Origin of the sequence: Streptomyces sp. NPDC046870 (assembly GCF_040704595.1) — a bacterium.
In the GTDB taxonomy this organism is placed as follows: domain Bacteria; phylum Actinomycetota; class Actinomycetes; order Streptomycetales; family Streptomycetaceae; genus Streptomyces; species Streptomyces argyrophylli.
The window spans coordinates 1-57671 of sequence record NZ_JBEYXM010000025.1 but is presented as its reverse complement, the minus strand read 5'-3'; the positions used below and the strand labels follow the sequence as shown (position 1 = coordinate 57671).

The 57671-nt window shown below is 72.4% G+C and carries 48 protein-coding genes, 1 pseudogene and 1 riboswitch (1 of these 50 running past the window's edge); of the genes and pseudogenes, 23 read left to right on the top strand and 26 right to left on the bottom strand.

All coding sequences use genetic code 11. The features are described 5' to 3' along the window. Positions 1 to 185, top strand: partial view of a TIGR03086 family metal-binding protein gene (locus AB0946_RS34320; protein WP_366764655.1) — the 3' portion only. It extends 256 nt beyond the left edge of the window; 185 of the gene's 441 nt are visible here — the last part of the coding sequence; the start codon falls outside the window, past its left edge; it ends in the stop codon at positions 183 to 185. Here the strand turns inward: AB0946_RS34320 and AB0946_RS34315 are convergent. Next, positions 172 to 1035: a thioesterase family protein gene (locus tag AB0946_RS34315; RefSeq protein WP_366764592.1), complete on the bottom strand. Its 864-nt coding sequence runs from the start codon at positions 1033 to 1035 to the stop codon at positions 172 to 174. The two genes, AB0946_RS34320 and AB0946_RS34315, sit on opposite strands and share 14 nt — an antisense overlap. A gap of 166 nt (positions 1036 to 1201) precedes the next feature. Between AB0946_RS34315 and AB0946_RS34310 the strand changes: the two genes are divergently transcribed. After that, positions 1202 to 2461 carry an alpha/beta hydrolase-fold protein gene (locus AB0946_RS34310; protein ID WP_366764591.1) on the top strand — a complete coding sequence of 420 codons (1260 nt, stop codon included), beginning with the start codon at positions 1202 to 1204 and terminating at the stop codon, positions 2459 to 2461. On the opposite strand, the gene AB0946_RS34305 is transcribed toward AB0946_RS34310, so the two are convergent. From AB0946_RS34305 to AB0946_RS34260, 10 genes are all read right to left on the bottom strand, one after another. Next, positions 2370 to 3029: a trimeric intracellular cation channel family protein gene (locus AB0946_RS34305; RefSeq protein WP_366753813.1), complete on the bottom strand. Its 660-nt coding sequence runs from the start codon at positions 3027 to 3029 to the stop codon at positions 2370 to 2372. The genes AB0946_RS34310 and AB0946_RS34305 overlap by 92 nt on opposite strands. Positions 3030 to 3076: 47 nt before the next feature. Further along, positions 3077 to 4468, bottom strand: coding sequence for a M1 family metallopeptidase (locus AB0946_RS34300; RefSeq protein ID WP_366764590.1), 1392 nt, complete (start codon positions 4466 to 4468; stop codon positions 3077 to 3079). 98 nt (positions 4469 to 4566) lie between these two features. Further along, positions 4567 to 6465: a dipeptide ABC transporter ATP-binding protein gene (locus AB0946_RS34295; RefSeq protein WP_366764589.1), complete on the bottom strand. Its 1899-nt coding sequence runs from the start codon at positions 6463 to 6465 to the stop codon at positions 4567 to 4569. After that, complete coding sequence (locus AB0946_RS34290; RefSeq protein WP_366764588.1) at positions 6462 to 7556, bottom strand: ABC transporter ATP-binding protein; 1095 nt, start codon at positions 7554 to 7556, stop codon at positions 6462 to 6464. The genes AB0946_RS34295 and AB0946_RS34290 overlap by 4 nt, the downstream gene beginning before the upstream one ends. Continuing rightward, the gene (locus AB0946_RS34285) at positions 7553 to 8560 is read right to left on the bottom strand and encodes an ABC transporter permease (protein ID WP_366764587.1); all 1008 of its coding nucleotides are present in this window, start codon (positions 8558 to 8560) and stop codon (positions 7553 to 7555) included. Before AB0946_RS34285 ends, AB0946_RS34290 begins: the two co-directional genes overlap by 4 nt. 72 nt (positions 8561 to 8632) lie before the next feature. Then, entirely contained in the window at positions 8633 to 10405 is a 1773-nt protein-coding gene (locus AB0946_RS34280; protein ID WP_366764586.1) for an ABC transporter substrate-binding protein, read from the bottom strand. 36 nt (positions 10406 to 10441) lie between these two features. Then, the gene (locus AB0946_RS34275; RefSeq protein WP_366764585.1) at positions 10442 to 11440 is read right to left on the bottom strand and encodes an ABC transporter permease; all 999 of its coding nucleotides are present in this window, start codon (positions 11438 to 11440) and stop codon (positions 10442 to 10444) included. A gap of 349 nt (positions 11441 to 11789) precedes the next feature. Continuing rightward, the gene (locus AB0946_RS34270; protein ID WP_366764654.1) at positions 11790 to 12575 is read right to left on the bottom strand and encodes an enhanced serine sensitivity protein SseB C-terminal domain-containing protein; all 786 of its coding nucleotides are present in this window, start codon (positions 12573 to 12575) and stop codon (positions 11790 to 11792) included. 196 nt (positions 12576 to 12771) lie between these two features. Further along, positions 12772 to 13563 (bottom strand): enhanced serine sensitivity protein SseB, encoded by a 792-nt coding sequence (locus tag AB0946_RS34265; protein ID WP_366764584.1) that lies wholly within the window; start codon positions 13561 to 13563, stop codon positions 12772 to 12774. 66 nt (positions 13564 to 13629) lie between these two features. Beyond that, a complete protein-coding gene (locus AB0946_RS34260) occupies positions 13630 to 14295 on the bottom strand; it encodes an AAA family ATPase (protein WP_366764583.1) in 666 nt (221 codons plus the stop codon). Positions 14296 to 14474: 179 nt separating this feature from the next. Continuing rightward, positions 14475 to 14570: riboswitch (glycine riboswitch) on the top strand. A gap of 155 nt (positions 14571 to 14725) precedes the next feature. On the opposite strand from AB0946_RS34260, the gene gcvT reads away from it, so the two are divergent. From gcvT to AB0946_RS34230, 6 genes are all read left to right on the top strand, one after another. Then, positions 14726 to 15844 carry a glycine cleavage system aminomethyltransferase GcvT gene (gene gcvT, locus AB0946_RS34255; protein WP_366764582.1) on the top strand — a complete coding sequence of 373 codons (1119 nt, stop codon included), beginning with the start codon at positions 14726 to 14728 and terminating at the stop codon, positions 15842 to 15844. 137 nt (positions 15845 to 15981) lie between these two features. Next, complete coding sequence (gene gcvH / locus AB0946_RS34250) at positions 15982 to 16359, top strand: glycine cleavage system protein GcvH (protein ID WP_366764580.1); 378 nt, start codon at positions 15982 to 15984, stop codon at positions 16357 to 16359. A gap of 14 nt (positions 16360 to 16373) precedes the next feature. Next, positions 16374 to 17639 (top strand): serine hydroxymethyltransferase, encoded by a 1266-nt coding sequence (gene glyA, locus AB0946_RS34245; protein WP_366764579.1) that lies wholly within the window; start codon positions 16374 to 16376, stop codon positions 17637 to 17639. A gap of 62 nt (positions 17640 to 17701) precedes the next feature. Then, complete coding sequence (locus AB0946_RS34240; RefSeq protein ID WP_366764578.1) at positions 17702 to 19069, top strand: L-serine ammonia-lyase; 1368 nt, start codon at positions 17702 to 17704, stop codon at positions 19067 to 19069. Between the two features lie 530 nt (positions 19070 to 19599). Next, positions 19600 to 20622, top strand: coding sequence for a phosphatidylinositol-specific phospholipase C domain-containing protein (locus tag AB0946_RS34235; protein ID WP_366764576.1), 1023 nt, complete (start codon positions 19600 to 19602; stop codon positions 20620 to 20622). 36 nt (positions 20623 to 20658) lie between these two features. Next, positions 20659 to 21216, top strand: coding sequence for a glycoside hydrolase family 25 protein (locus tag AB0946_RS34230; RefSeq protein ID WP_366764575.1), 558 nt, complete (start codon positions 20659 to 20661; stop codon positions 21214 to 21216). A gap of 31 nt (positions 21217 to 21247) precedes the next feature. Here the strand turns inward: AB0946_RS34230 and AB0946_RS34225 are convergent, their stop codons facing one another. Continuing rightward, positions 21248 to 21943: an NAD(P)-binding domain-containing protein gene (locus AB0946_RS34225; RefSeq protein WP_366764574.1), complete on the bottom strand. Its 696-nt coding sequence runs from the start codon at positions 21941 to 21943 to the stop codon at positions 21248 to 21250. 91 nt (positions 21944 to 22034) lie between these two features. Then, positions 22035 to 23027, bottom strand: a complete 993-nt coding sequence (locus tag AB0946_RS34220; protein ID WP_366764573.1) for a zinc-dependent alcohol dehydrogenase family protein — start codon at positions 23025 to 23027, stop codon at positions 22035 to 22037. A 121-nt stretch (positions 23028 to 23148) separates the two neighbouring features. Here AB0946_RS34220 and AB0946_RS34215 point away from each other — a divergent pair, with 121 nt between their 5' ends. The 3 genes from AB0946_RS34215 (at position 23149) to AB0946_RS34205 (ending at position 25552) form a co-directional block, all read left to right on the top strand. Further along, positions 23149 to 24066, top strand: a complete 918-nt coding sequence (locus AB0946_RS34215) for an AraC family transcriptional regulator (protein ID WP_366764572.1) — start codon at positions 23149 to 23151, stop codon at positions 24064 to 24066. Positions 24067 to 24392: 326 nt separating this feature from the next. Then, positions 24393 to 24731: a hypothetical protein gene (locus AB0946_RS34210; protein WP_366764571.1), complete on the top strand. Its 339-nt coding sequence runs from the start codon at positions 24393 to 24395 to the stop codon at positions 24729 to 24731. Continuing rightward, positions 24728 to 25552: an ATP-binding cassette domain-containing protein gene (locus AB0946_RS34205; protein WP_366764570.1), complete on the top strand. Its 825-nt coding sequence runs from the start codon at positions 24728 to 24730 to the stop codon at positions 25550 to 25552. Before AB0946_RS34210 ends, AB0946_RS34205 begins: the two co-directional genes overlap by 4 nt. A gap of 51 nt (positions 25553 to 25603) precedes the next feature. Here AB0946_RS34205 and AB0946_RS34200 read toward each other — a convergent pair whose 3' ends face one another. Both AB0946_RS34200 and AB0946_RS34195 read right to left on the bottom strand, forming a co-directional pair. Further along, a complete protein-coding gene (locus tag AB0946_RS34200; protein ID WP_014675107.1) occupies positions 25604 to 25816 on the bottom strand; it encodes an EF-hand domain-containing protein in 213 nt (70 codons plus the stop codon). 59 nt (positions 25817 to 25875) lie between these two features. After that, complete coding sequence (locus tag AB0946_RS34195; protein ID WP_366764569.1) at positions 25876 to 26787, bottom strand: MerR family transcriptional regulator; 912 nt, start codon at positions 26785 to 26787, stop codon at positions 25876 to 25878. A gap of 48 nt (positions 26788 to 26835) precedes the next feature. On the opposite strand from AB0946_RS34195, the gene AB0946_RS34190 reads away from it, so the two are divergent. Then, a complete protein-coding gene (locus tag AB0946_RS34190) occupies positions 26836 to 27489 on the top strand; it encodes a GNAT family N-acetyltransferase (protein ID WP_366764568.1) in 654 nt (217 codons plus the stop codon). On the opposite strand, the gene AB0946_RS34185 is transcribed toward AB0946_RS34190, so the two are convergent. The 6 genes from AB0946_RS34185 to AB0946_RS34160 form a co-directional block, all read right to left on the bottom strand. Beyond that, positions 27456 to 28643: a hypothetical protein gene (locus AB0946_RS34185; protein ID WP_366764567.1), complete on the bottom strand. Its 1188-nt coding sequence runs from the start codon at positions 28641 to 28643 to the stop codon at positions 27456 to 27458. The genes AB0946_RS34190 and AB0946_RS34185 overlap by 34 nt on opposite strands. Continuing rightward, entirely contained in the window at positions 28643 to 29419 is a 777-nt protein-coding gene (locus AB0946_RS34180) for a polysaccharide deacetylase family protein (RefSeq protein WP_366764566.1), read from the bottom strand. The genes AB0946_RS34185 and AB0946_RS34180 overlap by 1 nt, the downstream gene beginning before the upstream one ends. A 69-nt stretch (positions 29420 to 29488) precedes the next feature. After that, positions 29489 to 30097, bottom strand: coding sequence for an ATP-binding protein (locus AB0946_RS34175; RefSeq protein WP_366764565.1), 609 nt, complete (start codon positions 30095 to 30097; stop codon positions 29489 to 29491). Between the two features lie 194 nt (positions 30098 to 30291). Then, positions 30292 to 31059, bottom strand: coding sequence for an enoyl-CoA hydratase/isomerase family protein (locus AB0946_RS34170; RefSeq protein ID WP_366764564.1), 768 nt, complete (start codon positions 31057 to 31059; stop codon positions 30292 to 30294). 80 nt (positions 31060 to 31139) lie between these two features. Beyond that, a complete protein-coding gene (locus tag AB0946_RS34165) occupies positions 31140 to 32375 on the bottom strand; it encodes an Ig-like domain-containing protein (protein ID WP_366764563.1) in 1236 nt (411 codons plus the stop codon). Positions 32376 to 32533: 158 nt separating this feature from the next. After that, entirely contained in the window at positions 32534 to 33757 is a 1224-nt protein-coding gene (locus AB0946_RS34160) for an Ig-like domain-containing protein (protein WP_366764562.1), read from the bottom strand. Positions 33758 to 33986: 229 nt separating this feature from the next. Here AB0946_RS34160 and glgX point away from each other — a divergent pair, with 229 nt between their 5' ends. From glgX to AB0946_RS34135, 5 genes and pseudogenes are all read left to right on the top strand, one after another. Continuing rightward, positions 33987 to 36230 carry a glycogen debranching protein GlgX gene (gene glgX, locus AB0946_RS34155; protein ID WP_366764561.1) on the top strand — a complete coding sequence of 748 codons (2244 nt, stop codon included), beginning with the start codon at positions 33987 to 33989 and terminating at the stop codon, positions 36228 to 36230. Positions 36231 to 36343: 113 nt separating this feature from the next. After that, positions 36344 to 36850, top strand: coding sequence for a SigE family RNA polymerase sigma factor (locus AB0946_RS34150; protein WP_366764560.1), 507 nt, complete (start codon positions 36344 to 36346; stop codon positions 36848 to 36850). 10 nt (positions 36851 to 36860) lie between these two features. Then, positions 36861 to 37421, top strand: coding sequence for a hypothetical protein (locus AB0946_RS34145; RefSeq protein ID WP_366764559.1), 561 nt, complete (start codon positions 36861 to 36863; stop codon positions 37419 to 37421). A 158-nt stretch (positions 37422 to 37579) separates the two neighbouring features. Next, positions 37580 to 38278, top strand: a pseudogene (locus AB0946_RS34140) (dolichyl-phosphate beta-glucosyltransferase); the annotation flags it as partial. Between the two features lie 38 nt (positions 38279 to 38316). Then, positions 38317 to 39555, top strand: coding sequence for a hypothetical protein (locus AB0946_RS34135; RefSeq protein WP_366764558.1), 1239 nt, complete (start codon positions 38317 to 38319; stop codon positions 39553 to 39555). A 29-nt stretch (positions 39556 to 39584) separates the two neighbouring features. Here AB0946_RS34135 and AB0946_RS34130 read toward each other — a convergent pair whose 3' ends face one another. The 3 genes from AB0946_RS34130 to AB0946_RS34120 form a co-directional block, all read right to left on the bottom strand. Then, positions 39585 to 40442: an alpha/beta hydrolase gene (locus tag AB0946_RS34130; RefSeq protein ID WP_366764557.1), complete on the bottom strand. Its 858-nt coding sequence runs from the start codon at positions 40440 to 40442 to the stop codon at positions 39585 to 39587. A gap of 70 nt (positions 40443 to 40512) precedes the next feature. Further along, positions 40513 to 42393, bottom strand: a complete 1881-nt coding sequence (locus AB0946_RS34125; RefSeq protein ID WP_366764556.1) for an ABC transporter ATP-binding protein — start codon at positions 42391 to 42393, stop codon at positions 40513 to 40515. Then, positions 42390 to 44195, bottom strand: a complete 1806-nt coding sequence (locus AB0946_RS34120) for an ABC transporter ATP-binding protein (RefSeq protein WP_366764555.1) — start codon at positions 44193 to 44195, stop codon at positions 42390 to 42392. Before AB0946_RS34120 ends, AB0946_RS34125 begins: the two co-directional genes overlap by 4 nt. Positions 44196 to 44402: 207 nt before the next feature. Between AB0946_RS34120 and AB0946_RS34115 the strand changes: the two genes are divergently transcribed. From AB0946_RS34115 to AB0946_RS34095, 5 genes are all read left to right on the top strand, one after another. After that, positions 44403 to 46199: an ABC transporter ATP-binding protein gene (locus AB0946_RS34115; protein ID WP_366764554.1), complete on the top strand. Its 1797-nt coding sequence runs from the start codon at positions 44403 to 44405 to the stop codon at positions 46197 to 46199. Continuing rightward, the gene (locus AB0946_RS34110; protein ID WP_366764552.1) at positions 46196 to 47959 is read left to right on the top strand and encodes an ABC transporter ATP-binding protein; all 1764 of its coding nucleotides are present in this window, start codon (positions 46196 to 46198) and stop codon (positions 47957 to 47959) included. Before AB0946_RS34115 ends, AB0946_RS34110 begins: the two co-directional genes overlap by 4 nt. A gap of 295 nt (positions 47960 to 48254) precedes the next feature. Further along, positions 48255 to 50309, top strand: a complete 2055-nt coding sequence (locus tag AB0946_RS34105; RefSeq protein WP_366764551.1) for a M4 family metallopeptidase — start codon at positions 48255 to 48257, stop codon at positions 50307 to 50309. Between the two features lie 251 nt (positions 50310 to 50560). Then, entirely contained in the window at positions 50561 to 52201 is a 1641-nt protein-coding gene (locus AB0946_RS34100; protein ID WP_366764550.1) for a M4 family metallopeptidase, read from the top strand. A gap of 71 nt (positions 52202 to 52272) precedes the next feature. Further along, complete coding sequence (locus AB0946_RS34095) at positions 52273 to 52794, top strand: DUF1990 domain-containing protein (protein WP_366764548.1); 522 nt, start codon at positions 52273 to 52275, stop codon at positions 52792 to 52794. Between the two features lie 28 nt (positions 52795 to 52822). On the opposite strand, the gene AB0946_RS34090 is transcribed toward AB0946_RS34095, so the two are convergent. Together AB0946_RS34090 and AB0946_RS34085 are read right to left on the bottom strand one after the other, a co-directional pair. Then, positions 52823 to 55441, bottom strand: coding sequence for a glycosyltransferase family 1 protein (locus AB0946_RS34090; RefSeq protein WP_366764547.1), 2619 nt, complete (start codon positions 55439 to 55441; stop codon positions 52823 to 52825). A 442-nt stretch (positions 55442 to 55883) separates the two neighbouring features. Then, positions 55884 to 56543 carry a hypothetical protein gene (locus AB0946_RS34085; RefSeq protein ID WP_366764546.1) on the bottom strand — a complete coding sequence of 220 codons (660 nt, stop codon included), beginning with the start codon at positions 56541 to 56543 and terminating at the stop codon, positions 55884 to 55886. Positions 56544 to 56904: 361 nt separating this feature from the next. Here AB0946_RS34085 and AB0946_RS34080 point away from each other — a divergent pair. After that, on the top strand, positions 56905 to 57671 hold a 767-nt coding region (locus AB0946_RS34080; RefSeq protein ID WP_366764545.1), incomplete at its 3' end, for a maltotransferase domain-containing protein.

The window sequence follows — 57671 nt, the reverse complement described above, 5'->3', positions numbered from 1 at the left end:
CGGCGGACGAACTCGACGCGGAGCTGGCCCAGTTCGCGCTCGCGACCGCCCGTGCGGTGCTGCCGGACACCCGGCCCCGCGACGCGGAGACGCCCTTCGGGGCCCGCCGCGAGGCGCCGCCGGCAGCCGGCCCCTACGAGCGGCCGGCGGCCTGGCTGGGGCGCGAGCCGCTCAGCCGAGCCTGACGCGGGCCAGCTGACGGGACTGGGCCACCAGGCGGTCGGCGCTGTCCCACACCTCGGCGTCCTCCTCCAGGAAGCCGCCGGCCAGGTTGCGGGTGGTGATGGACACCCGCAGCGGGCCGGGGGCCGGGCGGTGGCGGACGTGCACGGTGAGTTCCACGGTCGGCACCCAGCCCTCGAGGCCCAGCTCGAAGGCGGTGGGCGGGAGGGCGTCCACGGCGAGGAGCAGCGAGAGCGGGTCGGCGTCCCGTCCGTCGGCGAGGCCGAACCAGGCGCGCATCTCGCCCTTGCCGGAGGGCGTGCCGAGCGCCCAGCCGAGGGTGGCGGGGTCGAGCTTGAGCATCAGCCGGTCGGCGATGGCGGAGCCGCCCTCGACCGGGGACGGCCCGTCCTCGGGGCCGAGGCACTGCTTCAGCGGGGGCATCGCGGGCGGTGTGGCGCTCGTGCGGACGTCGTCGGGGAGGGCGGCGAGGTCGCCGTAGGAGGCGAGGACGCGGATGCGTTCGACCTCGTTGCCCTCGTCGTCGTACTGGAAGAGCGAGGCCTGGCCGGTGGAGAGGGTGCGGCCGGTGCGCACGGTCGTGGTGCGGACGACCGCCGGACCGGGCCGGGAGGCGGTCAGGTAGTGGGCGGTGACGGAGAAGGGGTCCGGGTGCGGGAGGGTGTCCGCGAGGGCCCGGCCGAGCACGGCCAGCAGGTAGCCGCCGTTGACGGCGCCGAGGATGGTCCAGCCGGCCGAGAGGTCGGTGTCGTAGACGCCGGGCTCGCGCCGGGTGACCGCGGTGTCGCGGTCGAACTCGCTGTCGCCGGTCAGGGCCCGCGACGGGGAAGGGGCGGAAGCTGCTTCTGGCATGGCTGCACGGTACAGCAGAAAACTACTAAGCGGTAGCTTTTCTTCCTGGGCGACGAGGCGTCCGACGGCCGGTCCGCTCCGGCCCCCGGGTGAGCTTCCGGCAATTTCTCGGTAAGTGTCCGGACCTGTCCACAACCTCCGGCGGCGGATCGCCCTCTATGGGGACATGAGCCTCACCGGGACTCCGTTCCTCTGCACGACCGTCCTGCTCTCGGTCGCTGCCCTCATACTGCCGCTCGTCCTGTGGTCGCGGATGCGTGGGCCCAAGCCCCTGCGGATCACGGCCCGGGTCCTCATGCTGCTGTTCGCCCAGGGTACGGCCGTCACCCTGGTCTTCGTGCTGGTCAACAACCAGAACAGCCTCTACGACAACTGGGCCGACCTGCTCGGCACCGGCGACCACGTCCAGCGGGCCGCCGACCTCGGCGAGGACGGCACCGGCGGCATCACGGTGACCCGGCTGCCGAAGGTCAGACAGACCTTCACGGCCGCCGACGGGCCCGGCATGCACGCGGCCGGCGGGGTCCGCGTCACCCAGCTCAGGGGCCGGGTCTCCGGCGTGAACGCCGAGGTCTACGTCTGGCTGCCGCCGCAGTACGGCGAACCGGCCTACCGGAACAAGAAGTTCCCGGTGGTCGAGCTGCTGCCGGGCTACCCCGGTTCCGCGAAGGCGTGGTTCGGGTCGCTCAAGGCGCACGAGCAGTTGCTGCCGCTGATGAGGAGCGGCCGGGTGGCGCCGTTCATCCTCGTCGCCCCGCGCACCAACCTGCTGGCCGGCGTGGACACGGGCTGCGCCAACATCCCGGGGCAGGTCGACGCCGACAGCTGGCTCAGCGTCGACGTCCCGAAGATGGTCATGGACAACTTCCGGGCCCAGCCCGCCCCCCGGGGCTGGGCGGTGGCCGGGTACTCGGCCGGCGCGCACTGCGCGGTGAAGCTCGCCGTGGCCCACCCCGACCGGTACCGGGCCGCGGTGAGCATGTCCGGCTACAACGACCCGATCGGCGAACCCGCCTCCCTCGCCGCCCAGACCCCCGCCCTGCGCGCCGCGAACAACCCCTATCTGCTGCTCAGACGGGAGGCCGTGCCGCCCCGGATCGCGCTGTACCTCTCCGGCGAGTCCGGCGACGGCTACCAGGCCGGCATGGCCCTGGAGGCCGTCGCCAAGGCGCCGACCACCGTGCGGGTGGTGTTCCTGCCGCGCAGCGCGGGCGGTCACACCATGGCGCTGTGGCGCCCGCAGGTCGGCACCGTCTTCCGCTGGCTGACCCTCCAGATGGGCCAGGGCCACGCCAGGGGCCGGGACACCTCGGTCGCCGGGAGGGCGTCCGGGGCTACTCCTCGGTCACCGTCGACCGGCGGTTCCACGCGCGCGGCGCTCGCCAGTGGAAGCGCATCGCGAGCAGGCGCAGCACGAAGGCCGTGATCACCGCGAGCCCACTGGTGAACGGGGTCAGGACGTCGTAGCGGATGCACAGCACGACCATCGTGGCGCCGACCATCGCCGGGACCGCGTACAGGTCGCGGTCCCAGCGCAGCAGCGAGGGCACCTCGTTGGCCAGCACGTCCCGCAGGACACCGCCGCCCACGGCGGTGGCGAGGCCCAGCGTCGCCGACGCGGTCAGGCCGAGACCGTAGCTGTACGCCTTCGTCGTACCGCTGACGCAGAACAGGCCGAGGCCGGCCGCGTCGAAGACGAGCACCGCCGCCTGGATGCGCTCCACGTGCGGATGCAGGAAGAAGACGACGAGCGTGGCGAGCAGCGGGGTGAGGAAGTACCCCAGGTCCGTGAAGGCGGCCGGGGGGACGGCCCCGATCACCAGGTCGCGGAACAGCCCGCCGCCCAGCGCGGTGACCTCGGCGAGGACGGCGATGCCGAAGACGTCGAAGTTCTTCCGCACGGCCAGCAGGGCGCCGGAGATCGCGAAGACGAAGATGCCGATCACATCGAGCGTGTGCTGGACGGAGGGACTGAAGAGTTGCTGCAGCTGCACCCTGCCATTCTCACCCGCCGGAGTGCGTGGGCCTTACAAAGCCAGGCTCACAGGGCAGGCTTCCCTGGGGTGAACAGCCAGGTGTCGAAGAGATCGTCGAGCTGCTGTCCGCTGACGCGCTCGGCGAGGCGGATGAAGTCGGCGGTGTCCGCGTTGCCGTACCGGTGGAGCTTCGTCCAGGCCGGCAGCAGTTCGAAGAAGGCCGTGTCGCCGATCCGCTCGCGCAGCACCTGGAGCGTCATCGCGCCGCGCTGGTAGACGGGCGAGGCGAACATCGTGTCCCGCTGCGGGTCGGCGACCTTGATCTGCCAGAAGGCGGAGCCGGCGGGGCGGGAGTCGTAGCCGGCCAGGAAGGAGTCGTGGGCGCTGCGGGTGCCCTGGTGCTCGGCCCACAGCCACTGGGCGTAGGTGGCGAAGCCCTCGTTGAGCCAGGTGTCCTTCCACTGGGCCACGCTCACCGAGTCGCCGAACCACTGGTGGGCCAGCTCGTGCACGATGGTCGACTCGTTGCGCACGGCCGAGTAGGCGGGCTTGCTCTGCACCTCCAGCGAGAACCCGGCCTCCGGCATGTCGTCGACGATCGCGCCGGTCTCCTCGAAGGGGTACGGCCCGAAGACCTGCGACCAGTAGTCGGTGGCGGCGGCCGTGACGGCGTACACGTCGACGCTGTTGCTGTCCTTGAGCACCGGGTCGATGGCGACGTAGACGGGGATGCCGCCGGGGGTGCGCCCGGTGCGCACGTCGAACTTCCCGATGGTGGCGGTGGCGAGGTAGGTCGCCATCGGCTTCGACTCCCGCCAGTGGGTGTACGTCGAGCCGCCCTTGTCGAACGTCGACACCAGCCGGCCGTTGGAGACGGCGGTCAGGCCCCGGGGAGCCTTGACGCGGATGTCGTAGGTGGCCTTGTCGGAGGGGTGGTCGCTGGACGGGAACCAGGTGGAGGCGGCGTTGGGTTCGCAGGCGACGAAGACGCCGTCGGCGGTCTTCATCCACCCGTAGTCGGAGCCGAAGATGATCGGCCCGCCGAGCGCCTGCGGTACGCCGCCGTAGGTCACGGAGACGGTGAAGTCCCGTCCCTCGGGAAGCGGGTGGCGCGGGGTGACGGTGATCTCGTCGCCGTCGCGCGTGAACCGGGCCGGTCTGCCGTCGACCCGGACACCGGTGGCCTCCAGCTGCTGGAGGTCGAGGTCGAAGGAGGAGAGCTTCTGGGTGGCGCGGGCCGTGAGGGTGGTACGGCCGTCCAGGCGGCCGGTCTCCGGGGCGTAGGCGATGTCCAGGTCGTAGTGGCGGGCGTCGAAGCCGCCGTTGCCCAGCCGGGGGAAGTAGGGGTCGCCGATGCCGGGGGCGCCGGGGGTGGGGGCGGAGGAGGCGGCGACGACGAGGAAGGAGGCTGCCGCGGTCGCGACAGCCCCCAGACGTGCCGAACGGGAGAGTGCCATGTGTCGTCCCTTTCGAGCGTGCCGATCAGTGGTCGGACACGGGCGACTCTGCACTCCCCCGCTCAGGCATGTACATGACTTTGCCTAGTCGTCATGTGCTACTTGTCGGTTGACTCCTGGGAGCCGGCGCCGGACGCCTCGCCGGCGGCCTCGGCCGCACGGCCGCTCTCCTCGGCGACGGCCTCGGTGCCGCCCGAGCCCTCGGCGGGGGCGTCGGCCGCGGTGCCGGTGGCGGTGGACGCGGTGGGCTCCTCGGCGGGGGCGTCGGCCTTCCCGGCCGAGACCTTCGCACCGGGACCGGTCTTCACACCGGAAGCCGCCGCCTCGGAGACCGCCTCGTCCTTGGCGGCCTCTTCGTCAGAAGCCTCGTCCTCGGAGACCGCCTCGCCCGTGGAAGCCTCTTCCCCGGAAGCCGCCGCCTTGGAAGCCGCCTTCTTGGAAGCCGCCTTGCCAGGAGCCGCCTTCTTGGAAACCGCCGCCTCAGAAGCCGCCTTCTCCTCGGACGCCGCCTCCTTGGAAGCCTCGCCCTCAGAGGCCGCCTTCTCCTCGGACGCCTCGTCCGCAGAAGCCGCCTCGCCAGGAGCCGCCTCCGTGGAAGCCGCCGCCTCAGAGGCCGCCTTCTCGGACGCCGCCTCCTTGGAAGCCCCGCCCTCAGAGGACGCCTTCTCCTCGGAGGCCTCGTCCGCAGAAGCCGCCTTGCCAGGAGCCGCCTCCGTGGAAGCCGCCGCCTCGGAGGTCGCCTTCTCCTCGGACGCCGCCTCGGCGGAAGCCACCTTCTCGGAAGCCGCCGGCTTCTCGGAGACCGCCGCCGCTTCAGCCGCGGCCGTCTCCTTCTCCGGCGCCGGTTCCTCGCCGGCCGGAGCCTCGGAGAGCACCGCGTCCGGTACCAGCTCCGACGCCTCCTTCGCCGCCGTCAGCAGGACCGTGTCCTGTGGGGCCTGGTCGGCGAAGTTCTCGGGGTGGTGGCAGGCGACCCGCTGGCCCGGCCGCAGCTCCACGAGCTGGGGCTCGGTGGTCTTGCAGATCTGCGTCGCCTTCCAGCACCGGGTGTGGAAGCGGCAGCCGGAGGGCGGGGCGATGGGCGAGGGCACATCGCCGCGCAGCAGGATGCGCTCGCTCTTCTGGCCCCGGCGCTTCGGGTCCGGCACCGGCACGGCCGACATCAGCGCCTTGGTGTACGGGTGCATCGGCGACTCGTACAGCGAGCTGCGGTCGGCGAGTTCCACGATCTTGCCGAGGTACATCACCGCGATGCGGTCCGAGACGTGCCGGACGACCGAGAGGTCGTGCGCGATGATCACGTAGGTGAGGCCCAGCTCCTGCTGGAGGTCGTCCATCAGGTTGACGACCTGCGCCTGGATCGACACGTCCAGCGCGGAGACCGGCTCGTCCGCCACGACCAGCTTCGGCTTCAGGGCGAGCGCGCGGGCGATGCCGATGCGCTGGCGCTGACCGCCGGAGAACTCGTGCGGGTAGCGGTTGTAGTGCTCGGGGCTGAGGCCGACCAGGTCGAGGAGCCGCTGGACCTCCTTCTTCACCCCACCCTCGGGCTCGACGCCCTGGAGCCGGAAGGGCGCCGAGACGATCGAGCCGATGGTGTGCCGGGGGTTCAGGGAGCCGTACGGGTCCTGGAAGATCATCTGGATGTCGCGGCGCAGCGGACGCATCTCGCCGGTGCTCAGCCGCGTGATGTCCCGGCCCTCGAAGGTGATCTTCCCGCCGGTCGGGTCCTGGAGGCGGGTGATGACCCGGCCCATGGTCGACTTGCCGCAGCCCGACTCGCCGACCACGCCCAGGGTCTCGCCCTTGCGCACCTCGAAGTCGATGCCGTCGACCGCCTTCACGGCGCCGGCCTGCCGCTGCAGGAGGCCCTTCTTGATCGGGAAGTGCTTGGTCAGCCCCTCGACCTTGAGCAGCACGTCCCGCTCCTCGGGAGCCGACGCCTGCTTCGGGACCTCGGCCTCGGCGACGGTGTCCGTCTTCTTGGTCTCACTCACAGCTTGGGCGCAATCTCTTCGGTCCAGATCCGCTGGCGGTCCTCGGCCGAGAGGTGGCAGGCGGACCAGTGCCCGGTGCTCACCTGCTCCAGCTCGGGGCGCACCGTGCGGGTGACGTTCCCCTTGGGGATGTCCGCGTACGGGCAGCGGGGGTGGAAGGCGCAGCCCGAGGGGACGTTGATGAGGCTCGGCGGGGAGCCCTTGACCGGGATGAGCCGTTCGGAGGTCTCGCGGTCGATGCGGGGCATCGAGCCGAGCAGGCCCCAGGTGTAGGGGTGCTGCGGCTGTTCGAAGACCTCGCCGGCCGGACCGCGCTCCACGCACCGGCCGCCGTACATCACGAGGACGTCGTCGGCGATCTCGGCGACCACACCGAGGTCGTGAGTGATCATGATGACCGCGGAGCCGAACTCCTTCTGCAGGTCACGGATCAGGTCGAGGATCTGCGCCTGGACGGTCACGTCGAGGGCGGTGGTCGGCTCGTCCGCGATGAGCAGCTCGGGGTTGTTCACCAGCGCCATGGCGATCATGGCGCGCTGGCGCATACCGCCGGAGAACTCGTGCGGGTAGCCGTCGACGCGCTTGGCGGGCTCGGGGATGCCGACGCGGTCGAGCATCTCGACGGCCCGGGCGCGGGCGACCTTCTTGCTGACGTCGTGGTGCACCCGGTACGCCTCGACGATCTGGTCGCCGACCTTGTAGTAGGGGTGCATCGCGGACAGCGGGTCCTGGAAGATCATCGCCATCTCGCGGCCGCGGAGCTTGCGCACCTCGTCCGGGGCGGCGGAGACCAGTTCCTTGCCGTCCAGCCAGATCTCGCCGGACATCTGCACGTTCTTGCCGCGGGTGCCGAGCCGGTGCAGGCCCATGATGGCCTGCGAGGTGACGGACTTGCCGGAGCCGGACTCGCCGACGATGGCGAGGGTCTTGCCCTTCTCCAGCGAGAAGCTGAGCCCGTCGACGGACTTCACCAGGCCGTCGTCGGTCGGGAAGTGCACCTTGAGGTCGCGGACCTCCAGGAAGGCATCGGGCACCTTGCCGGAGTCGGTGGGCTCGCCCACCGCGGCGCCGGTCTTGGAGAGTTCGGTCACGAGAGCCTCACCCGCGGGTCGGCGGCGGCGTAGAGCACGTCCACCACAAGGTTTGCGATCACGACGAAGAAGGCGGCGAGCAGGGTCACGCCGAGGATCTTGGGCAGGTCGTTGTCGGTGATGCCCTGGACCGCGTACTGACCGACACCGCCCAGCGAGAAGACGCTCTCGGTGATCACGGCACCGCCGAGCAGCAGACCGAGGTCCATGCCGAACACGGTGATGATCGGGGTGAGGGCCGCGCGCAGTCCGTGCCGGACCACGACGTTGCGCTCGCGCAGGCCCTTGGCGCGGGCCGTGCGGATGAAGTCCTCGTTCATCGTCTCCAGCATGCCCGAGCGGGTGAGCCGCGCGTAGATGGCGGAGTACAGCAGCGCCAGCGAACACCAGGCGGGGAACAGGGTGTTGGCCCACTGCTCGGGGTTCTCGGTGAACGGGACGTAGTCACGTCCGAAGATCGGCCAGTTGAAGACGAAGAGCAGGATCGCCAGGTTCCCCGTGAAGAACATGGGCAGTGAGACACCGGCGAGCGCGATGCCCATGAAGGTGCGGTCGAAGAACGAGCGTGGCTTCAGTGCGGAGATGACACCGATGACCACACCCGAGACGAGCCACAGCACGGCGGCGCCCGCGGCCAGCGACAGGGTGATCGGAATGCGCTGGGTGAGCTGCGGCCAGACCGCGACGTGGTCCTTGAAGGAGTAGCCGAAGCAGGGTACGTCGCAGTGCACCGTGGTGGGCCCGAGGTTGTAGTCGGCGCCGGCCACGATCCCCTTGATGAAGTGCCAGTACTGGACGTAGACGGGCTGGTCCAGACCGAGGTTGTGCTTGACCGCGGCGATGTCCGCCTTCGACGGGCTCTTGCCGATGTACTGCTGCGCCAGCTGATCCGCTGTCTGGCCGGCGAGCCGTGGCAGCAGGAAGAAGATGGCAAAGGTGACCGCGGAGACGACCAGCAGCAGGATCACTGCCGCGAACGTCCGGCGGAGGATGTACGAGATCACGGGGATCGGCGCTGGTGCCCGCGGGCCGCGAAGCCCGCGGGCACCAATGCCTTCACCTGCCTTCCGGGGCTGCTACTTCGACGCGACGCCGATGTTGAGGTAGTCGTACTGACCGCTGAAGGCCGCCGTGGAAACCAGGTTGGTGTAGTTCTGCGGGCGGGCCAGCAGGACCTTGAAGTAGGTCAGCGGGACGAGCACGGCGTCGTCCATGGCCTTCTTGTCGATCTGCGTGTAGAGGCTGTTGCGCTCGTTGGTGTCCTGAGTGCCGATCGCCTTCGACAGCTGGGCGTTGACGTCCTTGTTGTCGTACTGCGACAGGTTGGTGTTACCGGACTGGCTGATCGCCTTGCCGTTCAGGATCTGCTGCAGGAAGCCGTAGCCGGAGGGCCAGTCGGCACCCCACTGCATCATCTCCAGGCCGATGTTCTGCTTCTTGGTGAACTTCGGCACGCCCGCGTAGTCGGTGAAGTACTTACCGGACGGGTACTGCTTGAGGGTGGCGTTGATGCCGACCTTCTTCAGCGAGTTGATGATCGCCGTGGCGGCGTCGATCTCCTGCGGACGGTCCGAACGGGCCGAGATGTTCGTCGAGATCGAGGACTTGCCGCAGGCCTTCAGCTGCTGCTTGGCCTTGGCCGCGTCACCCTTGCTGTCCGTGGTGGCGTAGACGTCGGCCTTGGCGTAGCCCGGGATGTCCGGCGGGAGGACCGTGGAGGCGATCTCACCGCGGATCGGGCCGCCCTCGGCGGTCTGCACCGAGACCTTGTCGATGGCGTACTGGACGGCCTTGCGGCACTCGACCTTGTCGAACGGCGCGACCTTGGTGTTGATCGCCATGTAGACCAGACGGCCACCGTAGGTGTTGTCCGTGTTGGCCTTCTTCGACGGGTCGGTGATGACCTGGGCCTGCGTCGCGGCCTGGACACCCGTGCCGCCGAGGTCGATCGCGTTGCCCGCGAGGACGTCCTTGTCGATCGTCTCCGGGTTGACCTTCAGCTTGACGACGATCTTGTCCGGCAGCTGCTTGCGCAGCGGGTCCGTCTTCGCGTCCCAGTTCTCGTTGCGGACGAGAACGGCCTGCTGGCCCTCCGCGTAGCTCTGGAACTTGTACGAGCCCGAGGAGACGATGTGCTTGACGTAGTCGACACCCGTGTCCTTCGCCTTGGGCACCGGGGCCGTCTGCGGGGCGGCGACCAGGTAGTCGAACTCCTGGAAGGCCTGCTTCAGGTGGAAGACGATCGTGGTGTCGTCCGGCGTCTGGATGGAGGACAGGCCCTTGTCGCTCTTGTCCTTGTACGGGCCCTTGTACTTGTCGCCGCCGGCCAGGAACTGCTGGAAGTAGTTCGGGCCGAGGGAGAGCACGTCACGCGCGAAGTTCGAGCGCTCGACGGCGTACTTGACGTCCTTCGAGGTGATCGGCGAGCCGTCCTCGTACTTCAGGCCCGAACGCAGCTTGTACGTCCAGGTCTTGCCGCCGTCACTCGGGACGCCCTTGCTCGCGGCGAGGTCCGGGACGAGGGCGTTGCCCTCCTGGCCGGCGCCCGGCTTGAAGGTCATCAGCGGGCGGGCCCACAGCCGGCTGAGGTTGTACATGTACGCGTAGTACGTGTTGCCCGGGTCGAACGAGTCCGGGACGTCGGACAGCTCGTAGGTGAGCGTGCCGCCCTTCTTGTCCGACGCGTTGACGACGCCCTTGGTCGCGGCGTTGGCCCCGGCCGACTTGGTGCCGTTCTCGTTCTTGTTGTCATCGGCCTTGCTGCAGCCTGCAAGAAGCAGGCTGGCGGAGCCGATGGCCGCGATCGCGGCCAGCGCTGACCTTCGCATGATGGGCGCTTTCCCCTCCATTGATCGGAAAAATTTTCGGGCTCTCCGCGGCAGGCTTCAGCGGCTGCGCGGGTCGAGAGCGTCGCGGAGACCGTCACCCAGCAGGTTGAACGCCAGGACGGTGATGAAGATGGCGAGACCAGGAACGATCATGAACATCGGGTCGACCTGGTAGAAGTTGACCGCCTCGCGGAGCATGCCGCCCCAGGAAGCCTGCGGGGGCTGGATGCCGACGCCGAGGAAGCTCAGGGACGCCTCGAAGAGGATGTTGGTCGGGATGAGCAGCGTCGAGTAGACGATGATCGGGCCGACCAGGTTGGGCATCAGCTCCCGGAACAGGATGTACGGGGCCTTGGCGCCCATGCCCCGGGAGGCGTCGACGAACTCGCGCTCGCGCAGGGCGAGGGTCTGGCCCCGGACGATCCGGCCCAGGTAGGGCCAGTTGAAGAAGCCGATGACGAAGATCAGCACGCTCAGGTGGAGCGGCAGACCGTCCAGGCCGAACGCGCCGCCCTGGAGGGTGGCGGAGATGGAGATGGCGAACAGCAGGAGGGGGAAGGCGAGGAACGTGTCCATCAGCCGGCTGATGATCGAGTCCACCCGTCCGCCGTAGTAGCCCGCGATGACGCCCATGACGGCGCCGATCACGTTGGACAGGATCGTGGCGCCGAAGGCGACCACCAGCGACACCCAGGAGCCCTCCAGGATGCGGGTGGCGATGTCCCGGCCGAACTTCGGGTCCACACCGAGCGGGTGATCCGCGCTCATGCCGCCGAAACTGCCCTTGGGCAGCGAGGTGTCCGGACTGATCAGGTCCTGGTTGAAGGCGTTGGGGTCGAGCCCGAAAGCGGCCTGGATGGGGCGCGAGAGGATCGCGACGAGGATCAGCAGGACGACGATGACGCCGCCCGCGACGGCGACCTTGTCCTTCTTGAACCGGGTCCAGGCGATCTGGCCCAGGGAACGACCCTCGATCTGCCCCTTACCGGCACCCTCCAGCACAGCCTCCGGCTGTGCCTCGGCTGCCGCCCCGGTGGTCTCGATCGGTGCGGTCACGGTGAGCGACCCCTCTCGCCGGTGGTGACCGGCCTGCGCTGCCGCGGATTGCGGCTTTGTCGACTTGCCATCGAGCATGAGGTCTCGACCTCATGTCTGAGTCGGGAGTCTTCAGCGTCTTTGCGATCACCCGCCAGAGCTGACGGCGAATGTATGCGCAACCGTGATGCAGTCCAGGGGATTCCGTTATCCGATCAGTGGGTAACGGGCATCGGACGTGGGTCAGTTGGGACAGAACGGCGAATCTACGCGGTTCGGGGCGATCGGGCGATGTCTACGCGCGAAGAAGTGTGTCGCCCGTGTGAAATCTGCGACCCGGACTCAGAACGCCCGCTGCGCCGACCGGTTGTCAGTAACCGCCGTGCACGGGCGGGTAGCCGTACCCGCCGGCCGGGGCCTGCGGCGGGACCGGTGCCTGAAGCTGCGGCTGCGGCGCGGGGGCGTGTGCCTCGCGGTCGTAGAACGGGCGCGCGTTGGCCCGCATCCACATCACCACCGGGTCGTAGCCGTCGGTCATCGCGACCGTCGAGACCGGCAGCCCCTCCGGGACCGCTCCGATGGACTGCTGCATCATCGCGCGCACCGAGTCGACCGCGGCCGGCGACGTCTCGTACACGTCCAGGCCGATGGCCAGATACGGCGCCCCGAGCGCGGGCTGGACCCAGGCGCGGCGCAGGGAGCGCAGCGCGGGGGTGCGGTGCGCGTTCTGCGCGAGCAGGGCGTAGAACTGCGGGATCTCGATGCCGGGCTCCGACAGGCGGAGCGGGCCGGCGGGCTGGCGGTCCAGGCCCGTGGCGATGCGGCGCAGATCCAGCCAGGGGATGCCGACACCGCCGCCCGGGGAGTGCGGATTGAGCCAGAGGCCGTAGTGGTCGGGGTAGAGGGTGCGCGCCACGTCCAGGCCGTCGACCACTTCGTACGAACGGTTCCAGCCGCTGGCCGACAACTCCTGGGCGGAGGTGACGCAGGGGGCGTAGTGGCAGCCGTCCACCTCCAGGTCCCCGTACTGGGCGTCCGGGGAGCCGGCCTGGCCGTGCCACAGGAGCATCCAGATCTGGCCGGAGGAGGGGGTGGCGAGGGCGCGGAGCAGGGCCTCGTAGGCGTCGTAGCGTCCCGGGGTGACCTGGCGCAGCATGTGCTCGACGCTGCCGCTGTGGCTCGCGCTCACCTGTTGTACCGGCCCTTCTACTCCGTGCCCCGCGTTTGGAGACAGCTTAAGCGCCCAGCGGCTCGGGGCCTCGGGTTCGTACGCGGGTGCGGGTCGTCCGTGGCCGGCCGCGCCCCACGGCGGGACCGCACACCGGATGCGGCCCCGCGCTCTTCCGGCGCGGTCAGTGGCCGTACTGGTAGAAGGGCCGGACGTTCGTCTTCAGCCAGTCGGAGACCGGGTCCTCGGCCACGTCCATGAGGATCAGGTTGACCGGCCACTTGACCGGGACTGTGCCGAGGGCCCGGCCGAGGGCGTCCAGCGGCAGGTTCCGGACGTCCCCCTCCCACTGGGAGAGCTCCACGCCCACGAACATCACCGGGTCGGCCGTCTCGATGACGGCCAGGCAGCGGCGGGCGGTGAGCACCACGCCGGTCCCCGCGAACTCGGCGGAGGCCGCGGCGAGGAAGTCGACCGGGTCGTCCTGCCAGTCGGGTTCGAAGAGGCGGACCCGGCCACCGGTGCCGGGCCCGTCGAGCGGGGTGCGGCCGGCGCGGCACAGCTCGGCCACGGCGTCGGGCGGCAGCGGGATGCCGACCACACCGCCCGGGTTCACCGCGATGCCCGCCTGTGGCGGCAGGCCGCGCGCGAACTCCACGGCGGGGGCGATGGTGTACGACATGTGGGAACCGGTCGCCTGGCGCAGCTGCTCCTCGGAGCTGAACACCGGGACATACACCTGGCCGTCGATCTCCATCGTCGGCAGGTCCAGCGGGCCGCTGTGCGGGCCCCCGCCGTTGGGCAGCGGTATCCACAGGAAGCTGCGCCCGAGGACCTCGATGATCCGGCCGCCCGCCGAGGGGATGCCGAGGGAGGCCGACAGCACCTCCTCCAGCTCGTTGCCGGGCCAACCGCCGTGCGGGTGGGGGTGCGCCTGTGCCGGGAAGTCCGCGGGAACGTCCGCCGGGAAGTCCATGTGCCTACCGCCTGCTGGGAACCACTGCTGGGAGCAAGAAGGCTAGCGGGTGGCTGTGACAGTGCCTCACCCCGCGAAGCCGACCCGGCCGAGGACGTCCGCCGCGTCCCGGTCCAGCAGCACCGCCGCGCCGCAGCCGGCGGGCAGCTCCCCCTTCTCCACCGCGCGCAGCAGCCGGCCGGTCGTACGGCGGTGGCGGCGGAAGGCGTAGCGGGAGACGCCCCGGCCGCGCTCGCGCTGGCCCGCCCGGGCGGTCTCGGGGCTGACGTCGAGGAGGAGCAGGTGCAGGGTGGCGCCGCGGCGCCGGGCCTCGCGGGCCAGCCAGGCGCGCACCCAGCGCTGGGTGCCGCAGTCGTGCACGACGACGCCCTCGCCGGTGCGCAGGGCCCTGCGCAGGGCGGCGTAGTGGGCGAGGCGGACCAGGGGGCGGTAGAGCGCGTAGGGGACGGAGCGGGGGACGCGGGCGTCCCAGCGGTCGCGGGTGTCCTGGGAGTCGACGCGATGGCCGGTGACCGCGCGGTGCATCAGGGTGGACTTGCCGCTGCCGGGCAGGCCGGTGATCACCACCAGGTCGCGGGGGCCGAAGAGCAGGGCGTGCGGGCTGCGGCCCGCGCGGTCGCGCAGGTCGCGGACGACCGGGGCGGGGCGGTCCGCGCGGCGCGCGCGGGCCGCGGAGGGCTGTCCCGGCACCGCGATGCCGGAGTCGGTGGCGTAGGCCGATGTCCTGTTCACCGTGATCGTCCTCCCCAGGGGGCTCGGTCATCCCCATGCCCGTTCTGTGTAAAGAGAAGGTAATGGGCAACGGTAGGCGGTTCGTGTGCGTTCTGCCACAGGCCGGTCACAAGGAGCGCGCTCTGGATGGGCGGGGAGCGGCGTGCAATGATGTGCCCGCCAACTGCATACCGGCCGCTTGAATCCGCGCGGGAGAGTTCCCAGCCCCGGGCTGGGACGCCGAAGGAGCAAGTCCCTCCCTTGAATCTCTCAGGCCCCGTTACCGCGCGGGCGAGGCACATCTGAAAAGCGGGCCGCTGTGTCAGTGGCTCCACCCACGGTGCAAGCCGTGATCGTCCCGGTGGCGGTCGCGGCGAACCTCTCAGGTTCCGATGACAGATGGGGAGGAACGTTCCTCGCCTGTCCGCTCGCCTTGGGAGACGACCGTCCGATGAGCAGCACTGAACTCCGCCACACCGCGCTCGATGCCGTGCACCGCGCGCTCGGTGCGACGATGACCGACTTCGCCGGCTGGGACATGCCCCTGCGCTACGGCTCCGAGCGCGACGAGCACCTCGCCGTGCGGACCAGGGCCGGTCTCTTCGACCTCTCCCACATGGGCGAGATCACCGTCACCGGCGACCAGGCCGCCGCGTTCCTGAACCACGCGCTGGTCGGCAACATCGCCTCCGTCGGCGTCGGCCGCGCCCGCTACACGATGATCTGCCGGGCCGACGGCGGCATCCTGGACGACCTGATCGTCTACCGGCTCGCCGAGACCGAGTACATGGTCGTGGCCAACGCCTCCAACGCCCAGGTCGTGCTGGACGCGCTGACCGAGCGCGCCGAGGGCTTCGACGCCGAGGTCCGCGACGACCGGGACGCCTACGCGCTGATCGCCGTGCAGGGCCCGGAGTCCCCCGGCATCCTGAAGTCCCTCACCGACGCCGACCTCGACGGCCTGAAGTACTACGCCGGCCTGCCGGGCACGGTCGCCGGCGTCCCGGCGCTGATCGCCCGCACGGGTTACACCGGCGAGGACGGCTTCGAGCTGTTCGTCGCGCCGGAGCACGCCGTCGAGCTGTGGCAGGCGCTGACCAAGGCCGGCGAGGGCGCGGGCCTGGTCCCGTGCGGGCTGTCCTGCCGGGACACGCTGCGCCTGGAGGCGGGCATGCCGCTGTACGGGCACGAGCTGACGACCTCCCTCACCCCCTTCGACGCCGGGCTCGGCCGGGTGGTCAAGTTCGAGAAGGAGGGCGACTTCGTCGGGCGTGAGGCGCTCGCCGAGGCCGCCGCCCGGGCCCAGGAGAACCCGCCGCGGGTCCTGGTCGGCCTGGTCGCCGAGGGCCGCCGGGTGCCGCGCGCCGGGTACGCCGTCGTCGCCGGCGGCGAGGTGATCGGCGAGGTCACCTCCGGCGCCCCCTCCCCCACCCTGGGCAAGCCGATCGCCATGGCCTACGTCGACGCGGCGTACGCGGCGCCGGGCACCGAGGGCGTCGGCGTGGACATCCGGGGCACCCACGAGCCGTACCAGGTCGTGGCGCTGCCGTTCTACAAGCGCCAGAAGTAGACACTGGGCGCGGTCGCGCCCGCCGGGGACCCCGGTCCCGTGGCCGGGGCGTGACGCTGCGCACATTCGCCCGCTCACCAGCGGTTTCCGCAGTCCCCCGTCATCAGCACCCTCGCGTGTACAGGAGAATTCAGGCCATGAGCAACCCCCAGCAGCTGCGCTACAGCAAGGAGCACGAGTGGCTGTCGGCCGCCGAGGACGGCGTCGCGACGGTCGGTATCACGGAGCACGCGGCCAACGCGCTCGGTGACGTCGTCTTCGTCCAGCTCCCCGAGGCCGGCTCCACGGTGTCCGCGGGCGAGACCTGCGGCGAGCTGGAGTCGACGAAGTCGGTGTCCGACCTGTACTCGCCGGTCACCGGTGAGGTCACCGAGGTCAACGAGGACGTCGTCAACGACCCGTCGCTGGTGAACTCCGCCCCCTTCGAGGGTGGCTGGCTGTTCAAGGTACGCGTCGCGGAGGAGCCGGCCGACCTGCTCTCCGCGGACGAGTACACCGCCTTTTCCGCCGGCTGAGGAGTCGTAGCCGTATGACTGTCCTGAACACGCCCCTGCACGAGCTGGACCCGGAGATCGCCGCCGCGGTCGACGCCGAGCTGCACCGCCAGCAGTCGACCCTGGAGATGATCGCCTCCGAGAACTTCGCGCCGCTCGCGGTGATGGAGGCGCAGGGCTCGGTCCTGACGAACAAGTACGCCGAGGGCTACCCGGGCCGCCGCTACTACGGCGGCTGCGAGCACGTCGACGTCGCCGAGCAGATCGCCATCGACCGGGTCAAGGAGCTGTTCGGCGCGGAGTACGCCAACGTGCAGCCCCACTCCGGCGCCTCCGCGAACCAGGCGGCCCTCTTCGCGCTGGCCCAGCCCGGGGACACCATCCTCGGCCTGGACCTGGCGCACGGCGGCCACCTGACCCACGGGATGCGGCTGAACTTCTCCGGCAAGCAGTTCGACGTGGTCGCCTACCACGTGGACGCCGAGACCGGCCTGGTCGACATGGCCGAGGTCGAGCGGCTCGCCAAGGAGCACCGCCCCAAGGTGATCATCGCGGGCTGGTCGGCGTACCCGCGGCAGCTGGACTTCGCCGGGTTCCGCCGGATCGCCGACGAGGCCGGCGCCTACCTGTGGGTCGACATGGCGCACTTCGCGGGCCTGGTCGCGGCCGGTCTGCACGAGAACCCGGTGCCGTACGCCGACGTGGTCACCTCCACCACCCACAAGACGCTGGGCGGCCCCCGCGGCGGCATCATCCTCGCCAGGAAGGACTTCGCGAAGAAGCTGAACTCGTCCGTCTTCCCGGGCTTCCAGGGCGGTCCCCTGGAGCACGTGATCGCGGCCAAGGCGGTGTCCTTCAAGGTCGCGGCCTCGGAGGACTTCAAGGAGCGCCAGCGTCGTACGGTGGAGGGTGCCCGCATCCTCGCCGAGCGCCTGACGGCCCCGGACGCCCGCGAGGCCGGCGTGAACGTGCTGTCCGGCGGCACGGACGTGCACCTGATCCTGGTGGACCTGCGCGCGTCCGAGCTGGACGGGCAGCAGGCCGAGGACCGGCTCCACGAGGTCGGCATCACGGTCAACCGCAACGCCGTCCCGAACGACCCGCGGCCCCCGATGGTCACCTCGGGTCTGCGGATCGGCACGCCGGCCCTGGCGACCCGCGGCTTCACGGCCGAGGACTTCGCCGAGGTCGCGGACGTGATCGCGCAGGCGCTGAAGCCGTCCTACGACGCCGAGGCCCTGAAGGCGCGCGTGAAGGCGCTCGCCGGCAAGCACCCGCTGTACCCGGGCCTGAACAAGTAAGTCCCCGGTGGGGCACCCGCCGAGGGTGCCCCGCCACCCCCCTGCTGTCTTGAGGAGTGACCGTGGCCATCTCGGTCTTCGACCTGTTCTCGATCGGCATCGGTCCGTCCAGCTCCCACACGGTCGGCCCGATGCGCGCGGCGCGGATGTTCGCCCGCCGCCTGCGCAACGAAGGCCTCCTGGAGCAGGCCGCCGCCGTCCGCACGGAGCTGTACGGCTCCCTGGGCGCGACCGGGCACGGCCACGGCACCCCCAAGGCCGTCCTGCTCGGCCTGACCGGCGACTCACCGCGCACGGTGAACGTGGAGACGGCCGACGCGCGCGTGGAAGCGATCAAGCAGCAGGGACGGATCCGGCTCCTGGACGAGCACGAGATCGCCTTCGACTTCGACCGGGACCTGGTGCTGCACCGCCGCAAGGCGCTGCCGTACCACGCCAACGGCATGACGCTGTGGGCCTACGACGCCGACGGCGAGGAGCTGCTCACCAAGACGTACTACTCGGTGGGCGGCGGCTTCGTCGTCGACGAGGACGCGGTGGGCGCGGACCGGATCAAGCTGGACGACACGGTCCTGAAGTACCCGTTCCGCACGGGCGACGAGCTGCTGCGCCTGACGAAGGAGACGGGCCTGTCGATCTCCTCGCTGATGCTGGAGAACGAGCGGGCCTGGCGCACGGAGGAGGAGATCCGCGCGGGCCTGCTGGAGATCTGGCGGGTGATGCGCGAGTGCGTGCAGCGGGGCATGTCCCGCGAGGGCATCCTGCCGGGCGGTCTGAAGGTACGCCGCCGCGCGGCCGTCTCGGCCCGCCAGCTGCGCGCCGAGGGCGACCCGCTGGCGCACGCCATGGAGTGGATCACGCTCTACGCGATGGCGGTGAACGAGGAGAACGCGGCGGGCGGCCGTGTGGTGACCGCGCCCACGAACGGCGCGGCCGGCATCATCCCGGCGGTCCTGCACTACTACATCAACTTCGTGCCCGGCGCGGACGAGGACGGCGTGGTCCGCTTCCTGCTGGCCGCGGGCGCGATCGGCATGCTCTTCAAGGAGAACGCCTCCATCTCCGGCGCCGAGGTCGGCTGCCAGGGCGAGGTGGGCTCCGCCTGCTCCATGGCGGCGGGCGCCCTCGCCGAGGTGCTCGGCGGCTCCCCCGAGCAGGTGGAGAACGCGGCCGAGATCGGCATGGAGCACAACCTCGGCCTGACCTGCGACCCGGTCGGCGGTCTGGTCCAGATCCCGTGCATCGAGCGCAACGGCATGGCCGCGGTGAAGGCGGTCACGGCCGCGAAGATGGCGATGCGCGGCGACGGCTCCCACAAGGTGTCCCTGGACAAGGTCATCAAGACGATGAAGGACACCGGCGCGGACATGAGCGTGAAGTACAAGGAGACGGCGCGGGGCGGGCTGGCCGTGAACATCATCGAGTGCTGACCCGGCCTCCCGGCCCCGGGCGTACGGTGTCCGGGCGTGCCCCGGCGGCCTGCCCACCGCGGGGGCCCGACGACGCCGTACGACCACCCCGGCACCGGCCGACGAAGCCGCCTCCCACCAGGCGGTGAAGCCCCTCGCCCCATGACGGACACCCGTCCGTCCCCGCCGCCCCGCCCGTCGACCGGGGCGGCACCGTCATGCCCGGCGGCGCCCACGCAACCGGCCGGCCACGCCCCACGACCACCCCGGCACCCGGCCGACAAAGCCGCCCCCCACCAAGCGGTGAAGCCCCTCGCCCCATGACGGACACCCGTCCGGCCCCGCCGCCGCGCCCATCGGCCGGGGCGGCGCCGTCACGCCCGGCCGGAGCCGGCCTGCCCGGCGGAGGGGGGCCGTGCGAGCGGCCCGGTGCCCGGGCGGCGGTGTCGCGGCTCTCCTGATGTTCTCTCAAGGGCTACCGCACAGTAACCGCTTGGCCCTACGCTGCCGCCAACTCAACGGCAGCGAAAGGGAGTTCGGTGATACGCGGGATGAGACGGCTGGCGGCGCTCGTGGGGGCCGCCGCTTCGTTGGTGGTGGTGCCGGGCAACGCGCACGCGGCGTCGCCGAAGTTCTCCGAGACGACGGCCATCGGCACGCACAACGCGTACGACAAGGCCAAGTACACCTACTTCGCCCAGGCGCTGGACTCGGGCGCCTCGCTGCTGGAACTGGACGTCTACGTCGACAGCATCAGCCACCGCTGGCGGGTCAGCCACAGCAACCCGCTGGGCAACGACAACAACTGCGAGGCGGCGAAGACCCCGGGCGAGCTGTACAGCAAGAGCCGCAACCAGGACCTCGGCAGCTGCCTGGACAACATGGCCGCCTGGAACCAGCTCCACCCCGACCATCCGCCGATCGTCGTCAAGGTCGAGATGAAGGTCGGCTTCAACGACAAGGCGGGCCTCGGACCGGACGAGTTCGACACGCTCGTCGCGCAGAAGCTGGGCAGCAGCGTCTACAAGCCGGCCGACCTGCTCGGCGGCACGTACGGCACGCTGGACGCGGCGGCGAAGGCGGACGCCTGGCCCGCCCGGGACGCCCTCAAGGGCAAGTTCGTCTTCGACCTGATCCCGGGCACGGTGGAGCAGTCCAACCCGTTCGACAGCTACTGGACGGACGAGGAGTACGGCGACCACCTGCGCGATCTGAAGGCGGGCGGGAACATCTCGGCGGCCCAGGCCTTCCCGGTCGTCCTCGGCGCGGCGAACGGCGACCCGCGCACCAGCCGCTACGACGCCTCGATCCGCCCCTGGTTCGTGTTCTTCGACGGTGACGCGGCGACGTACGTCGACAACGGCTACGACACGTCGTTCTACTCCGCGAACCACTACATCCTCATCACCACCGACGCCCACAACGTGTCGCCGGCCATCTCCTCCACCAGTCCGACGGACGCCGAAGTCGCCGCGCGCCTGGCCCTGCTGGCCAAGAACCACGCCAGTCTGATCACCTCGGACTGGTCGGCGAAGTCCGCCTCCGTCCTGAGTTCCGTGACCACCCGGAGCTGAGGTTCCACACCGGCGCCCACGGGGGACAACCTTCACATGCTGCATGGCATCGACGTGAGCGCCTACCAGTCCTCCTCCTACGCGACGAGCGGTCTCTCCTTCGTCTTCATCAAGGCGACGGAGGGCCGTTCGTACGTCAATCCCAGACTCGCGGCCCAGGCCGGGCACGGCCGTGACGCGGGTCTGGTCGTCGGCTTCTACCACTTCCTGTGGCCCGGCAACCTCACCGCCCAGGCCGAGTACTTCCTCAGCCACGCCCCGGACCGCCGCGGTGATCTCCTGGCCGTCGACTGGGAGACCACCGGCGACGGCACCCACGCGAGCAACGCGGAGAAGGACCGCTTCATCCGCAAGCTGAAGGAACTGAGGCCGGACAACCGGGTGGTGCTCTACTGCAACCGCCACTTCTGGCTGAACGTCGACACCACCTCCTACGCCGGGGACGGGCTGTGGATCGCCGACTACGTCACCGCGGGAAGTCCCCGGATCAAGGCCAAGTGGCGGTTCCACCAGTACACCAGCGATCCCCACGACAAGGACGTCGCGGACTTCGCGAGCAAGGCGGCGCTGAAGGAATGGGCCACGAGCGCGTGACGGGTTCGTGGCCCCTTCCGCCCCGCCGGGGTCAGCCCCGGAAGTCCGCCGGACGCTCCGGGGACGCCTCCGCGAGGGCCTTGCGCACCGCTTCCGCGCCGGCGCGCAGGCCGTAGACGGGGGTGCCGGGCTGCTGGCGCCAGGAGTCGGCGATGGTGCCTGCGTCGACGGTGTCGAAGCCGAGTTCGTCGATCAGGCCGCGGACGGTCCGCTTGGCCGCCTCGTCGTCGCCGGCGACCGGGAGGGCCATGCGCTCGGGGTCGCCCGCGGGGCGCGGCCGGTCCAGGATGTCCTGGGCGTAGGTGCCGTTGAACGCCTTGACCACCGGGTGGCCCAGGTGCTGCTCGGTCCAGCGGCTCTCGGTGATGCCCTCGTCCTCGATGGCCGCGATCCGGCCGTCCCGCTGCTGCGGGTAGTAGTTGCCGGTGTCGATCACCGCGACGCCCTCGGCCGCGCCGTCCAGCAGGCCGGCGGGCAGGTCCGGGACCGCCTTCAGCGGCACCGTGACGACCACGACCTGGGCGCCCTTGGCGGCCTCCTCGGCCCGGACGGGGGTCGCGCCGGTCTCCTCCGCCAGGTCACGGAGCGTCTCGGGGCCCCGGGAGTTGGCGACGGAGACGTCATGGCCGAGGGCGGTGAGCCGCCGGGTGAGGTTGCCGCCGATGTTCCCCGCGCCGATGATGCCGATCTTCATGGCTGACCCTCCGGATGGTCTATGCGCATGCATGGAATGTCCTCGGGTCAACCTCACCGGATCCCGGCCTATTCCGCGCCGCGCGCCGAACGGGTGACGGCTGCCCGGCCGGTGCCGGACGCGCTCAGATCCGTACCACGATCTTTCCGGTGTGCTCGTTGGACTCCATCAGCCGGTGGGCGTCCGCGATCCGGTCCAGACCGTCGAAGACCTCGGCGATCACCGGGCGCAGTGTGCCGTCACCGAGGCCGGCGCCGAGGTAGTGGGCGGCGCGGTGCCGGCCCTCCGGATTCCCGGTGATCACGAAGTTCGCGTATCCGTGGACGGTGAGCGGCCACTGCCTGGGCAGCAGGATGGGCTGTTCGTCGAGCCAGCCGTAGCTGACCAGAGTGCCGTCGGGGACGACCGCGTCGCCGAGCGCGGCGAAGCCGGGGCCGCCGACCGCGTCCAGGACGATGTCCACGCCCCGTCCGCCGGTCACCCTGCGGGCCTCCTTCACCACGTCCTCGTCCTCGCTGACGATCACGTGCTCGGCGCCCAGGTCGAGCAGCTGCCGCCGTTTGGCCCCGGTGCGGGTGGTGACGACGGGGACGGCGCCGGCGCGCCGGACGACCTGGATCGCGGCGGTGCCGACCCCGCTGGAGGCACCGGTGATCAGCACCCGCTGCCCCGGGACCAGCCCGGCCCGCTCGACCAGGGCGCCGTAGGCCGTCGTGTAGGTCAGCCAGACGGCGGCGCCGGTGACCGCGTCGACGCCGTCGGGACGTGGGACGAGGGCGTCGGCGGGCAGCAGGACCCGTTCGGCGTGCACACCGTGGGCGCTGAGCTCGAAGTTGGCGGCGGCCAGCACCTTGTCGCCCGGCGCGAACCCGGTGACGCCCTCGCCCACGGCCTCGACCTCGCCGGCCGCCTCGTAGCCGTTGCGGGAGGCCGGCAGGGTCGGCTGGTAGTAGTAGCCGCCCGCGCGGAAGAGGGCCTCGGCGCGGTTGAGGCCCAGCGCCTCCACCGTGACCAGGACCTCGCCCGGGCCGGGCGCGGGCAGCTCGACCTCTTCGACGCCGAGGACGTCGGGGCCGCCGAGTTCGTGGAAGAGCACTGTACGTGCGGTGGTTGTCATGCCGTCGACGCTAAGTCCCGTGCCGTGGACGATCCATGTCCTTCCCTCTCGGTTTCCTGTCCGGTCGTCTCCCTTTGCCGTACGCCCGTTAGAGTCGCCGTACGCCCGTTAGAGTCGCCGCATGGACGTGCTCAGCGACGTGGTCGCCGCCATGCGCACGGGCCGGCCGCACTCCGCGCGCCGGTACCAGTACGCCCCCTGGGGCCAGCGGTGGGCCGGCTCCGACGAGGCCGGGTTCCACGTGGTGCTGCGCGGCTCGGCCTGGCTGGTCCCGCACGACGGGGAGCCGGTGGCGCTGGCACCGGGGGATGTCGTCTTCCTGGCGCACGGGCAGGGGCACGCGCTGGTCAGCGGGCTGGACGTGACGCCGCGGGAGATGCGGCGGCTGCCGGACGGCACCTGGGGCGGACCGCCCGACGCACCGCGCGAGGGCTGCCCGGACACCGTCACGCTGTGCGGGACCTACCGGCTCGACCGGGACCGGGCGCACCGGCTGCTGGCCGAGCTGCCCGAGGTGGTGCACCTGCCGGCCCGGGTGGGCGGCAACCGTTCGCTGCGGGCGGCGGTGGAACTGCTCGGGATGGAGCTGGAGGAGGGGCGGCCTGGCACCGACGCAATCGTCACCTCGCTGCTGGACACCCTGCTGCTGTACATCCTGCGGGCCTGGTGGGAGAGCGAGCGGGCGGCGGGCCGGGACCGGGGCTGGTCGGCGGCGCTGGCCGACCCGGCGGTCGCGGCGGCACTCCGCGCGATCCACGGCGAGCCGGACCGGCCCTGGACGGTCGCGGAACTGGGCGCCGCCGGCGGCCTGTCCCGCGCGGCCTTCGCGCGCCGGTTCACGGCTCTGGTGGGCGAGCCGCCGCTGACGTACCTGACCTGGTGGCGGATGACGACGGCGGCCCGGCTGCTGCGCCACGACGGCCTGTCCCTGCGCGAGGTGGCCCGGCGGACCGGCTACACCTCGGAGTTCGCCTTCGCCAAGGCGTTCAAACGGGAGCACGGGGTGGCGCCGGGCCGGTACCGCGGCGCGGTGTCCTGAACCGTCCGGGCCGCGTCCCGCGTGCCCCGTGATCCCCGCTCGCGCAGCGGCTCCGGCGTCCGGTCCGGCTCCGTCGGCAGGACGGTCGCCACGCGGTCGGCGTCCGCCGCGGCGAGGGCGTCCGCCGCGGCGAGGGCGTCGGCCATCGCGGCGTGGGTGTCGTCGCCGGTGCCGGGGTCCTCCCGATGCATCCGCACAACGACCCGGCACCGGGGTCGCCTGCGCCGAACTCGCCGTGCCGGCCGGTGCCCTGGGGGTCCCCCGGCCGAGGTCCGGGGGCGGGCCGCCTGTTCGGCGACGGTGAGCGCACCGGTAACGTCGACCTGGTGACCCTCGCCCTCAGCCTCCGCGCCCAAGGGGCCGACCCCATGGTCGGCCCTGGTGACATCGACGCCGTACGGGAGCCGGTGGAGCACCGCAACCGCCTTCCCGCGCACCCACGGCACCCCTACGCGGCCGTGCGCGCCCGCCGCGCCCGGGAGGCCGGGAACCGCGTCGGCGGCCACGGGGGCACGGGCGCCGGCCCGCTGACCGCCTTCGCCGAGGACGGGACGGCGGCCTTCGCGGAGTGCCGGGCCGGCGGCGTCACGGCCTGGGGCACGGGCACGGGCCCGTCGGCCGCCTTGTGCGCGGTGCCGTCCGCGGTGAACCGGGCGGCGCGATGACGGAGGCGACGACGGAGGTGCTGCGGGCCGAGGACGTGCACGTCGTCCGGGACGGGCGGCCCATCCTCCAGGAGGTCTCGCTGACCGTCCGGGCCGGTGAGCACTGGGCGCTGCTCGGCGCCAACGGCGCGGGCAAGTCCACGCTGCTCGGGCTGCTCGGGGCGGTGGTCCATCCGACCCGGGGCGCGGTGGAGGTGCTCGGGCACCGGCTGGGCCGGGTGGACCTGCGCGAGTTGCGGACCCTGGTCGGGCACGTCGACCCGCGCCATCCGCTGACCTCGCCGCTGCGGGTGCGGGACGTGGTGCTCACGGGGGCGACGAACTCGGTCGAGCCGGTCCCCCGGTGGCGGCCCACCCCGGAGCAGACGGAGCGGGCCGAGGCGCTGCTGGCCACGCTGGGACTGGGGGCGCTGCGGGACGCCCGGTGGCCGACGCTCTCGCAGGGGCAGCGCGGCCGGACGCTGATCGCGCGGGCGCTGATGCCCGAGCCGCGGCTGCTGCTCCTGGACGAGCCGGCGACCGGCCTGGACCTGCCCGGCCGGGAACAGCTGATCGATGCGCTGGAGGAGCTGCGGGCGGCTCATCCGGCGCTGGCGACGGTGCTGGTGACCCACCATCTGGAAGAACTGCCGGCGGGCACCACGCACGCCGTGCTGCTGCGCGACGGACGGGTGCTGGCATCGGGGCCGGTCGCGTCGGTGCTCACCGGTGACCAGGTCGGCAAGTGCTTCGACCTGCCGTTGGCGCTGGAGCGGCACGAGGGGCGCTGGAGCGTGCGGATCCGGCGCGGGGCGCGCCGTCATGAGGGCGCTACGGCGTGACGAAGGGGGTGCCCGGGCCGCTCGGCGCGGGCACCCCCTGTCGCCGGCGGGTCACTTGCTCAGGTAGGCCCAGAACTCGTCGAACGACAGCACCTTGTCGCCGTTGAGGTCGCGGGTCTTGATGACGGCCTCCGCGACCGTCTCGGTGACGTTCCAGTCACCCTGCTGCGCGAGGGCGGACTTGAACTCCGCTGCGGTGATGAATCCGTCACCGTCCGCGTCGATCCGCTGGAACTGCTTGCGTGCTTCCTCGATGTCCGCCACCGATCCGCCCCTTTTGTTCGTGTTTCTGATGCCGTGCTGGCGTACTGACGCTGGTCAGGTTAACGGCCCGCACGAGAGCGGAGTGCGGCGACCACCCAGGCGAAGTCCTCGGCGTGCGGTGGCGCGGGCTGCCGGTTCACCACGGCGACCAGTTCCCGGTAGCGGGCCACGCGCTCGTCGAAGCCGGCCGTCATGCGCTCCAGTACCTCGCCCCGGTCCGCGTCGCCGAACAGTTCGCCCAGCACCTCCTCCGCGCCGGGCCCGGCGGGGTCGACGCCGCGCTCGCGGACCGGCGCCACCAGCTCCACGAGCCGCCTGGCGAACCACAGGGACCGCCCGCGCGGCTCGCCGGGCCGCCGGTCGGCCGCGTTGAACTCGACGGCCCGGCGCATCTGCGCCCGGAACGCCGGGTCCTGGAGCATCTCGGCCAGCTCCACCCAGGCGTCCACCTCCTCGGGCGTGGGGTCCTCCGCCAGGTGGACGGCGGTGCGCCGTATCCGTTCCCGGACGTCCGGGTCCACGGTGTCGAGCCCGCGCAGCGTCTCCGCCACGAACTCCTCCATGATCCGCTGCCGTTCGGCGGCGGACAGCCGGGCCAGCTTGTTCACGAGTGTCATCTCCTCTGCGGTCGCTCCGCGTCGCGCCACGGCGGCCAGCACCGCGCGGGTCACCCTCAGCGACCGGATCTGCGCGTCCAGCGCCGCCACGTGCGTGGCCGCGACCTGGGCCACGGTCCGCTCGCCGGCCAGCACCGCGCGCACGTCCGCCAGGCCGAGGCCCAGCTCGCGCAGGGTGCGGATCAGCTCCAGGCGGGCGGCGCCCTCGGCGTCGTAGAGCCGGTAGCCGCCGGTGGACCGGGTCACCGGGGTGAGCACGCCCGCGTCGGACCAGTAGCGGATGGTGCGCACGCTCAGTCCGGTGGCGCGGGCCAGCTCGCCGATGGTGAGAAGTCCGGTGCCGTCCTCGATCATGTCTGCGAGTCTGGGCCTTCCAGTGGGTGGAGACTCAAGGAGCGGGCCTTGGAGACCTTGCGGGACATTCTCGACGCGGCGGCGGCCGGTGTCTTCCCGCCGGCGGACGGCGGCACGACGGTCGTGGCGCAGCCCTCGCCGCGGGACGCCGGGGTGCTGTCCTTCACCGCGCACTCGGTGGTCGTCACCGACGAGGACCCGGAGTGGGTGCACGAGACGCTGCGCGGCCTGGACTGCGATCCCCTGGCGGCCACGATGAACCCGCGCTTCCTGACCGCCCTCCTGGACCGGACCGGACGCCGGGCCGAGACCGTCGACGCGGTGCTGGTGGGCGACCCGCTGCCGGGTGGACCCCCGCTCGCGCTGACGGAGATCGAGGACGCCGGGCACCCCCGGATCCGGTACGCCCGGGAGCGCCGGGACGAGGTGCGGGCCTGGGTGGCCGACGGAGGGGTGCTGGTCATGGGGCGCGGGCTCGCCGGGCGGCTGGAGGTGTCGGTCGAGGTGGCCGAGGACGCCCGGCACCGGGGGCTCGGACGGCTGCTGGTGACCGCCGCCCGGCAGCTGGCCGCGGAGCCGCTGTGGGCCCAGGTGGCGCCGGGGAACGCCCGCAGCCTGCGGGCGTTCCAGGCCGCCGGGTACCGTCCGGTGGGCGCGGAACTGCTGCTTCAGCGGAAGATGCCGGTGTGTCCCAGTGAGTAGCGGCCCGGCTGGGGGTAGACGGCGAGGCCGTGCGGGCCGCTGCCGACCTTGATGCGGGCCAGCTGGGCGCCGGTGCGGGTGTCGATGGCGTACACCTCGGCGTTGTAGCGGCCGGAGAGCCACAGGACCTTGCCGTCGGCGGAGACCCCGCCCATGTCGGGGCTGCCGCCGCCGGGCAGGTGCCACTTCTTGGTGAGCCGGTTCCGGGTGAAGTCGAAGATCGAGATGGTGCCCTCCCCCCGGTTGGAGATGTACATCTCGCGGGAGTCGCGGCTGACGTAGAGGCCGTGGGCACCCTTGCCGGTGGCGAGGAACCGGGGCCGGGTGAACTTGTCGCCGTCCAGGATCCACAGGCCGCCCGCCATCATGTCCGCGATGTAGAACAGCTTGCCGTCCGGGGAGATCTTGACGTCCTGCGGCATGGCGCCGTGCAACGGCAGCTTCTCCTGGGCGACCACCTTCATCCGCGCCGTGTCGACCTTCAGGATCTCACCGCTGAACTCGCAGGAGACGATGAAGTAGCGGCCGTCCACGGAGAAGTCGGCGTGGTTGACGCCGTAGCAGCTGACCGGGAGGGCCTTGACGACCTTCATGGTGTGCGCGTCGCGGAAGACCAGCTGGCGGTCCATGGAGGCCATGACGACGGCGTACTTGCCGTCGGGCGTGAAGTACAGGTTGTACGGGTCGTGCACGGAGACCGGCTCGCCGGCCCGGCCGGTCCGCGGGTCGATCGGGGTGAGGCTGTTGCCGAGGTCGTTGTTGACCCAGAGGGTCTTCAGGTCCCAGGACGGCACGACGTGCTGGGGCTGGCGGCCGACCCGGATGGTCTCGACGATCCGGTAGGTGGCGGGGTCGATGACGGTGACGGTGTCGGAGTTGGTGTTGGGGACGTACACCCGGGAGGGGAAGCCCTTGACCACGGGCGAGAGCCGGTTCGGCCGGTCGGCGGCGTAGAGGTCGGCCGGGTCGTCCACCGGTGGCATTCCCGGCAACACGTCGACCAGCGGCTTCTTCACCTTCGGCTGGACCGGCGCCATGCTGCCGACGGGCTCGTCCGCGTGGTCGCGGGACCCGCCGCCGCACGCGGAGAGCAGCGTCAGGGCGGTGACGGCGGCACCGGCGGCCAGCAGGCGGGCGGCTTTCGTGGTTCGCATCAGCTCAGCAGCTCCGTGGTGGTGACCGCGCGCAGTCCGCGGCGGCCGAGTTCGGTCAGGACGTCGGGGAGGGCGGCGACGGTGTCGGGGTATCCGAAGTGCAGGCTCACCACCGATCCGTTGCGCGCGCCGGCGAGGACCTCGCGGGTGACGGCGGCGGCGCCGGGGCGGGTGTAGTCGAGCGAGTCGACGTCGTACGACAGCACGTGCGGGTAGCCGGCGGCGCGGGCCAGCCGGGCGACGAGCGGGGAGGCGGCCGGGGCGCGGGAGGGGCGGAACCAGGTGCCGATGGAGCCGGTGAGCCGCTTGAGCCGCGCGGCGCAGTCGGTGATCTCCCGGCGGGCCTGTGCCTCGGGCAGGGTGTTGACGGCGATGTGCCGCTGGGTGTGGTTGCCGAGGTCGTGGCCGCCGTCGAGGATGCGGCGGGCGAGGTCCGGGTGCTGGTCCAGCCAGGTGCCGACAGCGAGCACGGTGAGCCGCGCGCCGCGCTGTTCGGCGGTGTCGAGCAGTGCGCGGGCGAGGGCGGGGTCTCCCTGGCCGTGGAAGGTGAGGGCGACCTGGGGGCGGGTGCGGGGGCCGTGGGTGATCTGGGCGGGCCGGCCGGGGTAGGCGCGGGGTTCCGGCGGGGGTGCCGACGGGGAGCGCACGGGTGCGGCGGGGACGGGGGGCCGGACGGCGTGTCCGGTGCCGCATCCGGCGGCGAGCGCACCGCCGGCGACGATTCCGGCGCCGGTGCGCAGCACATCACGGCGGTGGGTGGGGGTCACCTGCACCATTTAAGGGGCGATCGGTAAGAAACAGGGCGATTGGCGCCGCGGATGGAGCAACCGGACGCCCCGCCGGGCTCAGCGGTCGGCGACCCGCATCTCGAACCACGTCGTCTTGCCCCGCGGCAGCAGGTCCACGCCCCAGCGGTCGGCCAGTTTGTCGACGAGGAACAGTCCGCGTCCGCTGACGTCCAGTTCCTGGACCGGCATCAGGCAGGGCAGCCCGCGCGAGGGGTCACGGACCTCGACCCGGATCCAGCCGGTGCGGCGGCGCATCCGCAGGCCGAAGACGCGGGCGCCGGTGTGCCGTACGGCGTTGCCGACGAGTTCCGACACGAGCAGGACGGTGTCCTCGGCCAGTTTGGGGGTGAGCCGCCAGGTGCGCAGGACGACGACCTGGGCGAGCCGGCGGGCGGTGGCCGCGGACTCCGGGCGGGACGGCAGCGGGACCTCCGCCTCCGTCGGGTTCCCGAACAGTTCGAGCGCCTTGAGCCCCTGTTCGTCCTCGACCGCGGGTGACCAGCGCGCCGCGGCCGCACGGCTGTCTCCCCGCGGCTGTTCGATGCCCTCCAGCCCCGCCATGCCCCCATGATGGCCGTCCGGAGCCGTCTTGGGGGCCGTTCCGGAGGAATACGCCCCCCGCACGCCCCCGTCCCGCACCCGCCGATCGGCATATGCCGCTGGCATGTCGATGTCCGGCGCAGCCCGGTTGACCTGCGGCGACGGCTCACTTCCAGGCAATCGTCCGACCCCCTCGACGAGGCAGGCTCAAGGTTGCGCCAAGGCTCCCATGAACCGCCCCATCGGGGGACCAGAATGAGACGACGCGTCAATTGCAAGACCCCGCACGAAAGTCTTCGGGGCGTTCACACGGTTGACGGTCAGACGAACTTGGCCTTGCCCGGACCCTCCTCCACGAAGCTGCGCATGCCGCGCTCGCGGTCCTCGGTCGCGAACAGACCGGCGAACCAGTTCCGTTCGACGGCGAGCCCGGTGTCGATGTCGGCCTCCAGACCGGTGTCGACGGACTCCTTGGCCGCGCGCAGCGCGATGGCCGGGCCCCGGGCGAGCCGCGCGGCCCAGGCGTGCGCCTGCTCGTACACCTCGGCGGCCGGCACGACACGGTCCACCAGGCCGAGGGCGAGGGCCTCGTCGGCCTTGACCTGACGGCCCGTGAAGATGAGGTCCTTGGCCCTGGAGGGGCCGATCAGCCGGGGCAGCCGCTGGGTGCCGCCGGCGCCCGGGATCAGGCCGAGCAGGATCTCGGGCTGGCCGAGCTTGGCGTTGTCGGCGGCGATGCGGTAGTCGGCGCACAGGGCCAGCTCGCAGCCGCCGCCGAGGGCGTAGCCGGTGATGGCCGCGACGACGGGCTTGGGGATGCGGGCGACGGCGGTGAAGGAGTCCTGGAGGGCTCGGGAGCGCCGGACCATCGCCGCGTGGTCCATGATCTGCATCTCCTTGATGTCCGCGCCCGCCGCGAACACCCGCTCGCCGCCGTAGATCACCACGGCGCGCACGTCGTCGCGGTCCGTGGCCTCCTCGGCGAGCTCCTTCAGCCGGTCCTGGGTGGCGATGTCCAGCGCGTTCATCGGCGGCCGGTCGAGCCGCAGGGTGCCGACGCCTTCGGCGACTTCGAGAGTGACGGTCATGGGGGTCAGGTTAACGGCCACTAACGACAACGGGCCCGGTGCCGTAGGTCACAGCACCGGGCCCTCACGTCGGACGAGGCTCACTTCTTCCAGTCGGCCCACGACATGTTCCAGCCGTTGAGGCCGTTGTCGGGGGCCACCGTGGCGTCGTGGGAGTTCTTGACGACGACCACGTCACCGATCAGCGAGTGGTTGAAGAACCAGGCCGCCGGGACGGACCTGTCGTAGCCGCCGCGCACGTCGCGCAGGCCGACGCAGCCGTGGCTGGCGTTGTAGTTGCCGAAGGCGTCGCCGCCCCAGTAGTTGCCGTGGATGAAGGTGCCGGAGTTGGTGAGGCGGATGGCGTGCGGGACGTCCTTGATGTCGTACTCGCCGCCGTAGCCGACGGTCTCGCCGTTCATCCGGGTGACGGTGAGCTTCTCGCTCATGACCATCTGGCCGTTCCAGGTGTCGTAGCCGGGCTTGCCGGTGGTGACCGGGATGGTCTTCACGACCTTGCCGTCCTGGGTGATCTTCATCGTGTGCTTCTTGGCGTCCACGACGGAGACCTGGTTGCGGCCGATGGTGAACTTCACGGTCTTGCGCTGCTTGCCGTAGACGCCGTCGCGGCCCTCGACGCCGTCCAGGTCGAGGTCGACGGTGACCTTGGTGCCTTCCTTCCAGTACTTCTCGGGGCGGAAGTCCAGGCGGTCGTTGCCGAACCAGTGGCCCTCGACGTCGACGGCCGGCTCGGTCTTGATGCGGATGGCCTTCTCGACCGCTTCCGGGCTGGTGATGCCCCGGGTGAAGCGTATGGAGAACGGCATCCCGACGCCGACGGTGGAACCGTCCTCGGGGGTGAAGTAGCCGACGAAGGTGTTCTTCGGGGTCAGCGTGGTGAAGGTGGAGTCCTCCGCGGCCTCGCGGCCCGCGGAGTCCTTGGCGACCGCGTGCACCGTGTACTTGGTGCCGGCGGCCAGATGGGTCGACGGCGTCCAGGAGGCGCCGCCGCCGGATATCGCGCCCTCGACCTTCTCGCCCTTGGCGTCCTTCACGGTGACCTCGGTCAGCTTGCCCCGGGCGACGCCGACCTTGAGCGCCCCGCTGGTGTCGACGCCGGTGGCGCCGGACGCGGGCGCGATGCTGACCGCGGCCGTGGACTGCCCGCCCTCGCGGCCGCCGGCGTCCTTGCCCTTGCCGTCCCCGGAACCGGAGCCCGAGTCGTCGCCCCCGCCGCAGGCGGCGAGCGACAGCGCCAGGGCGCCGGCTATGACCGCCAGTGCCCCACGGCCTCGTCGCCCCCGAGCCGACGCCCCCGCCACAGGCCGCGTGTTCACGTTGTTCTCCCCTCCAGCGGCCCTGATCAGGCCCGCTCCCCACCACGTTGTGCGCGCATATTAACTGCCAGGATTTGAGCGGGGTGTCAGGCGAATGTCACCGTTCCGTCGCAACTTCCGCCCGGCACCCGCGCCGCGCGCCGCGCCCCCTCACCTGGTTACTTCACCGCGCTGCCCGCCTTCCATTCCTTCCAGCCCATGTTCCAGCCGCCGAGGCCGTTGTCGGGGGCGACGGTCTTGTCCTTGCTGTTGACCACCTCGATGACGTCGCCGACGAGGCTGCGGTCGAAGAACCAGCCCGCCGGGGTGTCCGAACCGCCGCCCTTGACGTCCATGAGGCCGACGCAGCCGTGGCTGACGTTGACCTGTCCGGGGGCGTCCGGCGCCCAGTAGTTGCCGTGCAGGAAGGTGCCGGAGTCGGTGAGCTTCATGGCGTGCGGGACGTCGGGGATGTCGTACTCGGCGCCCAGGCCGACCGTCTGGCTGTTCATGCGGGTGACCTCCAGCATGTCCATCACCACCATCTTCCCGTTGTACGTGGGGTGCTTGGGTGCGCCCGCGGTGATGGGGACGGTGGCGAGGAGGTGTCCGTCGCGCCGGACGTCCATGGTGTGCCGGGCCGCGTCGACCACGGAGACCTGGCTGCGGCCGACGGTGAAGGTGAACGTCTTGTCCTGCAGGCCGTAGATCCCGCGGGCGCCCTCGACGTCCCGCAGGTTCAGGTCGACGGTCACCTCGGTGCCGGGCTTCCAGTAGCGCTCGGGACGGAAGTCCAGGCGGCCCTTGCCGAACCAGTGCGGGCGGATCTCCACCGGGGGCCGCGCGCTCACCCGGACCGCGCGCTGGACGGCGGCACGGTCGGTGATCTCCTGGCTGAAGGAGAGCGAGACGATCATGCCGGTGCCGACGGTGGCGCGGTTCTCGGGGCTGACGTAGGCGATGAACCGCCGGTCGGGGACGTAGGTGGTGAACGTGGTGTGCCGGGCCGAGCGGCGGCCGTGGGAGTCCAGCGCGACCGCGTCGACGGTGTACCGGGCGGCCAGCGCCAGCCGGTCCTCGTCGGGCCGCCAGGTCAGCCCGTCCTCGCTGATACGCCCGCGGACCGGGGTCTCCTGCGCGTCCTGCGACCTGACCACGGTCACCTTCTCCAGGCGCCCGCCGGGCACCCGTACCTGTAGCCGGTCACCCGGACGGACGGCCTTGCTGCCGTCGTCGGGGTTCACCCGGATGACGTCCTCGGGAGCCGGGGGCTTGCCCAGCGGCCCGCCCATGCCCAGGGGGCCCGAGCCGTCCATGGAGCAGCCCGCGAGCAGCCCCGCCCATGTCAGTACGGCGGCCAGCGCGGCCCCCGCGCGCCGTGCGCGTCCAGTTGCGTGCCTCACACGAGACCCAACGACCGGGCCCGCTCCGGGGAAACGTGAGTGCGAGCCACGCGCTGGGCAGAACAGAGGGAAGGACGACACGTTGGGGGTCTCCCCGCAGGGGACCCCCGGCCCGCGTCGGAGCCGTCGGGGCGCGGCCGGACCGGGTGGCCGGGGTGCCGGGAGCGCCCCGGCCGCCCGGCGCGGCCGGCCGCGCCTCTCGGGCGAGCCACTGGGAAGAGGGGCGACAGTGACGAGCGCAGCCGAGCAGCGGGCACCGGCCGGGGTGCCGGCCGCGGGGAGCGGGCAACCGGCGGCGGTGAACGGCGCCCGGCGGGCCGTACCGCCCGTCCCGGCCGTGTGGCCGGGTGCGCCGACCCCGCTGGGGGCCCGGTTCCGGGTCGGCCCGGACGGGGTCGCGGGCACCAACTTCGCCCTGTGGGCGGCCGGGGCGGAAGCGGTCCGGGTCTGCCTCTTCGACGAGGGCGGCCGGGAGACGCAGATCCCGCTGACCGAACTGACGCACGAGATCTGGCACGGCTTCGTGCCGGGGGTGATGCCCGGCCAGCGCTACGGCTACCGGGTGGACGGCCGCTGGGACCCGTGGACCGGCGCCCGCTGGAACCCGGCCAAGCTGCTGCTGGACCCGTACGCGCGCGCGGTGGACGGCGAGTTCGGCCTCCCGCCGGAGGTGTACGGGCACGTGCGGGACTGGCCGGACCAGTCGGTCGCCGACACCGTGCGCGACGAGCGGGACTCGGCGCCGTACGTCCCGAAGGGGGTCGTCGTCCACGACGACGACGACTGGTCCGACGACCGGCGCCCCAAGACGCCGTGGGCCGACTCGGTGATCTACGAGCTGCACGTGCGGGGCTTCACCAAGCTGCACCCGGGCGTCCCCGAGGAGCTGCGCGGCACCTACGCGGGACTGGCGCACCCGGCCGCGATCGACCACCTCGTCGGGCTGGGCGTCACGGCCGTGGAGCTCCTGCCGGTGCACCAGTTCGCGCACGAGGACCACCTGCTGCGCCGGGGCCTGAGGAACTACTGGGGTTACAACTCCATCGGCTACTTCGCCCCGCACGCGGCCTACGCGGCCTCCGGTACGACCGGCCAGCAGGTCGGCGAGTTCAAGCGCATGGTGCGCGCGCTGCACGCGGCCGGCATCGAGGTCATCCTGGACGTGGTCTACAACCACACCGCGGAGGCCGGCGAGCTGGGCCCCACGCTGTCCCTGAAGGGCATCGACAACCGCGGCTACTACCGGCTCCAGGACGACGCCCGCCGGTACGCCGACTACACCGGCTGCGGCAACACCCTGCACGTGGTCCGCCCCCAGGTGCTGCGCCTGATCACCGACTCGCTGCGCTACTGGGTGACGGAGATGGGCGTGGACGGCTTCCGCTTCGACCTGGCGGCGGCGCTGGCCCGCTCGATGCACGACGTCGACATGCTCTCCCCGTTCCTGGCGGTCATCGCCCAGGACCCGGTGCTGCGCAGGGTGAAGCTGATCGCCGAGCCGTGGGACATCGGCTCCGGCGGCTACCAGGTGGGCGCCTTCCCGCCCCTGTGGACCGAGTGGAACGACCGCTACCGCAACGCGGTCCGGGACTTCTGGCGGCACGCCCTGCCCGACGTGCGCGAGATGGGCTACCGCCTCTCCGGCTCCAGCGACCTGTACGCCTGGGGCGGCCGGCGCCCCTACGCCTCCGTCAACTTCGTCACCGCGCACGACGGTTTCACCCTGCGCGACCTGGTGTCGTACGAGACCAAGCGCAACGAGGCCAACGGCGAGAACAACCGGGACGGCACGGACGACAACCGTTCCTGGAACTGCGGCGCCGAGGGCGAGACCGACGACGCGGGCGTACGGGCCCTGCGCCGCAGGCAGCTGCGGAACCTGCTGACGACCCTGCTGCTGTCCACCGGTGTGCCCATGCTGGTCGCCGGCGACGAACTGGGCCGCACCCAGCGCGGCAACAACAACGCCTACTGCCAGGACAACGAGATCAGCTGGCTGGACTGGTCGCTGCTGGAGCAGCCCGGCTGGCGGGCGCTGTACGACCTGACCGCGCGGCTGATCGCGCTGCGCCACCGGCATCCGGTGCTGCGCCGGCGGGCCTTCTTCTCCGGCCGCGCCCAGACCGCGGACGGGCTGCGCGACCTGGCCTGGTTCACCGCGCGGGGCGCGGAGATGACCGAGGGCGACTGGTACGCGCCCGCCGCCACGCTCGGCATGTACCTGTCCGGCCGGGACATCCCGGGCCGCGACGAGCGGGGCGCTCCGGTGGTGGACGACAGCTTCCTCGCCGTGCTGCACGCGGGCGAGAGCCCGACCGGCTTCGTACTGCCCGGCCCGCCGTGGGCGCAGCGGTACGAGGTGGTCGTGGACACCTCGGCGGAGGAGCAGGACCGGGCGCCGGGCACGGTCCACCGGGCGGGGGCGCAGATCACGGTCCCGGCGCGGACGGTGCTGCTGCTGAGGGTCTCCTGAACCTGCGCGGGAGCCGTGCGTGACACGGATCACGCCCGCCTGGTGCAGCGCCGCCGGGGGCCCAGTGCCTTACCCCTGGTGGAGGAAGAGCCGGCGAGGACGGGGACCGTGGGATGGAGCAGACCAGGGCCGGTGAGTACGACGCGTTCGTGGCGGCCCGCTGGTCGGTGTTGTTCCATCTCGCCCGTCTGCTCACCGGCGGGGACCGGCACCGCGCCGAGGACCTGCTGCAGGAGTCCTTGGTGAAGCTGTGGTTCGTCTGGCCGAGGGTCGCCGACGAGGCGCCGGAGGCGTATGTGCGCAAGGTGCTGGCGCGGGCCGCGGCCCGCTCGGCGCGGCGGCGCTGGTGGGGCGAACGGCCGGTGGAGGAGCTGCCCGAGGTGGCGGCGTCCGGTGACGTGTCGGCGACCGTGGCCGAGCGGTCCCGGCTGGAGGCCGCGCTCGCCCAGCTGACGCCGCGGCAGCGGGCCGCCGTGGTCCTGCGCTACTACCAGGACCTGCCCGACCGGCAGGTCGCGGAGGCACTGGGCTGCCCGGTGGGCACGGCCCGGTCCCATGCCGCGCGCGGCGTGGCCCGGCTCCGCGGGCTGCTGGCCGACGTCATCGAGCCGGTGGGGTGAGGGAGGACCCATGGAGCGCAGGGACCGCACGGATCACGGGGAAGACCGCATGGCCGCGCCGGACGGCACGGACCGTTTCGAGCGGGAGCTGACGCGGCTCATGCACCAGGCCCGGCAGCCGGTGCCGTTCGAGGTCCGGCACCGGGAGGCGCTGCGCGCGGGTGTCCGCGCCCGGCGCCGGGTGCGCGCCGCGCGCCGGGCCGCCGGCTGCGTCCTGACGGTGGCCGGGCTCGGCCTGGGCCTGTTCCTGTGGCCGCACGGCCACACCGCCGACCGGCCCACCGCCCCCCACCCCCGGCCCGCGCTGAGCCCGGCGCCCACGCCGAGCGCCTCGCCGTCAGGCTCGCCGTCCGGGACGCCGGGACCGCCGCCGCCCTCCTCGTCCACGCCGTCGTCCACGCCGACGTCCACGCCGACGGACCTGCCGTCACCGGGCGACACCGCGACCACCTCCGCCCCGCCCACCGCCCCGGAGACTTCGACGACCGCCACGCAGCGGCCGCCGACGGCCACGGCCACCGCCTGGGGCGACAGCACCACGCCACCGGCCACCGCGGCGGCGGGCGACTAGCCCCGCCTTCCGAGCCCTGCCCGCGCATGCCCTTCCGTGCGCCCTGTCCACTGGAACAAACAGGTACTTACGTGACATACATCCGACCGAGCCGATCGGTACGACCGGTCCGACCGAGTGCGTCACCGGTCGCGGCCCCCCGGCGCACCCCCGTGCCGATGCCCCAGGAGGACCCCGTCCTGGACGTGACCGTGCCGGTGTTCAACGAGGAGAAGGACCTGGAGCCCAACGTCCGGCGGCTGCACGCGCATCTGCGGGACGGCTTCCCCTACCCGTTCCGGATCACCGTCGCCGACAACGCGAGCACCGACCGGACCCCGGTCATCGCCGCCCGGCTCGCCGGCGAACTTCCGGAGGTGGTCTCGCTGCGGCTGCCCGAGAAGGGCCGCGGCCGGGCACTGCGGGCCGCCTGGTCGGGTTCCCGGGCGCCCGTGCTGGCGTATCTCGACGTGGACCTGTCCACCGGGCTCACCGCACTGCTGCCGCTGGTGGCCCCGCTGATCTCCGGCCACTCCGACCTGGCCATCGGCACCCGGCTGGCGCCCGGCGCCCGGGTGGTGCGCGGGGCCCGGCGCGAGGTCATATCCCGCTGCTACAACGCCCTGCTGCGCCGCACGCTCGCCGTCGGCTTCTCCGACGCGCAGTGCGGGTTCAAGGCGGTCCGGCGGGAGACCGCCGAGCGGCTGCTGCCGCTGGTGCGGGACGGGGAGTGGTTCTTCGACACCGAGTTGCTGGTGCTCGCCGAGCGGGCGGGCCTCAGGATCCACGAGGTGCCGGTGGACTGGGTGGACGACCCGGACAGCAGCGTCGACATCCTGGCGACCGCCCTGGCCGACCTGCGCGGGATCGTCCGGATGCGGCGCACCCTGAGCCGCCGCCGGCCCGGGCCGGTGCGGTGACCGCGACCCTGCCCGGCGCCCGCACGCCGGCCCCCGAGACCGCGCCCGTCTCCCGGCCACGGGCCGCCCTCCGCCGCCACGGACCGGTCCTCGCCCTGTTCGGCACGCTGAAGCTGGCCGGTTTCTGCTCGTTCCTGTACCTGCTGTCCTCCACCGGCGACTACCGCACCAAGCACCCGCGGTTCGGCGGCGGCGCACACCCCTGGGACGTGCTGGCCACCTGGGACGGCTGGTGGTACCAGCAGATCGCGCTGCACGGCTACGACCCGAAGCTCGTCCCGGTCCCGGGCGCCACCGGCCTGATCACGCTGGAGGGCAACTCGGCGGCGTTCTTCCCGCTCTACCCGGCCCTGATGCGGCCGGTCTCGGCCGTCACCGGCCTCGGTCCCTACGGCGCCGGGCTGCTGGTCTCCATCGTCGCCTCCTTCGCCGCCGCCCTCGGCGTGTACGCCGTCGCCGAGCGGTTCGGCGGACGGCGGGCCGGGCTCGCGGCGGCCGGGCTGTGGGCGGTGTGGCCGGGCTCGGGGGTGGAGTGGGCGGTCTACTCCGACTCGCTGTACGTGGCCCTGGCCGCCTGGGCCTGCCACGCCGTCCTCACCCGCCGCTGGCTCACCGCCGGCGTGCTCACCTTCGCGGCCGGCCTCAACCGGCCCACGGCCGCCGCGCTGATCGCCGCGCTCGGCATGGCCGCGCTGCTGTCCCTGCGCCGGCGGGAGGACGGCGCCCTGCGCCCGCTGCTGGCCACGGCCCTCGCCCCGCTGGGGCTGCTCGGCTATCTGCTCTGGGTCGGCGACCGCATGGGCGACCTGCGCGGTTACTTCCGCCTCCAGTCGGGCGCCTGGGCGCACAGCTTCGACTACGGCGCGCAGACCCTGGACGTGCTGACGTCCGTGCCCGTGGGCAGGTTCGACTACCTCTTCGCCTACCCCTTCGCGGACGTCGTCTCCGTCGCCGTCATCCTGCTCGCCTGCGCGCTGCTGCCGCTGCTGCTGCGGCTGCGCCCGCCAGCGGTGCTGGTCGTGTACACCGTGCTGACCCTGGTCCTGGTGCTCGGCAGCCAGCAGATCGTCGCCAACATCTCCCGCTACCTGCTGCCCTGCTTCCCGCTGTTCCTGCCGCTCGCGGTCGCCATGCGCCGGCTGAGCCTGCCCGTACAGTGCACGCTGCTGGGCATCGCCGCCCTGGCGTCCGGCTCGTACGCCGGGTACGCGCTGTTCGAACTGGGGGTGCCGTGATCCGGCCCCCGGCCGGCGACGGCCCGGGGCTATGACGACGAGACGGTGGCCGGTCCCAGGAACGCCTCGACGGCGGCCACGAACCGGTCGGCGTCGTCGAGCCACGGGTAGTGTCCGGCGCCGGACTGGACGACGAGCCCGGCGTCCGGGAAGAGGTCCGCGAACTCGGCCACGGTGCCGGGAGGCGCTCCCGGGTCGACCTCGCCGGCCAGCAGGAGGACGGGCCGTGGGAACCGGGCGAGCGCGGCGCGGGTGGCCGCCGGCGTGAAGGCTCCTTCGGCGCCGAAGGCAGCGAGGATCTCGGGGTCCGTCCGTTCGTCCTGGGCCGCCTGGCAGGCCTGGGCCGCCGCGTCCCAGCGGCCGTGGAAGAACGGTGCGACGGCCTGCCGGCGGTCGGGGGTGGCCTCCCCCGCCACGATCGCCTCCAGGGCCGCGAACGCCTCCGGGAACCACGGCTCCTGCCGGCGCAGCCGCGCGGTCCGGAGCCGGAGGTCGCCGGTGATCGTGAGGCCGACGGCCCGGACGCTCGGCGTGATCAGCGCGAGCCTGCCGACGCTGTCCGGGTGGCGGCTCGCACACAGCACGGCCAGATTCGCGCCGGCGCAGTGCGCGAGCAGGTCCACCCGGTCCAGGCCCAGGTGTTCGCGCAGGGCCTGGACGTCGTCGACAAGCCGGTCGCAACGGCAGGAGGCGGTGTCCCGCGGTGTCGCGGACCGGCCGGTGCCCCGCAGATCCAGCCTGATCACCCGCCGGTGCGCGGACAGCCCGCCGAGGTCGGCGAGGTAGGCGGAATCCGTAGGGCCCCCGGGCAGACAGACCACCGGGGGGCCGTCCCCGGCCACGTGGTAGGCGAGCCGGGTCCCGTCGTACGCCGAGAAGGAAGGCATGACCGGGAACCCTGTCAGCCGCGTACCGACGGAGGCAACCGGGTTTCGGCGGGCTTCCGGACCCCGCACGTCAGGCCAGGCTGTCCCGCCACGCCTTGTGGAGGTCCGCGAACCGGCCGGTGCCGCCGACGAGTTCGTCCGGGCGGCCGTCCTCGACGATCCGGCCGTGTTCCATCACCAGCACCCGGTCCGCGATCTCCACCGTGGAGAGCCGGTGCGCGATCACCACCGCGGTACGGCCCCGCAGCACCGTCGCCATGGCCCGCTGCACCGCCCGCTCCCCCGGGATGTCCAGCGAGCTGGTCGCCTCGTCCAGGATCAGCACGGCCGGGTCGGCGAGCAACGCGCGGGCGAAGGCCACCAGTTGGCGCTGCCCGGCGGAGATACGGCCGCCGCGCTTGCGGACGTCGGTGTCGTAGCCGTCGGGCAGGGCGCTGATGAACTCGTGCGCGCCGATCGCCTTCGCGGCCCGCTCGATCTCCTCCCGGGTGGCGTCGGGCCGGCCGAGGGCGATGTTGTCGGCGACCGTGCCGGAGAACAGGAACGCCTCCTGCGTCACCATGACCACCCCGCGCCGCAGTTCGGGCATCGGCAGTTCGCGCAGGTCCACGCCGTCCAGCAGCACGCGCCCGGCGGAGGGGTCGTAGAACCGGGCGAGCAGCTTGGCCAGGGTCGACTTGCCCGCGCCGGTGGAGCCGACGACCGCGACCGTCTGCCCGGCGGGCAGGGTCAGGTCGAAGCGGGGCAGCACCTCGCCGCCGGTGCGGTAGGCGAACCGGACCCCGTCGAAGACGACCTCGCGTCCTGGGAAGTCACCCTTGCGGGGCGGCAGTTCGCGTGGGTGCTCGGGCTCCGGCACGGACGGCGTCTGCGCCAGCAGCCCGGCGATCTTCTCCAGGGAGGCGGCGGCCGACTGGTAGGAGTTCAGGAACATGCCGAGCCGGTCGATGGGGTCGTACAGCCGGCGCAGGTACAGCACGGCCGCCGCCAGCACACCCAGCTCCAGCGAGCCGGACGCCACCCGGTGGGCACCCCAGAGCACGATCCCGGCGACCGCGGTGTTGGCCACCAGCCGGGAGCCGACCACATAGCGGGCCATCTCCAGCAGCGAGTCGCCGTTCGTGCGTTCGTGCCGCGCGTTCAGCACGGCGAACTCGGCGTCGTTCGCGGCCTCGCGGCGGAAGGCGCGCACCGGCCGGATGCCGTTCATCGTCTCCACGAACTTCACGATCACCGCCGCGATGGCCGTGGACCGCGCCCCGTACACCCGCGCCGCGCGCCGCCGGTAGAGCCGCACGAGCAGGTACAGCGGCAGGAAGGACGCCACCGCGACCGCGCCGAGGCCGGGGTCGAGCCAGAGCAGCGTCGCGGAGATGTAGACGAAGGACAGGATGACGGTCACCAGTTCCTGCAGACCCTCGTCGAGGAGTTCGCGCAGCGACTCGACGTCCGTGGTGGAGCGGGAGATCAGCCGGCCCGAGGTGTACCGCTCGTGGAAGTCGACGCTCAGCGCCTGCGCGTGCCGGAAGATCCGCCCGCGCAGGTCCAGCAGGACGTCCTGGCTGACCCGGGCGGAGGTCTCGATGAAGGCGAACTGGAGCGCGCCGGAGGCGAGGGCGCACAGCAGGTAGCCGGCGGCGACCGCGAACAGCGGCCCGTCACGGTCGTCCCGGAACGCGGGTACGGCGGTGTCGATGGCGTACGCCACCAGCAGCGGGCCCGCCTGCACCGCCGCCTGCTGGAGCAGCAGCAGGAGCGTGGTGAGCGCGACCCGTGCCTTCATGGGCGCGAGCAGGGAGCGCAGCAGGGCGGCGGTGGCGCCGGGCGGGCTGGGCAGGACGTCCCGGTCGAACTGGTCGCCCGCGCCGCCCGGGTCGTCCGTGTCGCGCCGACGGGCCGGTCCGTCGCCGTCGTCGTCGACGGCGGGGGTGGAGGGGGTCGTGGTGGTCAACGGGAGTCCTCCTGTTCCCCGGACATCAGACGGGCGTACTCGGCGTTCTCGCGCAGCAGTTGCTGATGGGTGCCGACGGCGGCGATGCGGCCGCCCGAGAGCAGGGCGACGCGGTCGGCGAGCAGTACGGTGGACGGGCGGTGGGCCACGATCAGCGCGGTGGTGTCGGCGAGCACCTGGCGCAGCGCGGCCTCCACGGCGGCCTCCGTGTGCACGTCCAGGGCGGACAGCGGGTCGTCCAGGACCAGGAACTCCGGCCGGCCGACCACCGCACGGGCGAGCGCGAGGCGCTGGCGCTGGCCGCCGGACAGGCTCAGGCCCTGCTCGCCGACGCGGGTGTCGGTGCCCTGCGGCAGCGCGTGCGCGAAGTCGGCCTGGGCGATGGCGAGCGCCCGGTCCAGCTCCGGCTTCCCGGCGGCTTCCCGGGCGCCCATGAGCACGTTCTCACCGACGCTGGCGGAGAACAGCGTGGGTTCCTCGAAGGCCACGGCGACTCTGCCGCGCAGCTCCTCGCGGGACATGGCGGTGATGTCCACGCCGTTGAGGGTGATGCGCCCGGAGGTCACCTCGTGCAGCCGGGGGACGAGCGCGGTGAGGGTGGTCTTCCCGCTGCCGGTGGCCCCGACGAGGGCCATGGACTCGCCGGGGCGGACGTGCAGGTCGACGGCGGTCAGCAGGGGCGGGGAGCCGGGGGGTGCGTCGGGGTAACGGAACGACACGTTCTCGAACCGGAGTCCCGGCGCGGCGGCAGGGTCCGCGGCACCGTGCGAGCGGGCGCCTCCGCCCACGGCCCCGTCCCCGTCCAGCCGGTCCTCCGGCGCCTCGTCCATCACCTCGAAGTACCGCTCCGTGGCGGTCGCCGCCTCCTGACTCATCGCCAGCAGGAACCCGATCGAGTCCACGGGCCACCGCAGGGCGAGCGCCGTGCTCAGGAAGGCCACCAGCGTCCCGGCGGACAGCTCCCCGCCGGCCACCCGCAGCACCCCCAGCACCAGCGCCGCCCCGATCGCCACCTCCGGCAGCGTCACGATGACGCCCCAGATCGCGGCCAGCAGCCGGGCCTTGCGCAGCTCCGTGCCCCGGAGCCGGCCGGCGAGTTCGCGGAAGGCGCGCGCCTGGCTGCGGTGGCGGCCGAAGCCCTTGATGACACGGATGCCGAGCACGCTCTCCTCGACCACCGTCGTCAGGTCGCCGATCTGGTCCTGGGCGCGCCGCGCCACCTGCGCGTACCGCCGTTCGAAGACCACGCACGTCCACACCACGGGGACGGCGGGGCCGAGGATGACCAGTCCCAGCGCCCAGTCCTGGAGCAGCATGATGACCAGGCCGACGAGGATGGTGACGCCGTTGACGAGGAGGAACGTCAGCGGGAAGGCGAGGAACATGCGCAGCAGCATCAGGTCGGTGGTGCCGCGCGAGAGCAGCTGACCGGACGCCCAGCGGTCGTGGAAGGCCACCGGGAGCCGTTGCAGACGCCGGTACAGCGCGGCGCGCATCTCCGCCTCGACGTGCGACAGCGGCCGGGCCACGAGCCAGCGCCGTATGCCGAACAGGACCGCCTCGGCGATGCCGAGCAGGAGCAGGCACAGCGCGCCGAGCCATACGCCCGCCGGGTCGCGGCCGGCGACCGGCCCGTCGACCATCCATTTCAGGACGAGCGGGATCACCAGCCCCGTACAGGAGGCGACGACCGCGACGAACGCGGCGGTGAACAGCCGGGCGCGCACGGGACGGACGTACGGCCACAGCCTGAGCAGGGTCCGTACGGCGGATCGGTCGGTGGTTTCACGTGTCGTGGCCATCAACCGCGAGCGTACGGACCGGCACTGACAACGCCCACCGAGTTTCGGCCCGGCTCCGCCCGGACCCGGACCCGGCGCGGGTCCGGCCGGGCGCCGGAGGTTTCGGTTCCCCCTCACCCGGCCGGGTGACCGTGTTCCGCCGGACGGGGCGCCTCGGGGAAAATGGGCGGGCGCGCCGAGGGGGACGGGCGGCGGATCGGGGGATGGATGATCGACGCGTACGAGGATCCGGGCACGCCCGACACCCGTGGCGGCTGGCGGTTCCTGTGGTGGCTGGTGCGGTGCCAGCCGGGGCGTTCGGTGGCCGGGGCGCTGCTGGCCAGTACCTGGATGGTGCTGCTGGCCGCGCAGCCGTACCTGATGGCGCGGGCCGTGGACGACGGGCTGCTGCCGGGGCGGCTCGGGGCGCTCGCCGGGTGGACCGGGGCGATGTTCGCCGTCGGGGCGCTGAACGCGTGGGTGAGCATCCTGCGGCACCGGGTGATGACGCGGGTCCGGATGGACGCCAACTTCCGCACGGTCAAGGTGGTGGTCGGGCACGTGGTGCGGCTGGGGGCCGCGCTGCCGCGCCGGGCCGGCGCCGGGGAGGTCGTCACCATCGGGGTCGGGGACGTGCAGACCCTGGCGACGGCGCTGACCGTGGTGGGTCCGGGGGTCGGCTCGCTCGTGGTCTACGCGGTGGTGGCCGGGCTGCTGCTGGCGATCTCCGCGCCGCTGGCCGCGGTGGTGCTGCTCGGGGTGCCGGTGATCGCGCTGCTCACCGGGCCGCCGGCGCGGCGGCTGCAGGGTGCGGAGAGCGGGTACCGCGAGCTCCAGGGGATCCTCACCGCGCGCATCGCCGATCTCGCGGGCGGCCTGCGCGTCCTCAACGGGCTCGGCGGCAAGGGGCTGGTCGCGGACGCGTTCCGCGACGACTCGCGGCGGTTGCGGGCACAGGGCTACCGGGTGGGTGCGGTGGCCAGCTGGGTGCAGGCGCTCGGGGTGGGTTTGCCGACCCTGTTCCTCGCGGTCGTGACCTGGCCGGCGGCCCGGCTCACCGCCGAGGGCTCCCTGTCGGTGGGCGAGCTGGTCTCCGTCTACGGCTATGTGGCGGTGCTCGTCGGACCGGTCGCGTTCTTCGTCCGGATGGCCTACGACCTCAACCGGGGCGTGGTGGCCGCGCGCCGGGCGGTACGGCTGCTGCGGCTGGAACCGGAACCGGACACCGGCACCCTGCCGGCGCCCGCCGGACCGGCCGAGCTGCACGACCCGGCGTCCGGGGTGCGGGTGGTGCCGGGCCGGCTGACCGCCCTGGCCGCCGTCCGGCCCGCCGAGGCCGCCGCCGTGGTCGACCGGCTCGGCCGGTACGGCCCCACCGACGCCACCTGGGGCGGGGTACGACTCGACGCGGTCCCGCTGCCGGACGTACGGCGGCGCGTCCTGGTCGCGGACAACGAGGCGGACCTGTTCGCTGGACCGCTGCGGGAGGTGCTGGCCGCCGCGCACCCGGCCGACGAGGCGGCACTGCGCCGGGCGGTGCACGCGGCGGCGGCCGAGGACGTGGTCCGGGGCCTGCCGGACGGCCTGGACTCGGCGGTGGCCGGGCAGGGCCGCAGTCTCTCCGGCGGCCAGCGGCAACGCGTGCGCCTCGCCCGGGCACTGCTGGCCGGCCCCGAGGTGCTGCTCGCCGTGGAACCGACCTCGGCGCTGGACGCGCACACGGAGGCGGCGGTCGCCGGCCGGCTCCGGGCGGCACGGGAGGGCCGCACCACGCTGGTGACGACGACGTCCCCGCTGGTCCTGGCCCGGGCCGACACGGTCGTCTTCCTGGCCGACGGCAAGGTCGCGGCGACCGGCCCGCACCCGGCCCTGCTGGCGGAGCAACCGGCGTACCGGGCGCTGGTCGCGCGCGACGGCGGGGAGACGGGGGGCACACCGGACGCCGTGGACCCGGCGACCACCACCGCGCCCCCGCCAGGCGCGGCGGCCGTACCCCCGAAGGACGCGAAGGAGCCCCGCGCATGACCTCCGGCGACGCCCTGCTGCCCGTCGCCGACCGGGCGGCCGTACGGCGGGCCACGGTGCGGCTGGTGTCGGCCGACCGGCGGGCGTTCGCCGGCGCGCTGGGGCTGAACGCGCTGGCCGCGGCGGCGGGGCTGGCCGGGCCCTGGCTGGTGGGCCGGATCGTCGACGAGGTGCGGGCCGGGCACGGGGCCGGCGCGGTGGACCGGCTGGCGTCCTGGATCGTGGTGTGCGCGCTGGCGCAGCTCCTGCTGGCCCGCTGGGCGCGGTACGTCGGGCACCGGTTCGGGGAGCGCACGCTGGCCCGGGTCCGCGAGGAGTACGTCGAGCGGGTGCTGGCGCTGCCCGCGTCCGTGGTCGAGCGGGCCGGTACCGGTGACCTGACCGCGCGGGGCACGGCGGACGTGGCGACCGTCGGCACGACCCTGCGGGACGCCGGCCCCGAGCTGCTGGTCGACAGCGTGCAGGCGGTCTTCGTGCTGGGCGCGGTGTTCGCGCTCGACCCCCTGCTGGGGGCGTTCGGCCTGCTCGGTCTCACCCCGATCCAGCTGGCGCTGCGCTGGTACCTGCGGCGCGCCCGGGACGGCTACCTCGCCGAGGGGGCGGCGACCTCACAGGTCGCGGAGACCGTCGCGGCGACGGCCGCCGGCGCGCGGACCGTGGAGGCGTTCGGGCTGCGGGAGCGGCGGATCGCGGCGAGCCGGGACGCGCTGGAGGCGTCCCGCCGTACCCGGCTGTACACCCTGCGCCTGCGGTCGGTGTTCTTCCCGGCGGTCGAGGTGACGTACACCGTCCCGGTGGTCGGTGTGCTGCTGCTCGGCGGCTGGCTGCACGCCCGGGGGTCGGTCGGGGTCGGCGCGGTGGTGGCGGCGGCGCTGTACCTGCGGCAGTTCACCGAGCCGCTGGACCAGATCCTGATGCGGGTGGAGCAGCTCCAGAGCAGCGGCGCCTCGTTCGCGCGCGTGGAGGGGCTGGCGCAGGCGCCCCGGGACGAGGGCGCGGGGGTGTCCGCGGTGCCGGCGGACGACCGGATCGAGGTGCGCGGGGTGCGGTACGCCTACGAGCGCGGCGGCGAGGTGCTCGGCGGGGTGGACCTGACGGTGCGTCCCGGGGAGCGGCTCGCCGTGGTGGGGCCGTCCGGCGCCGGGAAGACGACCCTGAGCCGGCTGCTCGCGGGCGTCGACCGGCCCGGTTCCGGCACGGTGACGGTGGGCGGGGTGCCGGTGGCGGGGCTGGCGCCGGAGCTGCTGCGCCGGCAGGTGGTGCTGGTCACCCAGGAGCACCACGTCTTCCTGGGCACCGTGCGGGAGAACCTCCTCATCGCCGAACCCGCCGCCGACGACGCCGCCTTGTGGGCGGCGCTCGCGGCCGTGGGCGCCGACGACTGGGTGCGCGGCCTGCCGGACGGGCTCGACACCCGGCTGGGCGAGGGCGGCCGGCCGACGGACGGTTCGCAGGCGCAGCGGCTCGCCCTCGCGCGCGTGGTCCTGGCGGATCCGCACACCCTGATCCTCGACGAGGCGACGGCCCTGCTGGATCCGGCCACCGCCCGGCACACCGAGCGCGCCCTGGCCTCGGTGCTCGAGGGCCGTACGGTCATCGCCGTCGCCCACCGCCTGCACACGGCGCACGACGCGGACCGGGTGGCGGTCATGGAAAACGGCCGGCTGACCGAACTCGGCACGCACGAGGAGCTGGTGGCGGCGGACGGCGCGTACGCGGCGCTGTGGCGGACGTGGCACGGGCGGGCGCCCGAACGGTGATCCGCCGGCGCCCCGCGCGGGTGTCCGCCCGCCCGGCAGTCCGCATAACGGACTCGGACATCCGGACAACGAACCATTTCCGGCCAAATTGGTGACGCGGTCCTGACAAGCAGCGAGATCGCCTGCCACTCTTCCCTGGCCGACTCACAGCAACCCCACAGTTTCCGCGCTTCTGTGTGAGCCGGCTCCGCACCTGCACGTGGCTTTCGCGTAACGCCTTGTTCTGCCCGGACGCCCCAACCCCCCGTCCGGTCTCCCCGGCCGCGCGACCCGCGGTCACGCAGAAGGAGTCAGTGTGAGAAGCAATTCCTCTCGCGGACGCACCTCCCACACCCCGCACCGCCCCACCGCGCACCGCCGCGCCGCCACCGTCGCCCTCGCCGGTGTCGCCGCCCTGATCGCCGCCGCCGTCCAGTCCGGCGCGGCCACCGCCGCCCCGGCGACCCCGCGGGCCGGCAAGGCCGACCCGGCCCACACGGCGGTCAGGCTCACGCCCGCGCAGCGCGCCGGGCTGATACGCCACGCCGACGCCGGCACCGCCGCCACCGCCCGGCAGATCGGCCTGGGCGCCCGGGAGCGACTGGTCGTCAAGGACGTCGTCAAGGACGCCGACGGCACGCTGCACACCCGCTACGAGCGCACGTACGGGGGCCTGCCGGTGCTCGGCGGCGATCTGGTGGTGACCACCGCCAGGTCGGGCAAGACCATGGAGGTGATCCGGGCGACCGGCGCCACGCTGAAGGTCGCCGGGCTCACCCCGGCCGTGCCGAAGGCCGCCGCCGAGAAGCAGGCCGTCCAGCGGGCGAAGGCGCTCGGCGCGACGAAGCCGGCCGCGGACAGCGTCCGCGAGGTGATCTGGGCGGCGGGCGGCAAGCCCGTGCTGGCGTACGAGACGGTCGTCGGCGGCCTCCAGGACGACGGCACCCCGAACCAGCTGCACGTCGTCACCGACGCGGCCACCGGCAAGAAGCTCTACGAGTACCAGGGCGTCAAGAGCGGCATCGGCAACACCCAGTACAGCGGGCAGGTCACGCTGACCACGACCCAGTCGGGCTCGGCGTACACCCTCACCGACGGGGCGCGCGGGGGCCACAAGACGTACAACCTGAACCGGGGCACCTCCGGCACCGGGACCCTGTTCTCGCAGTCCTCCGACACCTGGGGCAACGGGAGCAGCTCCAACGCCGCCACCGCCGGCGCGGACGCCCACTACGGCGCGGCGCTCACCTGGGACTACTACAAGAGCACGTTCGGCCGCACGGGCATCAAGAACAACGGTGTCGGCGCCTACTCCCGCGTGCACTACGGCAACGCCTACGTCAACGCGTTCTGGGACGACAGCTGCTTCTGCATGACCTACGGCGACGGCTCCGGCAACGCCAAGCCGCTGACCTCGATCGACGTGGCCGGCCACGAGATGAGCCACGGCGTCACCTCCAACACCGCGAACCTCAACTACAGCGGCGAGTCCGGCGGTCTGAACGAGGCGACCAGCGACATCATGGCCGCCGGCGTGGAGTTCTACGCGAACAACTCCGCCGACCCCGGCGACTACCTGGTCGGCGAGAAGATCGACATCAACGGCAACGGCACCCCGCTGCGCTACATGGACAAGCCCAGCAAGGACGGCGCGTCCAAGGACAACTGGTACTCGGGCATCGGCGGCGTGGACGTGCACTACTCCTCCGGTCCCGCGAACCACTTCTTCTACCTGCTCAGCGAGGGCAGCGGCGCCAAGGTCGTGAACGGCGTCAGCTACAACTCGCCCACGGCGGACGGCCTTGCCGTCACCGGCATCGGCCGGGACAAGGCGCTGCAGATCTGGTACCGGGCGCTGACCACCAAGTGGACGTCCACGACCAACTACGCGGGCGCCCGCACCGGCACCCTCGCGGCGGCCGGCGAGCTCTACGGCACCACCAGCGCCGAGTACAAGGCCGTGCAGGACGCCTGGGCGGGCGTCGGGGTCGGCTCGCGCTCCGGTGGCGGGGGCGGCGGCGGTACGTCGTACGAGAGCACCACGCCGGTGCCGGTGCCGGACAACGGCCCCGCCGTCACGTCGGGCATCACCGTCTCCGGCCGCAGCGGGAACGCGCCCGGCAACCTCCAGGTGAGCGTCGACATCACCCACACCTGGCGCGGTGACCTGGTGATCGACCTGATCGGCCCGTCGGGCACCGCCTACCGGCTGAAGAACTTCAGCTCCTCGGACTCGGCGGACGACGTGAACGAGACCTACACGGTCAACGCCTCGGCCGAACCGGCCAACGGCACGTGGAAGTTGCAGGTGCAGGATCAGGCCACGTACGACACCGGAACACTCAACGGCTGGAAGCTGACCTTCCCGTAAACGGCACTCCAAGGGCCAGCGATCACGGGGCTGTCCGGGGGCGAGCACCCTCGGACAGCACCCCGTTCACATGCCCGCAACGTTTCTCGGACAGTTGACTTTCGGCCAACATCACGTCAGGGGCCTGACATGTACGCGCCCTTGATGTCACTCTCTCTCCACCCGCCGCAGCAGCACCGCAACTTCACAACGCCACATCACTCCGGCAGTAACCCCACACTGCCCGGACTCCCCCACCAGAAGGAGCTTCTGTGAGCCCCCTCTACGCGCGTCACAAGCGCACCACTCTGGCCATCGCCACCGCCGTCGCCGCCGGAGCCCTGCTCGCCACCGGTGTCACCACGAGTGCCACCGCCCAGCCCGCGGCCAAGCCCCTCGCCGCCGCCCCGACCGCGCTGTCCGCGGCCGCGCGCACCACCCTGATCCAGCAGGCCCAGGCCGACGCGGCCGGCACCGCCCGGCAGATAGGCCTCGGCGCCCAGGAGAAGCTGGTCGTCAAGGACGTCGTCAAGGACGCCGACGGCACCGTCCACACCCGCTACGAGCGCACCTACGCGGGCCTGCCGGTGCTCGGCGGCGACCTGATCGTCCACACGGCCAAGTCCGGCAAGACCCAGGGCGTCACCAAGGCGACCAAGGCGGCCATCAAGGTGGCCTCGCTCAAGCCGCAGATCACCGCCGCCAAGGCCGAGAAGCAGGCGGTGTCCGCCGCCAAGACGCTGGGCTCCGCCAAGACCACCGCGGACGGCGCCCGCAAGGTGATCTGGGCCGGCTCCGGCAAGCCCGTCCTCGCCTACGAGACCGTCGTCGGCGGCCTCCAGGACGACGGCACCCCGAACCAGCTGCACGTCATCACCGACGCGGCCACCGGCAAGAAGCTCTACGAGTACCAGGGCGTCGAGACCGCGACCGGCAAGACGCTGTACTCCGGCACGGTCACCCTCAACTCCGTGCAGTCGGGCTCGACCTACCAGCTCACCGACAGCGCGCGGGGCAACCACAAGACCTACAACCTGGCCCGCAGGACGTCCGGCACGGGCACCCTGGTGGCCAGCTCCACCAACGTCTTCGGCACCGGTACCGCCTCCAGCTCCTCCTCCGACCAGACCGCGGCCGCCGACGCCGCCTACGGCGCGGCCGAGACCTGGGACTTCTACAAGAGCACCTTCGGCCGCAACGGCATCAAGAACAACGGTGTCGGCGCCTACTCCCGCGTGCACTACGGCAACGCCTACGTGAACGCGTTCTGGGACGACAGCTGCTTCTGCATGACCTACGGCGACGGCTCCGGCAACGTCGACCCGCTGACCTCGCTGGACGTGGCCGGCCACGAGATGAGCCACGGCGTCACCTCCAACACCGCGGGCCTGAACTACTCGGGTGAGTCCGGCGGCCTGAACGAGGCCACCTCCGACATCTTCGGCACCGGCGTGGAGTTCTTCGCGAACAACGCGTCCGACCCCGGTGACTACCTCATCGGCGAGAAGATCGACATCAACGGCGACGGCACCCCGCTGCGCTACATGGACAAGCCCAGCAAGGACGGCGGCTCGGCCGACTACTGGTCCTCGTCCGTCGGCAGCAAGGACGTGCACTACTCGTCCGGCGTCGCGAACCACTTCTTCTACCTCCTGTCGGAGGGCAGCGGTTCGAAGACGATCAACGGCGTGACCTACAACTCGCCGACCTACAACGGCGCCGCGGTCACCGGCATCGGCCGCGCCAAGGCGCTGCAGATCTGGTACAAGGCACTGACCACGTACATGACGTCGACGACCAACTACAAGGCCGCCCGCACGGCGACCCTGAACGCGGCGTCCGCGCTGTACGGCTCCACCAGCGCCGAGTACCAGGCGGTCGCGGCGGCCTGGACGGCGGTCAACGTCAGCTAGTGCGCGCCGGCTCGTGAGGGGGCGGCACCCGGGAAGCGGTTCTTCCGGGTGCCGCCCTACGCTTGTGACCCATGTCCTCGGCGACCTTCACCTACGAGCCGGTCGGTGCGACCCGCGACGATCTCACCTTCTGCCCTCCCGGCTTCCACCCCATGCTGGTCCGCACCCGCCTCGGCGAGGGCCAGGAGGTGTTCCAGCGGGCCGCCGAGGCGGTCCTGACCTGGGAGATGCACCGCGCGCTGGGCGTCGGCATCGACGCCGGCACCGACCGCGCCGCCCCCGGCGCCGACGTCACCGTCACCCTGGCCGGCGTCATCAGGGCCCCCTGCCGCATCATATGGACGGCCGAGGAGCACCGCCGGGCCGGCTGGGCCTACGGCACCCTCGAAGGCCACCCCGAGTGCGGCGAGGAGGCCTTCGTGGTCGACCGCACCGGCGACGGCACGGTCTGGCTGACGGTGGCGGCCTTCAGCAAGGCCGCCAAGTGGTACGCCCGCGCGGGCGGCCCGGCGACCCGGGGGCTGCAACACGCCTACGCACGGCGATGCGGGACGGTCCTGCGGAGGCTGTCCGGGGCGCCGGCCGAGGCATGACCGGGCCGCGGACCGTCCCGCCCACAGGTCACCGCAGCACCATCCCGGCCCCCTCCACCACCTCCTGTGACGGCAGCGTCACGAGGCCCAGTTCGGCGACCGAGGACAGAAGGGGATGGGTGGGCAGGATGCGGACCGTGTAGCCGTAGGGGCCGGTGCGGTCCAGGGAGAGGGGGCCCTCGTAGAGCAGGCGGCCCTCCAGGTCGGGGGTGCCGGCCGGCTTCAGGGGGACCACCGTGGCGTCCGTGATGCGGTCCTCCTCGTCCACCCGCCCGGACACCGCCTGCACCTCCACGTCGTCGGGGCTCAGCTCGCCGAGGCCGACCCGGACCCGCAGGCCCACGGTGCCGCCCAGTTCCGCCGTGGCCGTCGTCGCCGTCGTCTCGACGTGGTCGACGCTCACCCCCGGCCAGGCGGCCCGCACGCGCGCCTTCCACCCGGCGAGGTCCCGGGCCGTGTCCGGGGTCAGCGCGCGGTGCGCCCGCGCGGCAGGGGCGTAGAGCCGGTCCACGTACTCCCGGACCATACGGCCGGCCAGCACCTTCGGGCCGAGCAGGGAGAGGGTCTGGCGGACCATCTCGATCCAGCGGTCGGGCAGACCGGCGCGCCCGCGCTCGTAGAAGCGGGGGGTGATCCGCTGCTCCAGCAGGTCGTACAGGGCGGCCGCCTCGATGTCGTCCCGCCGGTCGGCATCGGTGCCCGCGCCGTCCGCGGTCGGGATCGCCCAGCCGAAGTCCGGCTGGAACCACTCGTCCCACCAGCCGTCCAGGACCGAGAGGTTGAGGCAGCCGTTCAGCGCGGCCTTCATACCGGAGGTGCCGCAGGCCTCCAGGGGGCGCAGCGGGTTGTTCAGCCAGATGTCACAGCCGGGGTAGAGCTTCTGCGCCATCGCCATGCCGTAGTCGGGCAGGAAGACGATCCGGTGGCGGACCCGCGGGTCGTCGGCGAAGCGGACCAGCTCCTGCACCAGGCGTTTGCCGCCGTCGTCCGCCGGATGCGCCTTGCCCGCGACCACGACCTGCACCGGCCGCTCCGGGTGCAGCAGCAGCTCCATCAGGCGGTCGCGGTCGCGGAGCATCAGCGTCAGGCGTTTGTACGACGGGACGCGGCGCGCGAAACCGATCGTCAGGACGTCCGGGTCCAGCACCCCGTCGATCCACCCCAGCTCGGCGTCGCCCGCGCCGCGCTGCCGCCAGGAGGCGCGCAGCCGCTCCCGCACCTCCAGCACCAGCTGTTCGCGCAGCGTGCGGCGCAGTTCCCAGACCTCCTGGTCCGGGATGTCCGCGACCGCGTCCCAGCGTTCGGAGCGGCCGACGCTCAAGGCGTCCTCGGTACGCTGGGCGCCGATCTGCCGGACGCCGAGCCGCAGCACCTCCGGCGCCACCCAGGTCGGTGCGTGCACCCCGTTGGTCACGGAGGTGATCGGCACCTCCTCGGCGTCGAATCCCGGCCACAGCCCGGCGAACATGTTCCGGCTGACCTGCCCGTGCAGCAGCGACACCCCGTTGGCCCGCTGCGCCAGCCGCAGCCCCATCACGGCCATGTTGAACAGGTTCGGCTCACCGCCCGGGTAGGTCTCCATGCCCAGCGCCAGGACGCGCTGCACGTCGATGCCGGGCAGTTCGGCGTCCGGGCCGAAGTGCCGGCCCACCAGCTCCCGGTCGAAGCGGTCGATGCCGGCCGGGACCGGGGTGTGCGTGGTGAACACCGTCCCGCCCCGCACGGCCTCCAGCGCCGAGTCGAAGTCCAGCCCGTCCGCGCACAGTTCGGCGATCCGCTCCAGGCCGAGGAAGCCCGCGTGCCCCTCGTTGGTGTGGAACACCTCCGGCTCCGGGTGCCCGGTGAGCCGGCAGTACGTCCGTACGGCCCGCACACCTCCTATGCCGAGCAGCATCTCCTGGAGCAGCCGGTGCTCGCTGCCGCCCCCGTAGAGCCGGTCGGTCACCCCGCGTTCGCCGAGCTCGTTCTCCTCCACGTCCGAGTCGAGCAGCAGCAGCGGCACCCGGCCCACCCGGGCGAGCCAGACCCGGGCGCGCAGCGCCTTGCCGCCGGGCAGCGCGAGGGAGACCTGCGCCGGGGTGCCGTCGGCCTCCTTCAGCTGGGTGAGCGGCAGTTCGTTGGGGTCGAGCACCGGGTAGTGCTCCTGCTGCCAGCCGTCCCGGGAGAGGGTCTGCCGGAAGTACCCGTGCCGGTACAGCAGTCCCACCCCGATCAGCGGCACCCCGAGGTCGCTGGCCGCTTTCAGGTGGTCGCCGGCGAGGATGCCGAGGCCTCCGGAGTACTGCGGGAGCGCGGCCGTGATGCCGAACTCGGGTGAGAAGTAGGCGACGGCGGCGGGCAGGCCGTCGGCCTGTTGCTGGTACCACCGGTCGCCGGTGAGGTAGTCGTCGAGGTCGTCGGCGGCGGCGGTGAGACGGCGCAGGAACCGCCGGTCCCCGGCCAGCTCGGCCAGCCTGTCGGGCCGCACGCTGCCCAGCAGCCGCACCGGGTCCCCGCCGGCCCCGGCCCACCCCTCGGGACAGACGGACTGGAACAGGTCGCGCGTTTCCGGGTGCCAGGACCAGCGCAGGTTGCGCGCGAGGTCGCTCAGGGGGCGCAGGGGGTCGGGGAGAACGGGACGGACGGTGAACCGACGGATCGCCTTCACCAGAAACCTCCGAGGATGCCCTGGCCGTCGAGCCAGGGGGGAATCGGACTCATGCGACATGGGGGCGGGACGGCAGGCCGATCGCCGCGGCGCGGTTCGCCGTCCGGCTCGACGGCGGCAGGCTCGCGTCCCAGGCGATGCCAGGATCCGGGGCGGGGGACTTCGGGGCGGACTCGGCCGGGGCGGCCGGCCACGAGCGAAGGACGGTAAACGGTCCGGCCCGATGCCCGCTCAGAACCAAGAACACTTCCTCTTCCGGAGCGTGCCCACGCGCGCACCGCGCGCGGAGTGGTGGCCTCCAGGGACGAGGCCCTCCCTTCTGGGTGACGGAGGAGTCACATTCCACCTCGGGACGCCTCGCCGCGGGGTGAGACGCACGGCGCTGTGCGTCTCGTCGTCCCTGTCGACGGTAGTGGTTACCGCGCAGTCGGTGGGGACGTTCTCAGGGCGTGGCGGGATCTGTGAACTCCACGTCACCGGGGAGGCGGTGACCGAGCTGCCGGAGGCGGCCCGGCACTTCAGCGGGCGTGCGGGCCAGTACCTGCGCCGCGTGCAGGACGTGGGTGAGGGTGACGGGCCTGTCCGAGGGGAGCCAGGCCGCGGGCTCGTGCTGAGTTGCGCCGCGCAGCAGGGTCGGTTCGTCGTCGCGCGTCCACGTCCCGGCCGGCGGCTGCGACGCCGTCCGGCAGCCGTAACCGGTGAGACGCGCGACGGTCTCCTCCGTCGTCGTCCGCTGGTCGTGCGCGGCTCGCACGACGTGGCACCAGGGGACCTCCCGCCCGGTGTCGAGCCACGGCTCGAGCAGGGGTTCGAGCGCGTCGAGCGATCCGGGCGCGTCGGTGTCCCGGGCGATCTCGGTGAGCGCTCTGGTGAAGTACGGGAACCCTGTCTTCTCGTCCGCCTCGGAGGCATGCCCCTCGGCGGACGCTTGGACCGCGAAGCCGAAACCGGGGGTGGCGTAGCGAGCGCAGGCGTACGCGTGCGCGTAGCGGGGCCGCTCGGGATCGTCGTAGCCCTCGTATCCGGTGGCGCCCTTGCTCCAGGCCGACCCGTCACCCACCGACTTGGTGAACGTCTCGAACGGATCCCGGCAGGCGTCCACGGCCACGACGAGCTGAGCGGCGTCCGACTCCGTCCACCACGAGGATCTCCAGCTCCTCGACGGACTCGGCCGGCTCCCCGCCGTACGGCTCCGTACCCTGGCCCCCAGCTCGTCGGGAACAACTTCGGCTGATCATGGGCCTGTCGGGCGGGCGTGACGGCCGCCTTGGCGGGAACTCGGAAAAGGGGGCCGGTCTTGTGGACGGACGTACGCGTGAGTAGTTAACAAAGTGCCGGATTGCCCACCCGAACCGGGTGGGAAGGCTCCTCCGGTACACCCCACAGCAGCACCACAGCACCTCGCAGGACCCACCTCCCCATATCCATCCGCCACACCCTCGTTGAAGCGGACAGGAGCGGTCATGCCCGCCACGCACCACTCGTCAGCACCACCGACAAGCAGTAAGGACAAGGCCACAGGAAAGAAGACGACGGGCAGGAAAGGCACGGCACCGGCCGGCGCCGCCGGTCCGTCCACCGCCGCCGCCACCGCCGGCGAACGGTCCTCCCCGGGCACGGCCACCACCGTGGGCCGTATCCCCGTCCTCGACGTACGCCCCGTGGTCCAGCGCGGTCGCCGCCCCGCCAAGGCCGTCACCGGGGAGTCGTTCGAGGTGTCGGCCACCGTGTTCCGGGAGGGCCACGACGCCGTAGCGGCGAACGTGGTGCTGCGGGACCCGGCGGGCCGGCCCGGTCCCTGGACGCCGATGCGGGAGCTCGCCCCGGGCACCGACCGCTGGGGTGCCACGGTCACCGCCGGTGAACCCGGCCACTGGACCTACACGGTGGAGGCCTGGTCGGACCCGCTGGCCACCTGGCGGCACCACGCCCGGATCAAGATTCCGGCGGGCATCGACACCGAACTGGTCCTGACCGAGGGCGCGCAGTTGTACGAGCGTGCGGCCGGCGGTGTCCCGGAGGACCGGCGCCGGGTCGTCCTGGACGCGGCGGCGGCGCTGCGGGACGACGACCGCCCGGCGGCCTGGCGGCTGGCCGCGGCCCTGGCGCCGGAGGTGGAGTCGGTCCTGGCGCGCTATCCGCTGCGGGAGTTGGTCACGGCGTCGGATCCGATGCCGTTGCTGGTGGAGCGTGAACGGGCGCTGTACGGCTCGTGGTACGAGTTCTTCCC

Excerpts from the sequence above, each read along its gene's own strand:
- AB0946_RS34130 (WP_366764557.1), bottom strand. The coding sequence starts at position 40,442 with ATGCCTTCCTTCTCGGCGTACGACGGGACCCGGCTCGCCTACCACGTG.
- AB0946_RS34185 (WP_366764567.1), bottom strand. The coding sequence starts at position 28,643 with ATGCGAACCACGAAAGCCGCCCGCCTGCTGGCCGCCGGTGCCGCCGTC.
- AB0946_RS34220 (WP_366764573.1), bottom strand. The coding sequence starts at position 23,027 with ATGACAACCACCGCACGTACAGTGCTCTTCCACGAACTCGGCGGCCCC.
- AB0946_RS34175 (WP_366764565.1), bottom strand. The coding sequence starts at position 30,097 with ATGCCAGCGGCATATGCCGATCGGCGGGTGCGGGACGGGGGCGTGCGG.
- AB0946_RS34150 (WP_366764560.1), top strand. The coding sequence starts at position 36,344 with ATGGAGCAGACCAGGGCCGGTGAGTACGACGCGTTCGTGGCGGCCCGC.
- glyA (WP_366764579.1), top strand. The coding sequence starts at position 16,374 with ATGACTGTCCTGAACACGCCCCTGCACGAGCTGGACCCGGAGATCGCC.
- AB0946_RS34315 (WP_366764592.1), bottom strand. The coding sequence starts at position 1,035 with ATGCCAGAAGCAGCTTCCGCCCCTTCCCCGTCGCGGGCCCTGACCGGC.
- AB0946_RS34300 (WP_366764590.1), bottom strand. The coding sequence starts at position 4,468 with ATGGCACTCTCCCGTTCGGCACGTCTGGGGGCTGTCGCGACCGCGGCA.
- gcvH (WP_366764580.1), top strand. The coding sequence starts at position 15,982 with ATGAGCAACCCCCAGCAGCTGCGCTACAGCAAGGAGCACGAGTGGCTG.
- AB0946_RS34095 (WP_366764548.1), top strand. The coding sequence starts at position 52,273 with ATGTCCTCGGCGACCTTCACCTACGAGCCGGTCGGTGCGACCCGCGAC.
- AB0946_RS34235 (WP_366764576.1), top strand. The coding sequence starts at position 19,600 with ATGAGACGGCTGGCGGCGCTCGTGGGGGCCGCCGCTTCGTTGGTGGTG.
- AB0946_RS34225 (WP_366764574.1), bottom strand. The coding sequence starts at position 21,943 with ATGCATGCGCATAGACCATCCGGAGGGTCAGCCATGAAGATCGGCATC.
- AB0946_RS34270 (WP_366764654.1), bottom strand. The coding sequence starts at position 12,575 with ATGCTGCGCCAGGTCACCCCGGGACGCTACGACGCCTACGAGGCCCTG.
- AB0946_RS34115 (WP_366764554.1), top strand. The coding sequence starts at position 44,403 with ATGATCGACGCGTACGAGGATCCGGGCACGCCCGACACCCGTGGCGGC.
- AB0946_RS34230 (WP_366764575.1), top strand. The coding sequence starts at position 20,659 with ATGCTGCATGGCATCGACGTGAGCGCCTACCAGTCCTCCTCCTACGCG.
- AB0946_RS34310 (WP_366764591.1), top strand. The coding sequence starts at position 1,202 with ATGAGCCTCACCGGGACTCCGTTCCTCTGCACGACCGTCCTGCTCTCG.
- AB0946_RS34170 (WP_366764564.1), bottom strand. The coding sequence starts at position 31,059 with ATGACCGTCACTCTCGAAGTCGCCGAAGGCGTCGGCACCCTGCGGCTC.
- gcvT (WP_366764582.1), top strand. The coding sequence starts at position 14,726 with ATGAGCAGCACTGAACTCCGCCACACCGCGCTCGATGCCGTGCACCGC.
- AB0946_RS34280 (WP_366764586.1), bottom strand. The coding sequence starts at position 10,405 with ATGGAGGGGAAAGCGCCCATCATGCGAAGGTCAGCGCTGGCCGCGATC.
- AB0946_RS34110 (WP_366764552.1), top strand. The coding sequence starts at position 46,196 with ATGACCTCCGGCGACGCCCTGCTGCCCGTCGCCGACCGGGCGGCCGTA.
- AB0946_RS34265 (WP_366764584.1), bottom strand. The coding sequence starts at position 13,563 with ATGGACTTCCCGGCGGACGTTCCCGCGGACTTCCCGGCACAGGCGCAC.
- AB0946_RS34195 (WP_366764569.1), bottom strand. The coding sequence starts at position 26,787 with ATGATCGAGGACGGCACCGGACTTCTCACCATCGGCGAGCTGGCCCGC.
- AB0946_RS34205 (WP_366764570.1), top strand. The coding sequence starts at position 24,728 with ATGACGGAGGCGACGACGGAGGTGCTGCGGGCCGAGGACGTGCACGTC.
- AB0946_RS34145 (WP_366764559.1), top strand. The coding sequence starts at position 36,861 with ATGGAGCGCAGGGACCGCACGGATCACGGGGAAGACCGCATGGCCGCG.
- AB0946_RS34215 (WP_366764572.1), top strand. The coding sequence starts at position 23,149 with ATGGACGTGCTCAGCGACGTGGTCGCCGCCATGCGCACGGGCCGGCCG.
- AB0946_RS34180 (WP_366764566.1), bottom strand. The coding sequence starts at position 29,419 with ATGGTGCAGGTGACCCCCACCCACCGCCGTGATGTGCTGCGCACCGGC.
- AB0946_RS34120 (WP_366764555.1), bottom strand. The coding sequence starts at position 44,195 with ATGGCCACGACACGTGAAACCACCGACCGATCCGCCGTACGGACCCTG.